Source organism: Dyadobacter sp. 22481, assembly GCF_052044875.1.
GTDB classification, from domain to species: domain Bacteria; phylum Bacteroidota; class Bacteroidia; order Cytophagales; family Spirosomataceae; genus Dyadobacter; species Dyadobacter endophyticus.
On the sequence record NZ_JBQENV010000003.1, the window covers coordinates 634,386 to 692,056 of the forward strand.

At 49.8% G+C, this 57,671-nt stretch carries 51 protein-coding genes (2 of these 51 cut by a window edge); 30 read left to right on the forward strand and 21 right to left on the reverse strand.

From position 1 onward, the window contains the following. The 7 genes from ACTJJJ_RS21415 to ACTJJJ_RS21445 all read left to right on the forward strand — a co-directional run. Window positions 1-780, forward strand: the 3' end of a protein-coding gene (locus tag ACTJJJ_RS21415; RefSeq protein WP_440702989.1) for an Rv1355c family protein. 1,503 nt of this gene lie to the left of the window's left edge; only the last 780 of its 2,283 coding nucleotides appear in the window; its start codon lies off the left edge, out of view; the stop codon is at window positions 778-780. 6 nt (window positions 781-786) lie between these two features. After that, on the forward strand, window positions 787-1,479 hold the full coding sequence (locus tag ACTJJJ_RS21420; protein ID WP_188935464.1) for a hypothetical protein: 693 nt from the start codon (window positions 787-789) through the stop codon (window positions 1,477-1,479). Then, entirely contained in the window at window positions 1,470-3,650 is a 2,181-nt protein-coding gene (locus tag ACTJJJ_RS21425; protein ID WP_440702990.1) for a sensor histidine kinase, read from the forward strand. Before ACTJJJ_RS21420 ends, ACTJJJ_RS21425 begins: the two co-directional genes overlap by 10 nt. After that, a complete protein-coding gene (locus tag ACTJJJ_RS21430; protein WP_188935467.1) occupies window positions 3,647-4,738 on the forward strand; it encodes a hybrid sensor histidine kinase/response regulator in 1,092 nt (363 codons plus the stop codon). The genes ACTJJJ_RS21425 and ACTJJJ_RS21430 overlap by 4 nt, the downstream gene beginning before the upstream one ends. Window positions 4,739-4,744: 6 nt before the next feature. After that, the gene (locus tag ACTJJJ_RS21435; RefSeq protein WP_188935469.1) at window positions 4,745-5,134 is read left to right on the forward strand and encodes a response regulator; all 390 of its coding nucleotides are present in this window, start codon (window positions 4,745-4,747) and stop codon (window positions 5,132-5,134) included. A 391-nt stretch (window positions 5,135-5,525) separates the two neighbouring features. Beyond that, window positions 5,526-5,714 (forward strand): hypothetical protein, encoded by a 189-nt coding sequence (locus ACTJJJ_RS21440; RefSeq protein WP_188935471.1) that lies wholly within the window; start codon window positions 5,526-5,528, stop codon window positions 5,712-5,714. Window positions 5,715-5,857: 143 nt separating this feature from the next. Continuing rightward, entirely contained in the window at window positions 5,858-6,004 is a 147-nt protein-coding gene (locus tag ACTJJJ_RS21445) for a hypothetical protein (protein ID WP_188935473.1), read from the forward strand. Between the two features lie 12 nt (window positions 6,005-6,016). On the opposite strand, the gene ACTJJJ_RS21450 is transcribed toward ACTJJJ_RS21445, so the two are convergent. The 4 genes from ACTJJJ_RS21450 to ACTJJJ_RS21465 all read right to left on the reverse strand — a co-directional run bounded on the left by ACTJJJ_RS21450 (window position 6,017) and on the right by ACTJJJ_RS21465 (window position 10,886). Then, window positions 6,017-6,721: an L-ribulose-5-phosphate 4-epimerase gene (locus tag ACTJJJ_RS21450; RefSeq protein ID WP_188935475.1), complete on the reverse strand. Its 705-nt coding sequence runs from the start codon at window positions 6,719-6,721 to the stop codon at window positions 6,017-6,019. A 7-nt stretch (window positions 6,722-6,728) separates the two neighbouring features. Further along, window positions 6,729-8,219, reverse strand: coding sequence for an L-arabinose isomerase (gene araA / locus ACTJJJ_RS21455; protein WP_188935477.1), 1,491 nt, complete (start codon window positions 8,217-8,219; stop codon window positions 6,729-6,731). Then, the gene (locus ACTJJJ_RS21460; RefSeq protein WP_188935479.1) at window positions 8,219-9,883 is read right to left on the reverse strand and encodes a ribulokinase; all 1,665 of its coding nucleotides are present in this window, start codon (window positions 9,881-9,883) and stop codon (window positions 8,219-8,221) included. Before ACTJJJ_RS21460 ends, araA begins: the two co-directional genes overlap by 1 nt. 298 nt (window positions 9,884-10,181) lie before the next feature. Continuing rightward, on the reverse strand, window positions 10,182-10,886 hold the full coding sequence (locus tag ACTJJJ_RS21465; RefSeq protein WP_188935481.1) for an NUDIX hydrolase: 705 nt from the start codon (window positions 10,884-10,886) through the stop codon (window positions 10,182-10,184). Window positions 10,887-11,062: 176 nt separating this feature from the next. Here ACTJJJ_RS21465 and ACTJJJ_RS21470 point away from each other — a divergent pair, with 176 nt between their 5' ends. The 11 genes from ACTJJJ_RS21470 (at window position 11,063) to ACTJJJ_RS21520 (ending at window position 28,482) form a co-directional block, all read left to right on the forward strand. Then, complete coding sequence (locus ACTJJJ_RS21470) at window positions 11,063-11,650, forward strand: RNA polymerase sigma factor (RefSeq protein ID WP_188935483.1); 588 nt, start codon at window positions 11,063-11,065, stop codon at window positions 11,648-11,650. A 72-nt stretch (window positions 11,651-11,722) separates the two neighbouring features. Next, complete coding sequence (locus ACTJJJ_RS21475; RefSeq protein ID WP_188935484.1) at window positions 11,723-12,748, forward strand: FecR family protein; 1,026 nt, start codon at window positions 11,723-11,725, stop codon at window positions 12,746-12,748. A 161-nt stretch (window positions 12,749-12,909) separates the two neighbouring features. Next, window positions 12,910-16,521 (forward strand): TonB-dependent receptor, encoded by a 3,612-nt coding sequence (locus tag ACTJJJ_RS21480; protein WP_188935487.1) that lies wholly within the window; start codon window positions 12,910-12,912, stop codon window positions 16,519-16,521. A gap of 5 nt (window positions 16,522-16,526) precedes the next feature. After that, window positions 16,527-18,257, forward strand: a complete 1,731-nt coding sequence (locus ACTJJJ_RS21485; protein ID WP_188935489.1) for a RagB/SusD family nutrient uptake outer membrane protein — start codon at window positions 16,527-16,529, stop codon at window positions 18,255-18,257. A gap of 34 nt (window positions 18,258-18,291) precedes the next feature. Continuing rightward, window positions 18,292-19,521 (forward strand): purple acid phosphatase family protein, encoded by a 1,230-nt coding sequence (locus ACTJJJ_RS21490; protein ID WP_229222760.1) that lies wholly within the window; start codon window positions 18,292-18,294, stop codon window positions 19,519-19,521. Window positions 19,522-19,681: 160 nt separating this feature from the next. Beyond that, a complete protein-coding gene (locus ACTJJJ_RS21495; RefSeq protein ID WP_188935491.1) occupies window positions 19,682-20,275 on the forward strand; it encodes an RNA polymerase sigma factor in 594 nt (197 codons plus the stop codon). Window positions 20,276-20,364: 89 nt separating this feature from the next. After that, entirely contained in the window at window positions 20,365-21,468 is a 1,104-nt protein-coding gene (locus ACTJJJ_RS21500) for a FecR family protein (protein WP_188935493.1), read from the forward strand. A gap of 193 nt (window positions 21,469-21,661) precedes the next feature. Next, a complete protein-coding gene (locus ACTJJJ_RS21505; RefSeq protein ID WP_229222768.1) occupies window positions 21,662-25,102 on the forward strand; it encodes a TonB-dependent receptor in 3,441 nt (1,146 codons plus the stop codon). Window positions 25,103-25,135: 33 nt separating this feature from the next. Beyond that, window positions 25,136-26,734, forward strand: a complete 1,599-nt coding sequence (locus tag ACTJJJ_RS21510; protein ID WP_188935495.1) for a RagB/SusD family nutrient uptake outer membrane protein — start codon at window positions 25,136-25,138, stop codon at window positions 26,732-26,734. Window positions 26,735-26,852: 118 nt separating this feature from the next. After that, window positions 26,853-27,695, forward strand: a complete 843-nt coding sequence (locus ACTJJJ_RS21515; protein ID WP_440702991.1) for an endonuclease/exonuclease/phosphatase family protein — start codon at window positions 26,853-26,855, stop codon at window positions 27,693-27,695. A 115-nt stretch (window positions 27,696-27,810) separates the two neighbouring features. Next, window positions 27,811-28,482: a hypothetical protein gene (locus ACTJJJ_RS21520; protein ID WP_440702992.1), complete on the forward strand. Its 672-nt coding sequence runs from the start codon at window positions 27,811-27,813 to the stop codon at window positions 28,480-28,482. A 155-nt stretch (window positions 28,483-28,637) separates the two neighbouring features. On the opposite strand, the gene ACTJJJ_RS21525 is transcribed toward ACTJJJ_RS21520, so the two are convergent. The 3 genes from ACTJJJ_RS21525 to ACTJJJ_RS21535 form a co-directional block, all read right to left on the reverse strand. Continuing rightward, complete coding sequence (locus ACTJJJ_RS21525; protein WP_440702993.1) at window positions 28,638-30,272, reverse strand: hypothetical protein; 1,635 nt, start codon at window positions 30,270-30,272, stop codon at window positions 28,638-28,640. An 84-nt stretch (window positions 30,273-30,356) separates the two neighbouring features. Beyond that, entirely contained in the window at window positions 30,357-31,991 is a 1,635-nt protein-coding gene (locus ACTJJJ_RS21530) for a hypothetical protein (RefSeq protein ID WP_440702994.1), read from the reverse strand. A 33-nt stretch (window positions 31,992-32,024) separates the two neighbouring features. Further along, the gene (locus ACTJJJ_RS21535; RefSeq protein WP_426295728.1) at window positions 32,025-33,059 is read right to left on the reverse strand and encodes a T9SS type A sorting domain-containing protein; all 1,035 of its coding nucleotides are present in this window, start codon (window positions 33,057-33,059) and stop codon (window positions 32,025-32,027) included. Window positions 33,060-33,364: 305 nt separating this feature from the next. On the opposite strand from ACTJJJ_RS21535, the gene ACTJJJ_RS21540 reads away from it, so the two are divergent. After that, window positions 33,365-34,891: a hypothetical protein gene (locus tag ACTJJJ_RS21540; protein WP_440702995.1), complete on the forward strand. Its 1,527-nt coding sequence runs from the start codon at window positions 33,365-33,367 to the stop codon at window positions 34,889-34,891. 20 nt (window positions 34,892-34,911) lie between these two features. Here ACTJJJ_RS21540 and mtgA read toward each other — a convergent pair whose 3' ends face one another. Then, a complete protein-coding gene (gene mtgA / locus ACTJJJ_RS21545; RefSeq protein WP_426295730.1) occupies window positions 34,912-35,598 on the reverse strand; it encodes a monofunctional biosynthetic peptidoglycan transglycosylase in 687 nt (228 codons plus the stop codon). A 123-nt stretch (window positions 35,599-35,721) separates the two neighbouring features. Between mtgA and ACTJJJ_RS21550 the strand changes: the two genes are divergently transcribed. Next, window positions 35,722-37,002, forward strand: a complete 1,281-nt coding sequence (locus ACTJJJ_RS21550; RefSeq protein WP_440702996.1) for a DUF2851 family protein — start codon at window positions 35,722-35,724, stop codon at window positions 37,000-37,002. A 38-nt stretch (window positions 37,003-37,040) separates the two neighbouring features. Here the strand turns inward: ACTJJJ_RS21550 and ACTJJJ_RS21555 are convergent, their stop codons facing one another. From ACTJJJ_RS21555 to ACTJJJ_RS21580, 6 genes are all read right to left on the reverse strand, one after another. Then, entirely contained in the window at window positions 37,041-37,238 is a 198-nt protein-coding gene (locus ACTJJJ_RS21555; protein ID WP_188935508.1) for a hypothetical protein, read from the reverse strand. Between the two features lie 85 nt (window positions 37,239-37,323). Beyond that, a complete protein-coding gene (locus ACTJJJ_RS21560; RefSeq protein ID WP_188935510.1) occupies window positions 37,324-38,739 on the reverse strand; it encodes a CCA tRNA nucleotidyltransferase in 1,416 nt (471 codons plus the stop codon). A gap of 98 nt (window positions 38,740-38,837) precedes the next feature. Further along, on the reverse strand, window positions 38,838-39,041 hold the full coding sequence (locus tag ACTJJJ_RS21565) for a helix-turn-helix domain-containing protein (RefSeq protein ID WP_188935512.1): 204 nt from the start codon (window positions 39,039-39,041) through the stop codon (window positions 38,838-38,840). Window positions 39,042-39,043: 2 nt separating this feature from the next. Then, window positions 39,044-39,385, reverse strand: coding sequence for a type II toxin-antitoxin system HigB family toxin (locus tag ACTJJJ_RS21570; RefSeq protein ID WP_440702997.1), 342 nt, complete (start codon window positions 39,383-39,385; stop codon window positions 39,044-39,046). A gap of 48 nt (window positions 39,386-39,433) precedes the next feature. Beyond that, window positions 39,434-39,805: a globin domain-containing protein gene (locus tag ACTJJJ_RS21575; protein WP_188935514.1), complete on the reverse strand. Its 372-nt coding sequence runs from the start codon at window positions 39,803-39,805 to the stop codon at window positions 39,434-39,436. A gap of 84 nt (window positions 39,806-39,889) precedes the next feature. After that, window positions 39,890-40,663, reverse strand: coding sequence for an AMP nucleosidase (locus tag ACTJJJ_RS21580; RefSeq protein WP_188935515.1), 774 nt, complete (start codon window positions 40,661-40,663; stop codon window positions 39,890-39,892). Window positions 40,664-40,714: 51 nt separating this feature from the next. On the opposite strand from ACTJJJ_RS21580, the gene ACTJJJ_RS21585 reads away from it, so the two are divergent. Continuing rightward, window positions 40,715-41,164: a type I restriction enzyme HsdR N-terminal domain-containing protein gene (locus tag ACTJJJ_RS21585; RefSeq protein ID WP_188935517.1), complete on the forward strand. Its 450-nt coding sequence runs from the start codon at window positions 40,715-40,717 to the stop codon at window positions 41,162-41,164. A gap of 94 nt (window positions 41,165-41,258) precedes the next feature. Here ACTJJJ_RS21585 and ACTJJJ_RS21590 read toward each other — a convergent pair whose 3' ends face one another. Together ACTJJJ_RS21590 and ACTJJJ_RS21595 are read right to left on the reverse strand one after the other, a co-directional pair. Further along, window positions 41,259-41,867, reverse strand: coding sequence for a YceI family protein (locus ACTJJJ_RS21590; RefSeq protein WP_188935519.1), 609 nt, complete (start codon window positions 41,865-41,867; stop codon window positions 41,259-41,261). A 52-nt stretch (window positions 41,868-41,919) separates the two neighbouring features. After that, entirely contained in the window at window positions 41,920-42,384 is a 465-nt protein-coding gene (locus ACTJJJ_RS21595; RefSeq protein ID WP_188935521.1) for a MarR family winged helix-turn-helix transcriptional regulator, read from the reverse strand. 200 nt (window positions 42,385-42,584) lie between these two features. On the opposite strand from ACTJJJ_RS21595, the gene ACTJJJ_RS21600 reads away from it, so the two are divergent. Genes ACTJJJ_RS21600 through ACTJJJ_RS21610 form a run of 3 tightly spaced genes read left to right on the forward strand, consistent with a single transcriptional unit; the run spans window position 42,585 to window position 45,770 of the window. Continuing rightward, entirely contained in the window at window positions 42,585-43,160 is a 576-nt protein-coding gene (locus ACTJJJ_RS21600) for a Maf family nucleotide pyrophosphatase (RefSeq protein ID WP_440702998.1), read from the forward strand. 9 nt (window positions 43,161-43,169) lie between these two features. Further along, entirely contained in the window at window positions 43,170-44,699 is a 1,530-nt protein-coding gene (locus ACTJJJ_RS21605; RefSeq protein WP_440702999.1) for an alpha-amylase family glycosyl hydrolase, read from the forward strand. A 60-nt stretch (window positions 44,700-44,759) separates the two neighbouring features. Next, window positions 44,760-45,770 (forward strand): SMP-30/gluconolactonase/LRE family protein, encoded by a 1,011-nt coding sequence (locus ACTJJJ_RS21610; RefSeq protein ID WP_440703000.1) that lies wholly within the window; start codon window positions 44,760-44,762, stop codon window positions 45,768-45,770. Here ACTJJJ_RS21610 and ACTJJJ_RS21615 read toward each other — a convergent pair whose 3' ends face one another. Beyond that, entirely contained in the window at window positions 45,771-46,319 is a 549-nt protein-coding gene (locus tag ACTJJJ_RS21615) for a hypothetical protein (protein WP_440703001.1), read from the reverse strand. It abuts the gene before it with no gap. A 227-nt stretch (window positions 46,320-46,546) separates the two neighbouring features. On the opposite strand from ACTJJJ_RS21615, the gene ACTJJJ_RS21620 reads away from it, so the two are divergent. Then, on the forward strand, window positions 46,547-47,050 hold the full coding sequence (locus tag ACTJJJ_RS21620) for a GtrA family protein (RefSeq protein ID WP_188935527.1): 504 nt from the start codon (window positions 46,547-46,549) through the stop codon (window positions 47,048-47,050). Window positions 47,051-47,053: 3 nt separating this feature from the next. On the opposite strand, the gene ACTJJJ_RS21625 is transcribed toward ACTJJJ_RS21620, so the two are convergent. The 4 genes from ACTJJJ_RS21625 to ACTJJJ_RS21640 form a co-directional block, all read right to left on the reverse strand. Continuing rightward, window positions 47,054-48,235: an acetyl-CoA C-acyltransferase gene (locus ACTJJJ_RS21625; protein WP_440703002.1), complete on the reverse strand. Its 1,182-nt coding sequence runs from the start codon at window positions 48,233-48,235 to the stop codon at window positions 47,054-47,056. Window positions 48,236-48,358: 123 nt separating this feature from the next. Next, entirely contained in the window at window positions 48,359-48,613 is a 255-nt protein-coding gene (locus ACTJJJ_RS21630; RefSeq protein ID WP_188935531.1) for a DUF6814 family protein, read from the reverse strand. 41 nt (window positions 48,614-48,654) lie between these two features. Continuing rightward, window positions 48,655-50,190 carry an MFS transporter gene (locus ACTJJJ_RS21635; RefSeq protein WP_440703003.1) on the reverse strand — a complete coding sequence of 512 codons (1,536 nt, stop codon included), beginning with the start codon at window positions 50,188-50,190 and terminating at the stop codon, window positions 48,655-48,657. 130 nt (window positions 50,191-50,320) lie between these two features. Further along, on the reverse strand, window positions 50,321-50,608 hold the full coding sequence (locus ACTJJJ_RS21640; protein WP_188935535.1) for a hypothetical protein: 288 nt from the start codon (window positions 50,606-50,608) through the stop codon (window positions 50,321-50,323). A 290-nt stretch (window positions 50,609-50,898) separates the two neighbouring features. On the opposite strand from ACTJJJ_RS21640, the gene ACTJJJ_RS21645 reads away from it, so the two are divergent. The 5 genes from ACTJJJ_RS21645 to ACTJJJ_RS21665 form a co-directional block, all read left to right on the forward strand. Further along, window positions 50,899-51,636 carry a carbohydrate-binding family 9-like protein gene (locus tag ACTJJJ_RS21645; protein ID WP_440703004.1) on the forward strand — a complete coding sequence of 246 codons (738 nt, stop codon included), beginning with the start codon at window positions 50,899-50,901 and terminating at the stop codon, window positions 51,634-51,636. Window positions 51,637-51,671: 35 nt separating this feature from the next. Beyond that, window positions 51,672-52,775 carry a lactonase family protein gene (locus ACTJJJ_RS21650; protein WP_440703005.1) on the forward strand — a complete coding sequence of 368 codons (1,104 nt, stop codon included), beginning with the start codon at window positions 51,672-51,674 and terminating at the stop codon, window positions 52,773-52,775. A 300-nt stretch (window positions 52,776-53,075) separates the two neighbouring features. Then, entirely contained in the window at window positions 53,076-53,618 is a 543-nt protein-coding gene (locus ACTJJJ_RS21655) for an RNA polymerase sigma factor (protein ID WP_188935539.1), read from the forward strand. Between the two features lie 69 nt (window positions 53,619-53,687). Further along, window positions 53,688-54,722 carry a FecR family protein gene (locus ACTJJJ_RS21660; RefSeq protein WP_426295743.1) on the forward strand — a complete coding sequence of 345 codons (1,035 nt, stop codon included), beginning with the start codon at window positions 53,688-53,690 and terminating at the stop codon, window positions 54,720-54,722. Window positions 54,723-54,885: 163 nt separating this feature from the next. Then, on the forward strand, window positions 54,886-57,671 hold the 5' portion of the coding sequence (locus ACTJJJ_RS21665; protein WP_426295744.1) for a SusC/RagA family TonB-linked outer membrane protein. Its footprint extends 595 nt past the window's final position; only the first 2,786 of its 3,381 coding nucleotides appear in the window; it begins with the start codon at window positions 54,886-54,888; its stop codon lies off the right edge, out of view.

Below are 57,671 nucleotides of genomic sequence, written 5' to 3' on the forward strand. Positions count from 1 at the left end.
GTTTACGCTCCCGAAGCGGTAAATGTCATCTACGAGCGGTGTACCAACCGCAACCCGTCGAATCCCGTCGCCATTCCGGAAGCCGCTTTCCAGCAATTAAAGGAAGCAGCTCAAAGCGTTGCCGGTGCGGCATTTCATTATTTTTCTGCCAAACAGGAAATAATGGCCATCGGCGAGATTATCGGCGAATGCGACCGGGTGCGCCTGCTGAACCCGGAAGGCCATTACGACTTCGTACACCGCGAAATGAAGTGGACACCGACGGAAGCCGAACTGTCCAGGGATGGCATCGACGTACGAACGCTGGGCCTCAACAACGCGCAGATAGCCGCCCTCTCGATCATCCGCGACCGTGAAATTTCCCAGGCATTAAAGGGAGTTCAAGGAGGTGGCGCATTGGTCGACGCAGCGCTCAAATCGGTCAGTACGGCCTCGGCGCTGGGAATGATCACCATGCCGAAGTACAGTTATAAGAACTTTTTTCTCGGCGGAATGGCCATGCAGCGCCTCTGGCTTCGCGCCGAACAGTTGCAATTTGCGATCCATCCATTAATTTCCCCGTTTTATTTATTCCCCCGCATTACAAAAGGGGAAAATGCGGGCCTAGATGGGCTCGAAGCATCCAGATTACGCACGTTAAGAAAGAAATTCATGGAACTGGTTCCGTTCGAAGACGATGTTGCAGAAGTGTTTTTATTTAAAATAGCGCAGGCAGAAAAGCCCGGGATCAAAAGTTACCGATTGCCGTTGAGCGAAACACTTTTTATTGTAAACCCATAACAGTACATGGTAGCACATATTAAAGCATACCGTGCACCGGATGATGTAGAAACCAGCCTCAGATATGTTGAAGGGCATCGCAGGGTACTGGAAGCGTACGGGGTGAAACAGGTTACTTCCGCCAGCCATAACTGGTTGGAGGACCCGAATACTTATGTAATCATCGTGCAATCGGAAGATGGTAAATCCATCTATGGCGGCACGAGAGTACAGGTCCGCTCGGCGAATCTGAAAATGCCCATGGAGGATGCGATCGCGAAGATCGATAAAAGCATTTACAGTTATGTAGACAAGATTGGAGACCATAACGTGGCAGAATTTTGCGGGCTTTTCAATTCGAAGGAGGTAGCGGGTTATGGAATCGGAAGCGTATACCTCGGCAGAACGGCAATGGCCATTGCGTCGACGGTCGGGATAAAATACCTGATGGGCCTTTGTTCCCCTATCACCCTGGTTATCAGCCAGCGGATCGGGTTCGAAGTGCTGACCGACCTGGGCAACAACGGCACCTTTTATTATCCCAAAGAAGGCTTGATAGCCACATCGCTGATCGCCAGGGATCTGATTAACCTACCGTTTGCCACCGATGATGAACGTGAAAAAATATTCAGCCTGAGAACAAACCCTACGCAAACCGTCGTTGAAACGGGCCGTCGCGGGGACCTAACGATAATTTACGATATCAATAAATGGATGTAAAGTTCTACCGCGGGATTATTGGAACCTTCCTGTTACTCATAAGCTTGCTACATAGCGCTTATGCAGGCGAGGTTGTGTTCAAAGGTACGGATGTGACGATCGGCAAGCAGGTGGAAATCCTGGAAGACACTTCCGCGGCATTGACGATCGACGAGGTGAAGGCCCATGGAAAATTCACGCCCAGCTTTGAGGACACACCCAACTTCGGGGTCAGCGCCTCCGCGTTCTGGGTGCGGCTCAATATCAGAAATAACAGCGCCGAGGACAACCTGTTTCTCGAACTTGCCTACCCTCGTATCGAATCGGTTACATTATACTCGACGGAACGGGGCAAAGCTAAAAAGGAAACCATTTCCTGGAACGACGTCTTCGACAAGCGGCATGTCAAACACCAGAATATTGTCTTTAAACTCGATATTCCGCGACAAACGACCCAAACCTACTACCTGCGAATCCATGGAAGCGAGCAGATCGTAGTTCCGCTCATCGTCCGCAGCGAGATGGGCCTTTTCCAGTTCGCATTGACCAACGAGATCATATCCGGTATCCATATCGGTGTGCTTCTGGTGATGATGCTCTATAATTTTTTCGTGTATTTCTCGATCCGCGAAAAGAGCTATTTGTATTACGTTCTCTATATCCTGTTCATCGGACTTACCCAAACAACGATCACCGGGTACACATTCAAATTCCTCTGGCCCGGGACCCCGGCTTTCAATGAATACTCGATTATCCTTTTCCCGGCCCTCGCGGGGAGCTTTGCTTTGCTGTTCTTTCAGAACTTCCTGCACATCCGGGAACGATCCACAACCAACTACCGTATTATCACGGCGATTATCGTCACTTACGGCGTAGCGGTACTTTTCAACCTGATCGGACTGAATATGGTCAGCTACCGGATCATCGACCTGCTGGCACCGTCCGCCGCACTTTTCGCGCTCGTTGTAGCCCTCATGCTCTCGATGGAAGGCTATCGTCCGGCCAAGTTCTTCCTGGTGGCGTGGTCGATGTTCCTGATCGGCATCGTGCTTTACTCGCTTCGAAACCTCAACATCCTGCCCTACAACAGCTTCACCAATTACACGATGCAGGCGGGTACGGCCATCGAAGTAATCCTGCTGTCGTTTGCATTGGCGGACAAGATCAACATTTTCAAAAAGGAGAAGGAAATATCCCAGGCGCAGGCGCTACGCATTTCGATGGAAAACGAAAAGATCATCCTCGAACAGAACGCCTTCCTCGAAAAAAGCGTCAACGAACGTACAGCCGAGCTGCAATTTGCCAATACGGAGCTTAACCTGACCGTCACCAAGCTGAAAGATGCTCAAACGCAGCTGATCGACTCTGAGAAAATGGCCTCGCTCGGTCAGCTTACCGCGGGTATCGCACACGAGATCAACAACCCGATCAACTTTGTTAGCTCGAATATCAGGCCGCTGAGAAGGGATATCGACGATGTCCTGGAAATCCTCGATTCCTACGACGGAATCAGGCAGATCGATTCCATGGAAGGACTTCAGACCAAAGTGAAGGAGATCGAACGCCTGAAAGCAGACCTCGACCTGGAATATCTCAAAACCGAGCTCGGTACATTGCTGAAAGGCATGGAAGACGGCGCTCACCGGACCGTCGAGATCGTAAAAGGTTTGAAAATATTCTCGCGGGTGGACGAAACCGACCTCAACCTGGTCAATGTCAATGAGGGGATCGAATCCACGCTCATCATCCTCAACTACCAGATGGGGAACGCCATCACGCTCGTAAAGGAATTGGGCAATATCCCGAGCATCGAATGCTACGCAGGCAAGCTCAATCAGGTGTTTATGAACATCCTGACCAACTCGATTTATGCATTGCAAAAGGAGAAGCAAGAAGGCAAAACCCCGACTATCTGGGTGAAATCCTGGCTGAAAGACCCCGAAACCGTAGCGATCTCCATGCGCGACAACGGACCGGGCATGACCCAGGAGGTGCGTGCCAAAATTTTCGAACCGTTCTTCACCACCAAGCAGGTAGGCGATGGTACAGGCCTCGGCCTTTCAATTGTATTTAAAATTATCGAAGTTCACAGCGGTAACATTCAAGTAAACACGGAAGTAGGAGAAGGTACAGAATTTTTGATCACACTCCCTGTTAAAAGAAAGGCACGCCCAATCCCTGATTTTCAATGAGCGAAAAAGCTATAACCATTCTGTACATTGACGACGAGGAGCACAACCTGCATTCGTTCAAGGCTTCGTTCCGCAAACAGTACGATATCACGATCACTTCCTCCGTGGTAGAGGCAGAGCAAATGCTGGACGACAAGGACTTCTGCATTATCCTGGCCGATCAGCGGATGCCGGTCATGACGGGCGTACAATTCTTTGAAAAAATCAGGACCAAGTTCCCGAAACCCATACGTATCCTCATTACCGGGCATACGGACATCGGTGCGGCAATCGACGCGATCAACAAGGGGGAGGTTTTCAGGTTCATCGACAAGCCGTGGGATTATAACTATGTCGAAAATGCGATTTCCAACGCCTACGATATTTACAAAACCCGCGAGGACCTCAAACTGCGGAACATCGAACTGCAAAAGGCGAACGAGGAGCTCGACAAGTTTGTGTACAGCGCCTCGCACGACCTCCGCGCGCCGCTGATGTCGGTACTTGGCATCGTGAACCTGGCCCTCCTGGAAGAGGATGTCAAATCGCAGAACGAATACCTCGAACTGATCCGGCAATCGGTGAAGAAGCTGGATACCTTCATCATTAACATCATTGATTATTATAAAAATGCACGCGGCGTACCCGTCGTGACGGACATCAGCTTCGAGGAGCTCGTTACCGAGGTGCAGGCTACCATTCAATACCTGCCCGAATACGGCAACCTGAAAATGACCACGGACATCCAGGAGGACGGCATATTCCATTCGGATGTGATGAAGCTGCGCATTATTTTCAATAACCTGATCAACAACGCGATCAAGTTTCAGGACAAATCCAAGCCGAACCCGTTCGTTCACCTGACGGTAAAATCGACCGATTCCGATGCGCGGATCATCGTGGAAGACAACGGGACCGGCATCAGGGAATCGGATCAGGACAAAATTTTCAAAATGTTTTACCGTGCAGGCGCCACCAACAGCGGCTCAGGGATAGGACTTTATATCGTACACGAAGCGATCGCAAAATTGGGGGGTGAAATCAGCGTAACTTCAAAAATCGGCCAGGGTAGTATTTTTGAAATCAACATTCCTTCTATTAACAAATAACCCGACATGGAGCCACTGCTTAACTTCTTTTTGATAGATGACAGCGCATTCGACCTGTTCATCTACGAAAAGTTATTAATTAAAAGCGGGATTACGAGTTCAGTCAAAACCTTCAATTCGGCGCGCGACGCCCTCAAGCACCTTATCGGCCAGGCCGAAAACCTCCCTGATACCATCATCCTTCTCGACCTTCAGATGCCCGACATGAACGGCTTCGAATTCATCGACGAGTTCGGACAGTTACCTGAAACGCTTCGGCAGAAGATCAGGATCTTCATGCTCTCCTCGACCATCGACACACGGGACATCGAGAAGGCCAAAGCCAGCCAGTACATCATCGATCTGCTCCCCAAGCCGCTCGAAATCCCTTTCCTGAAAAAGAAGCTGGCCATCTAGACACCCGTAGTATAATTTTTTTAGTACATTAAAGTAGATGGACAGTCGGAGAATCCACTTGTCCTTTGCAATTACCCTGGTGTGACCTGAAAAGGCCTTTGTGCACTTTTTTAAGAAGTCGGTACTAACATTTACCCCTATCTGTTGAATGTCAAGCCGATAAGCTGACGGACGAAACGAACTATACCTCCACAATCTGTCCTATTATGTAACAATACGGGCCACCACTGTTTCAAACAATGTGGCGCTGGAAACCTGTTTTTGAAACATCACTATAATGTTTCAAATCAATAATAGGATTTTTTAAATATTAAAAGATTTTAGGAAGGGGCGGGTACATCTTTATTGTGAAGTCACGTACAACCAGTGTAAACCTTAACACAATGTTTTAATGAAAACTGATAGCAAGACCCTGGCCGAGATTTTGAAATTGCACGCACAGTACGTTAAAGAGGTTGAGTTCAGTGGTATCAAGCCCTTATCCATGGAGATTTACAAAACCAATTCCCACAATTTTGTACGCTGGATAAAAGACGAATTTCACCCCGGAAAGAAATTGCGTAAAGAAGCGCTTTCCTGATCAACAACAAAAGCACTTATTATACTCAACGTTCATAATATAGGCTGCCGGTGAATGGGAACACCGGCAGCTCTTTTTTTATAGCGCGTTCTTTGGTAAGTTTGGGTAGATAATGGGTTACCGTTCCGAATAGCACAAACAATATGATTTTCACGATTTTCAACCTGCTGAAAGGCCGTTTTTCCAAGGACGCCATCGAGGAAGCCAAGTCCAACGAAAAAGCGATGACCCGCCAGGAAGCATTGCAGCAGATGCGCAACATTGCCAGCCGCCGTTCGAAAAAGAACTAAGCAGCTCATATGCTAGCACCCCTGCCCGTAATAAGCGTCTTTGCCGTGCTTTCTGAAATAATGCTTATCGCACAAGCTCTGTTTGATGGCCACCGCCGCAGGATTGATCTGTAACGTGAGGTAAGCCATTTTCGCGATCTCTTCGAGCACGATTGAATTGTAAATCGCCTTGGCGGGGTCTTTCCCCCAGGTAAAGGGGCCGTGGCAGGCCACCAACACCATTTCAACTTCTTCATAACTCAGTTTTCCTTCCCCAAACAAATCGAGTATCTGGTTTCCGGTTTCGAGCTCGTAATCGCGCTGGATTCTTTCATCCGACATTATTTCCGTAACAGGAATTGAGGCCGTCAGGTGATCGGCATGGGTGGTACCGAGGTTAGGAATGGGCCGGATCGCCTGCGCCCACGCCACCGCATACGTAGAATGCGTATGACACACGCCCCCGATCGAGGAAAAGTTTTTATAAAGCAATGTATGGGTTTTGGTATCCGATGACGGGCGCATATTGCCCTCCACCAGGACATTATCCAGGTCCACGATTACAATGTCCTCCACCTTCAACCGGTGATAAGGAACGCCACTCGGCTTGATCGCCACCACGCCCGCAGCCCTGTCGACGCCGCTTACATTGCCAAAGGTCACGATCGCCAGTTCCTCCCGCGGGATTTCCATATTGGCTTCGTAAACCTGCTCTTTGAGATATTGATATTTTGACATTTTCGGGTTATCTGTAATAAGCTTCGCTCCAACGCAACTCGTTTTTCAGTTGCCGCAGGGTAGTATTTTTATCAATCACCACCAATTCCACACCCACCATTTCCGCAAAAGTCTCGATATGCTCGGTTGTAAGGTTCTGGCTGAAAGCGGTATGGTGCGCACCACCGGCATAAATCCAGGCCGCACAGGCTGTCTGCATGTCCGGTTGCGGCTTCCAAAGTACGCGCGCTACGGGAAGTTTCGGCAATTGCTCAGTCACCTCAGTGGCTTCTACCTCGTTCACAAGCAAGCGGAAACGATTACCCATATCCACGAGTGAAACATTGACCGCAGGTCCGGCTGGTGCATCGAACACGAGGCGTACAGGATCGTCCTTACCCCCTATCCCTAGCGCATGGACCTCAACAGATGGCTTACCCTTCGCGATGCTGGGGCAAATTTCGAGCATATGCGACCCGAGTACCAGGTTATTGGATGGGTTAAAATGGTAGGTATAATCCTCCATAAACGAGTTGCCGCCCGGCAGACCGCTGGCCATTACTTTCAATGCACGTACGATGGCTGATGTTTTCCAATCGCCTTCGCCGGCGTAGCCGTAACCCGCCGCCATCATCCGCTGCGAGCCAATGCCCGGCAGCTGTTTCATCCCGTGCAGGTCTTCAAAAGTGTTGGTATAACCTTTGAAATTTCCGTCTTTCAGGAAATATTTCAAACCCAGCTCGATCTTCGCGGCATCCCGCAAGGCCTGGTGGCGCTGGCCACTGCTTTCAAGACCGGCAGCTAGCTGGTAAGTATCGGTATATTCAGCGACCAATGCAGTAATATCCGCGTCGGAAACCTGGTCGATCACCGCAACCAGGTCCCCTACCGCGTAAGTATTGACCGAAAAGCCGAAAGTCATTTCCGCGGCTACCTTATCGCCGTCGGTCACAGCCACTTCGCGCATATTATCGCCGAACCGGACGAATTTAGCACCTTTCAGATCGTGGCGGGCAGCCGCTACCCTGGCCCACTGGCCCAGGCCTTCGGCGACGTGATCCTGCTGCCAATGTCCCACGATCACCTTGCGGTTGAGGCGCATACGCGTCATCATAAACCCGAATTCTCGGTCGCCGTGCGCCGATTGGTTCAGGTTCATGAAATCCATATCGATCTCGGCCCACGGAATGTCGCGGTTGTATTGTGTATGCAAATGCAACAATGGCTTTTGCAATATCTGCAAGCCCCTAATCCACATTTTAGCGGGGGAAAAAGTGTGCATCCAGGCCACGATGCCAATGCAATGGACGGTGCTGTTGGCTTCCTGAATGATGTTGTAAATCTCTTCCGGCGATTTGACAACCGGCTTGAAAATTACCCGCACAGGTACTTGCGGGGTTTGGCCGAGGTGCCGGGCAATGATCTGCGAATGTTCATCGACCTGGCGGAGCGTCGCCTCGCCATACAAATGCTGACTTCCAGTGATAAACCAGACTTCAAACTGTTTTAAATCAAGCATCAGGAAAATTGTAAATGTGCTTTTTGTAAAAAATCGTTTTCGATATAAACCCCAGCTTCCAGGTATCTCTGATAAAGCTGCTGATAAACCGCCGACTGCGCCTCCCGCGGCTCATATACCGCGTCGAATCCGGAGCTCATCGCCCCTTGCGCGTCCTGCAAGTTGGAATGAACGCCAGCCGCTACCGAAGCGAACATTGCCGCCCCCAGTGCACAGGCTTGCTCGGAGGCTGCCACTTTAATAGGCATATTCAAGACATCAGCCAGCGTTTGCATCACAAATGCGGATTTCTTCGCCACGCCTCCGATGGCGATCACCTGATGAATAGGTACGCCCTCGTTCCGGAAGCGCTCCACGATTGCTTTGGAACCATAAGCGGTAGCCTCTACCAGCGCTTTGAAAACGCGGGTACTGTCGCTTGCCAGGTTTAAGCCCAATAATCCTCCTTTGAGCGTATGGTTCGCGTCGGGTGTACGACGGCCATTCAGCCAATCGATGGCGATTATATCATTCGGAGTCACTGGCAACTTTGCAGCTTGCTCCGCCAAATGCGGGATCAGTCTCTGCGAAAGTTCAGATGCCTCTTCCTCCCCCAGCAAGGCACGCACCGGTTCGACGATCAGTTTGGAAAACCAGGCATAAATATCTCCGAAAGCCGATTGCCCGGCCTCCATACCCAGCATCCCAGGCACGATGGAGCCGTCGACCTGCCCGCAAATACCTTTGATTAGTAAATGCCCGACTTCCTCATTCGGGGCGACCAGCATATCGCAGGTAGAAGTACCGATCACCTTGCATAACGAATAGGGTTCGATAAGTGCGCCTACGGCACCCATGTGCGCGTCGAAAGCGCCCACTCCGATCACCACGTCGGCGGGAATGCCCAACTTCGCGGCCCACTCTTTCGAGATAGTGCCCATCGGGCGGTCCGAAGTTTCGGTATCGGCGAAAAGCCTGTCGCGCAAGCCGTCGAGCAGCGGGTCGAGTTCCTTAAAGAATGTATTGGATGGCAGTCCGTCGAAATCCTGGTGCCAGAGCGCCTTGTGGCCGGCGGCACAGCGGGAGCGTTTCAGAAGCAGCGGATCGGTTATGCCGGTAAGCTCGGCGGAAACCCAGTCGCAATGCTCCACCCAGGAGAATGCGTTTTCGCGTACGGCCTCGTCTACGCGCAGCGTGCGCAATATTTTAGCCCAAAACCATTCCGAAGAATAGATGCCGCCTACATATTTGGTAAAATCTATATCATAATTGTGTGCCAGCCGGTTGATTTCCTCCGCTTCCGCATTGGCGGTATGGTCTTTCCAGAGGATAAACATGCCGTTGGGGTTTTCGGCAAACTCAGGAAGCAATGCAAGCGGCGTGCCGTTCCTGTCTACCGCAACGGGCGTCGAGCCCGTCGTATCCACCGAGATACCCCGCACCTTTTGCCTTACCGCCGGCGAGGCCTGGCCCAACGCGTCGCGAACAGCGCCTTCCAGGCTATCGAGGTAATCCAGCGGATGCTGCCGGAATTGCGAAACGCTGGCATCGCAATACTTGCCCTGCTTCCAGCGGGGATACTCCCGCACGGCCGTCCCAGCCTGTTCGCCCGTGTTCGCATTGACCACCAATGCCCTCACAGAGTCGGTACCGAAGTCGATACCAATAACGTAATTCTCTCCCATAAATATCGGTTTCGGATGTTCTCAGACCAATTTGACGCATTTATTTAACTTATCAGCTAACAAATATAAATAAAATTGTTTTTAGTGTATTATTGACACAATTTAAATTTTATTGAAAGGAGGAAAGGGAGGATGGAGGAAAGGGAGAAAAGGCGCGGAAGCCTGTGAATAGTATGTGCAAATCAAGAGATTTACGCCAGCGGGTCTACCAATGCTACATCGCTAAGCGATTTTCGCCCCACCCTCCCATTTCTCCACCCTCCCATTTCTCCATCCTCCCTTTCCTCCCTTTCCTCCCTCAATTACTCTTCATCGAATCCGGCATAAAGTTCCAGAACGAATGAAACTTGGTCTTATACCGCTCAGCGTCGAGTTTGTAAAGCGTTGCTTTTTTGGTGGCGCTGTTGTTGTTTTTCTGGCCGGTATCGATGAGCAGGCCCGTGGAAAGAAGCTTGCGACTGAAATTCCGGCGGTCGATCGGTATGGTGTAAATGGCTTCGTAAAGCTTCTGCAATTGTGGGATCGTGAAGCGTTCGGGCAAGAGCTCGAAGCCGATCGGGTGCAAGGCCGCGTTGTATTTGAGGTGTTCGATGGCGCGTAACACCATTTGTTCATGGTCGAAAATAAGTTTCGGACGCGCGTCGAGTGTGATCCAGGAGGCATTATGGCTTTTGACAGCCTCCGAATCATGGTCATCGATTTTGATCAATGCAAAAAATACGACGGAAACCGTCCGCTCGCCGGGGTCACGATTCGCTTTACCGAACGTTTCGAGCTGTTCCACGTAAATATCTTCGAGACCGGTAAGATTATATAGGATACGCGCCGCGCCGTCGGTCAGGTCTTCGTCGACGTTCAGAAAGCCGCCCATCAGCGACCATTTACCTTTTTCGGGTTCGAAATTCCTCTTAATCAGCAGCAGCTTGATATCCTTGCCGTCAAATCCGAAAATAATGCAGTCGATGGCCACGAGGATCCGTGAGGCCTGAGGATAGTTATTCATTTAATTAGCTACAAAAAACATTCCCACGCATATCCCGGAAAATGTTAAATTTATGTTAAGAAAGTAAAAAAAAGAGTGATAATACTTAATCTGTTTAAAGAGTTAAGTCACAAATTTAAGTACGAATTTTGTTCCGCTTCTCAGCGAGAATATCAGATTATTAAAAGGCTATCTTCATGATGAACAACTTCTACGCTACCTGTTCCGATGAAAATATCCTTGCGTTGATCAGTGAGCAGGACGATGAGCTGGCCTTTGCGGAGCTATATGACCGCTATTTCAAAAGCCTGTTCAATTACGCTTACTCGAAGGTCAACGACCGGTTTGCGGCGCAAGAGATTGTCCAGGAGCTTTTTGTAAATATCTGGCAGCAACGCCGCCAAAACCAGGTTCAATGCGGCCGGTCGTTCCTGTTTACGATTGCCAAACGACTCATCATATCTTTCTACCGCAAAGAATACACCCGCCAGCACCATTACGGCCAGTGGGAAATCCACCATGCCGAAACTTCCGATTTCGCCGATCAGCCTACCCTGGCCTCTGATCTGCAAAACCGCTACGAGAAAGGTCTCCATTTACTCCCCCCTAAATGCCACGAAGTTTTCACGATGAGCCGCCGGGGTCTTTCCAACAAACAAATTGGCGAAGCGCTGAACATTTCTGAAAAGACTGTCGAACAGCACATTACGAAGGCATTACGCATTCTCAAAGAACATTTGAAAGAGCATATGATCTGCGCTCTGGTCCTTTTTTCTTCTTTTTAAAAAAAATCTCAAAAACCACTAAGGGTTACCTTTCCCGCGCGCGACTTCTGGGTTGATAACATCCCCGATCCCATGAAGCCAAACGGTATTCCGCCCGCATTACTCGAAAAATACCTGTCCGGTGAATGCACCGACGCAGAAAAAGAAATGGTCGAAGCATGGTATGCTTCGCTGCAGGGAGAGCCGCGCTATCTGGACCATCTGCCCGATACCGAACAGGATGAAATACGACAGGAGGTATTCGGGAACATCCGGCGGGAACTGAATATGGTAGAAGAACGGCCGGTACACCGGTTACCCTGGCACTGGCTGGCGGGAATTGCAGCCTCTATACTCGTTGCTTTGGGTATTTTCTTTGCCGGAAACCTTAAAACTGTACAATTACCGGAGGTTACTGTCAAAGGGGCGAAATCGGATCCGTCAAAAGCATTGCCTGTAACCACTTTCAAAAATACCGGCAAACAGGTCGTCCGGCACAAGCTTCCGGATGGCAGCGTCGTGACCATGCATCCAAAATCCACCATTATGTATCATACCGCATTTGCCACCAACAAGCGGTTTGTTGAGTTTTCAGGAGAAGGTTTTTTCGATGTCAAAAAAGACAAGGCGCACCCCTTCAATATCAAAAGCGGGGATATGATTATTCGGGTGCTGGGAACGAGCTTCAACGTGAAGGCGATCGAAAGTCAGAAAAAATTTCAGGTGGATGTCGTGACGGGTAGCGTGCAGGTGACCGCATACGACAAAAAACTGGACAAACAGGAAGTGGTCCTGAAACCACAGCAGCAGGCATTGTTTGAACTGGATTCAAAACGTCTTATTTCAAAAACATCGCCGCTGCCGGCCAAAAAAGAGATTTACGAGCCGGTTACCATTGTATTTGAAGAAACACCACTCAAAAAAGTGATCGAACAGCTCGAAAAACGCTTCAACGTATCGATTTCACTGACGAATCCCGGCCTTGCCAAGTGCGGCCTCACGGCCAACTTCGAGTCGCAGACTTTCCCCAACATTCTTGAAATCCTCTGTACCTCGCTCGATGTAACCTACACCATTTCAGATAATCACATTACTATAAACGGAGAACCATGTGACTAACCTCTAATACGCCCACAAACTTATGAACCCGTCCGTACCACCGTAAAAAAGGCCGGAAGTGTACCACCACTACCCGGCCCCAGTGCCATCCTTTTTCTTCGTACCACCGTTTCAAAAGGATGTTTTATCCAACAGTGCCTAACCATCAGACAATCAAAATTATGCAAAAAACAGTACGTAACAAGCCGGTCGACTGGCGAAAAATTATGCGCATTGGACTGCTTCAATGGATTCTTGCCGTCTCGCTCGCAGCCGGCAGTTATGCGAAGGAAACTGCGGCCCAGTCAGTGCTGAGCAAAGACATGACGCTCACGCTCCGCAATGTTTCGCTCAAACAGGCCCTGAATGAGATCCAGACCCGTGCCAATACCCGCTTTGTGTACAGCAGCCGGGTTTCTGTGAAGGAAAACGTGACCATCGATGTGAAGAACCAGAAGCTTTCCAGGATTCTGGACCAGTTGCTGGCGCCCCGAGGAATTAATTATAAAGTAATCAATAACCAGATCGTGCTCGCGAAGACGCGCGTCAGCCGGGAAGAATCGGTGATCCCCGAACTGGAAGAAAAATTGCATCAATATGTATTGCCCACCGAAATCCAGGTGCGCGGGACTGTCAGCTCGTCGGACGGGCAGGGTAGGCTACCGGGTGTGAGCATCGTTGTGAAGGGAACTTCGCAGGGTACAACCACCGATGGCAACGGAAAGTTCGAACTCACCGTGCCGAATGTAGAATCGGCACTGGTTTTCAGCTTTGTGGGCTATGTTTCGCAGGAAATCGTGGTGGGTAACCGCACGGAAATCAATGTGACTTTGCAGGCTGATAATAAGGCGTTATCGGAGCTTGTTGTGGTTGGTTATGGAACGCAGAAACGCGTAAACCTGACCGGCGCGGTTTCTCAGGTGCAATCCAAAGACCTGGAAAACAGACCTTTGAACAACATGTCGCAGATCCTGCAAGGGATGGTACCTAACCTGAACATTTCGTTCAGCACAGGCCAGCCGGGCAAGGGAGGTTCTTTGAACGTACGTGGGGAGACGTCGGTTAACGGTGGCTCGCCGCTCGTGCTGATCGACGGTATCCCCGGTGACATCAACCGCATTAACCCCGGTGACGTCGAGTCCGTTTCGGTATTGAAAGATGCGGCCGCTTCGGCCATTTATGGTGCCCGCGGCGCTTTCGGGGTGATATTGGTTACCACCAAAACCGCGAAAAACGGCAAGACTACCGTGTCTTACAGCAACAACTTCGGCTGGTCGAAACCGACCATCAACACCGATTTCATGACCAATGGTTATGATTATGTAAAAATAAATGATGAGGCCTTTACCCGCGCGACCGGTAACAGCTATACCCGCTATTCGGAGGAGGATTACAAGGAAATCGAAGCGCGTCGTTACGACAAAACCGAAAATCCTGCGCGCCCGTGGGTCGTTACCAAGAATGTGAATGGCAAAGACATTTACAACTATTATGGTAACTACGACTGGTGGAATACGATATTCAACATGAGCCAGCCGTCGCGCCAGCATAACCTGAACCTTTCCGGCGGGACCGACAAGATCAACTATTTCCTCTCCGGTTCGGTGTATGAAAAGGACGGGATCATGCGGATCAACACCGACAAATTCACTTCCTATACCCTGCGCAGCAAGATCAACGCGCAGCTGACGCCCTGGCTGAAAGTGAGCAACAATACCATGTATTTCGATTCGAAATACAAATATCCGGGTCTCGAAGGCGGCGCCAATGCCAACTTCGTGGCCATCACCGTGCACGCGTTGCCTATTTACGCGCCGCGCAACCCCGATGGCACGCCTACCTACAACACCTTGAAAAACAACTATTCGATCGGTGACGGTTTGTTTGCCAACCTTTTGAAAGGAGTAGCAGGCGGCGAGCAGAAAGTGCACGAGCTAACGACCATTAACACTGTAGAGATGAATCTGGCCAAGAACTGGAACCTTACCGCGAACCACTCCTATTCGTTCTACATTACCGACGACTGGTACCGTTCGGCGGTGGCGACCTACTCTATCCAGCCGGGCATTCTCACCACCGTGCCCAACTACAACACCGACCAGTTAAAGAAAACTTTCTGGTTCGATCCGCAGAATGTGGTGAACGTGTTCTCGGCATACAACCATACTTTCGGCAAACACTATGTGAGTGCGACAGCGGGTATCAACTACGAAACACGTAAGCATCAGGTATTGGCCGGTTCGCGTAAAAATCTGCTTTCGGAAAGCCTCAACGACCTGAACCTCGGTACGGGCGAGCAGCTCTCAGGCGGCGGTGCCTACCAGTATGAGCTTTTCGGTGCATTCTTCCGCGCCAATTACGATTACGAGGGCAAATACCTGCTCGAAGTGAACGGTCGCTACGACGGCACCTCGCGGTTCGGCGAGAGCAAGCGTTTCGGGTTCTTCCCGTCGGTGTCGGCAGGATGGCGCCTGAGCGAAGAAAACTTCTTCGAACCGGTCCGTAATGTGGTGAATAACCTGAAACTCCGCGCTTCTTATGGAACCCTGGGCAACCAGCTGCCTCCGAACTTTAATAACAACCCTAGCTCGGCCAGCTTCTACCCTTATGTGCCGATGATGCCTACGGCGCAATCGACCTGGATCACCAACGGCCAGAAATTACAATATGTGAGCAGTCCGGCACCTATTTCAGCAGGATTGACCTGGGAATCGGCCACCACTTCCAATATCGGTATCGACGCGACTTTGCTGAAAAACCGCCTGAACGTTTCATTCGACGGCTACATTCGTAAAACCACGGATATGCTGATCCCCGGACAGGTTCTTCCATCGGTTTACGGCGCGACGGTTCCAACCCAGAATGCGGGTGATTTGCAAACAAAGGGATTTGAATTGTCCATTGCCTGGGCAGATATGGTTAAACTGGCCGGCAAGCCACTCTCGTATAATGTATCCTTCATTGTTTCGGATTCTAAATCCAAAATCACCAAATACGACAACCCCAACAAAGTGCTTTCGAGCCCTTACGTAGGCCAGACGATCGGTGAAATGTGGGGGTACTCCATTGACGGAATGTTCCAGAGCAACGAAGAAGCGCAGGCATTCAAGATCGACCAATCGTTCGTCAACAAGCAGCGCCTGAGCGCCCCGGGCGAATGGAGCAAGCTGCAAGCCGGTGACCTGCGTTTCGTGGACCTGAATGGTGACGGCAAAATCAACAACGGCTCCAACACGCTCGCAGACCCGGGCGATATGAAGATTGTGGGCAACAACCGCGTACGCTTTCGCTACGGCTTGAACCTTGGCGCTTCATGGAACGGCTTCGATATATCGGCATTGGCACAGGGTATCCTTCGCCGGAACTGGTATCCGGGCAACAATGCGGATAAGTTCTGGGGCCCCTATTCACGTCCCTACTACTCATTTATCCCGAAAGATTTCGGAAGCGATATCTGGACGCCCGAAAACCCGAATGCCTATTTCCCGGTGTTGCGCGGCTACACGGCCCTTAACGACGGTGGCGACCTCCGCTCGACCAACGACCGTTACATTCAAAACGTAGGTTACCTACGCCTGAAAAACGTCGTGATCGGCTACACGGTTCCGGAGCGCATCAGCAAGCTGGTACGCATTCCGAGGGCGAGGATCTACATCAGCGGCGAAAACCTGCTGACCTACACCCCGCTACGCTCGAAATACATCGATCCTGAGCAGTTCGACGGCGACGGAACCAATGGACGTACTTATCCATTGTCGAAAACGATTTCAGCCGGTCTCAACCTTACATTCTAATTCCGATGAAAAAAATACTTAGCATAATAGCCATTTCACTCGGCCTGGTGGCTTGCGACCTGGACCAGCTCCCGCAGGATGCGATCTCGCCGGAGACGTTTTTCAATACTGAAAACGACCTTTTGCTTTATACCAATTCCTTTTACAATGCATTGCCGTCCGCCGAAGATATCTACAATGAGGATGTAGATAATGTGATTAAAACGAGCTTGCGCGACGAGTTGCAAGGCACCCGCGTGGTGCCTACGAGCGGCGGTGGCTGGGGCTGGGGTAATTTGCGGAGTATCAATTATTTCCTTGCCAATTCCGGCAAATGCCCCGATAAAAAGGCCGTAGCCAAATACAATGGCCTCGCCCGTTTCTTCCGCGCCTATTTCTATTTTGGAATGGTCAAACGCTTTGGCGATGTGCCGTGGTACTCGACCACCATCGAGCTTGAAGACCAGGCGTTGCTTACCAAAGCCCGCGACCCGCGCACCCTCGTGATGGACTCCGTCATGGCCGATATCGACTACGCGATCGCCAACCTGGACGCCAGCCGCCAGGTGACCACCATTACCAAATTCACCGCATTGGCATTGAAATCGCGTATCGGCTTGTTTGAAGGCACGTTCCGCAAATACCACCCGGAATACAACCTGCCCAATGCCGACAAGTTTCTCGACGCATGTATTTCCGCTTCGGAAGACCTGATGAAAAACAGCGGCTATTCTATTTACAAGGCCACGCCGGCGACCGCCTACATGAAGCTGTTCTCATCCGACAATGCGATCCCCGACGAGGTGATCCTTGCCCGCGATTTCAGCGATGAATTGCAGGTTTACCATAACCTGAACTACTACACCATGACGGCTTCCTATGGCCGCCCGGGCCTGGAAAAGAAATTGGTGAACAGCTATCTGATGGCCGACGGCTCACGGTTTACCGATGTGAAGGGTTACGAAACCATGCAGTTCTATGATGAAGTTCAAAACCGCGATCCGCGCCTTGCGCAGACGATCCGCACGCCGGGGTACACGCGCATAGGCGAAACGGCTCAACTGGTACCGGAGTTTGGCGCCACTGTAACGGGCTACCAGCTCATCAAATTCGTGTCGGCACCCAAATGGGATACATTCTCGAAGGACATTACCGACATGCCGGTTTTCCGCTACGCCGAAGTACTCCTGAATTACGCCGAAGCCAAAGCCGAAAAAGGCAACCTGACCCAGGCCGATCTCGATATTTCCACCAAGCTCACCCGCGACCGCGTAGGCATGCCGAATATCAACATGGACCAGGCCAATGCCAAGCCGGACCCTTACCAGGCCGCACAATACACGCAGATCAGCGGTAAGAACCTGGGTGTGATCCTCGAAATCCGTCGTGAACGCCGCATTGAACTGGTGATGGAGAATTTCTTCCGCTGGGATGATATTATTCGCTGGAAAGAAGGGCAGGCTTTGACCAAACAATACAAAGGCATGTACTTCCCCGGTCCCGGCCAGTATGATCTCGACAAAAGCGGGACCATTGACGTTGTGATCTACGAAGGTACCAAGCCCGATATTAAAGGCGCGCAGCTTTTGAAACTGGGCAGCGATGTGTCGCTGGAAAATGGCGCGAAGGGCGGCAACATCGTCGTGAACGGCCATATTACCAAGAAATTCATCGAAAACCGGGATTACCTTTACCCGATTCCCAAGCAGGAGCGCCTGTTGAACACCAACCTGACGCAAAACCCTAATTGGGAGTAATGCATTTACCGACTATTCCTAACCCTTAATTTTTATGCTTTCAGACAGAAGGTCGTTTCTTGAAAAAATGTCTCGGATCGGGGCGCTGAGCCTGCTGCCGCTAGCCGGTTCGCAGGTTGCCAATGCAGCGGATGCGCCGCCCGTCGCTGACGATAAAAACCATTTCGTGGCCGGCCCCTATTTACAGAATATGGGTTCCGATGAGGTCACCATCATGTGGATCACCCATAAAAACTGTTTCAGCTGGGTCGAGTACGGTGCGGGTACCTACACCAGCAAGCGCGAATTCGGCTACAACAATGGGCTCATTGAGGCAAACAACCGGATCAATAAGATCACATTGACGAACCTTACGCCGGGCACTGAGCACAAATACAAGATCGTGTCCACGGAAGTGCTGGGTTATAAAGGCTCGAAAGTGGAATTTGGTGAAACCATTGCCAGCCCATTATACGGTTTCAAAACCTGGGGACAAAATGAGGATGAGTTCAAAATGGTTGTATTCAATGATATTCACGACCGCCCGCAGATCATCCCGCAGCTGCTGTACCGCCACGGCTACACCGGTAATACCAAAGACTACGATTTCGTGGTTTTCAACGGCGACTGTTTCGACTGGGTAACCGAAGAGCAGCAAATGGTGGATCATTTGATTAAACCGTCGGTGGACATTTTCGCGACGGAATTCCCGTTCCTGCTCACCCAGGGCAACCATGAATGCCGGGGTAGCTTTTCGCGGCACATCCCGGAGTATTACGCCTATCCTGACAATAAATATTATTTCTCTTTCACACGCGGGCCGGTCCATTTCATCGTGCTCGATTCGGGCGAGGACAAGACCGACGATAGCGTTGAATACGGCGGTCTGTCGGCATTTGACCGCTACCGCGAGGTGCAGAAGAAATGGCTGGAAAGGGAAATCGAATCACCAGAGTTCAAAAAGGCCGATTTCCGCGTGCTTTTGATCCACATTTCACCCTACCACTCGGGTGATTGGCATGGTACCCTACATGGGCGGGCACTGTTCGGGCCGGTTTTAAATAAAGCTAAAATTGACCTGCAAATTTCCGGGCATACACACAGGTACATGACGCACGAGCCCGATGCGGACCATAACTGGCCGATCGTGATCGGTGGCGGGCCGCTCGAAGGCAAGCGAACGCTCATTAAACTTCACGCTACCCGTAAGCAGCTGGACCTGAAAATGATCCGCGATGACGGCGAGCTCGTAGGCAAGTTCCTGATTCCTAAGAAGAACAAATAGCCAAGCCATACGGCAGTAAATCAACCGGTTTGCTGCCGTATTTTTTACACCTCCGGTTATTTAAAATATTAACCCAACATTAAATAATTGCCGCTGCTCAAACCGGATTTTTGCCCACAAAGAAAAATGGTACATTTGCTCCTGACGTAACCCATTTTTCGTGGAACAGGACTCGGTACTTTGGCAGAAGTTCAGGGAAGGCGACCCGCTTGCCTTCGAGCAACTTTTGCGCAACTACTACCGACCGTTGTTCGATTATGGAAGGCGTTTTGTGAGCGACCGCGACATTCTCAAAGACCTTGTCCACGATCTTTTTCTTCATTTGTGGGAACGCAGGGAGTCACTCGGCAAGACCGACCAGATCAAGCCCTACCTGCTTACCAGCCTCCGCAACCGCATATTCAAGAACAGTAACCGGCTCGAAGCCCGGCCGGAAGTATTCCTTGCATTGGAACACACGCCCGAGGATTTCCACGAAACGGCCAACTCCATTGAAAGCGAGCTGATTCTCACCGAATTCGCCGCGGAAAAGCTATCCCGCATTCAGCATATTATCCAGTCGCTTACGCCCCGGCAGCAGGAAATCATCCACCTGAAATTTTACCAGGACCTTTCCAATGAGCGCATTGCCGAAATCCTCAACATTTCGCGCCCGGCTACGGCTAATCTCCTGTATGAGAGCCTGAAAATGTTCCGTGAAAAATGGCTTCTGGTCGTAAGCCTGCTCCTGATTTTTCTCACGGGAGGGCACTAATCCAAAATTTTTTAAATTTTTTCTTCATTCTTCCATGATCCTGACGGTCGCGGAGGATTATACTATTAGAACACATTCACCTCAAACCGATGCATCCATTTTACCACTACAACCTGGAAGATTTCCTGACTGATGACGATTTCAGGGTGTGGGTAAAAAACGGCCAGCCGCGAAATGACTTTTTTTGGGCCAAACTCCGTTCGGAATTCCCCGAAAAGGCGCTGCTGATGGACCAGGCAGCCGAACTGATCCTTACCTGGGAAAAGCACCCCAGCGACCTCACACACGAAGAGCTCGATCACGAGGTGAACCGTATACTGAACGAATCCGTAAGAACAATACCCGCCCGGAAAACCGGCATTGTCCAGCTCCGTTGGTGGTATGCCGCGGCGGCGGTGCTTATGCTGGTGGGGCTTGGCTGGTTGATTTCCGGTAATAACGCATTTCAAAAAAGCGACTACACGTATAAACGCTACGTCTCCGCATCCCCTGTCCCGTTGAAAGAAATCTCCAACAGCGGCAAAAAACCGATGAAGGTAAGCCTGCCGGATGGCAGTGAAATACAGCTGATGCCCAATGCGTCGGTAAGCTATGCACCGGTTTTTGTTCAAAATCATAAAAGAGAGGTATTTCTCTCGGGAGAAGCATTTTTCGAAGTCCGGAAAGACAAGGCGAATCCTTTCTTTGTGTATGCCAATGACCTCGTCACACGAGTAGTTGGAACGAGTTTTACCATTAAATCTTCTTCGGAGCGCGTAGAAGTGATCGTTCGCACAGGGAAAGTGGCGGTAATGCAGGCAAAAGACCTCGCCGGAAATGAGTTGGGCGTGCCGGGCATCGATATGCCGGGCACCGTTATGCTGCTGACGCCCAATCAGCAGGTGGTATTTACCGCCGAACGGCCGGTTCTGGAACGCAGCATCACCGAAAACCCGGTGGCCATCGCGCACGCCGTTGCAAAGCCCGACTTTACATTTGACAACCAGCCGGTTGCGGAAGTATTCAGGCTCATGCAGGAAACCTACGGAATACCCATTTTATACGACTCCGTACGGCTCGGAAACTGCTCTCTGAGTGTTGCGCTGCGCGACGAGCCATTCTTTGATAAGTTAGGAATAATCTGCTCTACCATCGAAGCAAGCTACCAGGTAACCGACGGACAGGTCGTTATCACGGGGCAGGGCTGCGAATAATTCAAGTTTTCCTTTCAACCCAAACCACCCTTCTCCCTATGGCAAAATCTTGACCCAGATTCATTAAAAAGCCGGCAATGATTGCAGCATTACCGGCCTGATTTCTCCCGGTTCATTTCAACAGAAGGACAGTTCCGTCAAAATCGGAGCGCGGGAGGGCTTTGTCCAGAATTCATCAAAACCATTCGAATTTATGAAAAAAAGTAGTCGACCACTAACGTATCTGGTGACTGTGATGAAAATTGCATGCATACCGTTCATACTGACCCTGCTGTTCAGCAGCTTGTCGCTCGCCAGTAACGGGCTCGCACAAGAACTGCTGCAACGCTCCGTGACCCTGAAAGCCGAGCGCCAGGAACTGCGCCAGGTGCTCACAAGCCTCGAAAAGTCGACCGGCGTCCGGTTCTCGTACGTGCCCTCGCTCGTACGAAACCAGAAAGTGACCGTTACGGCTGAAAACCAGCGGCTATCCACCGTGCTCGACCAGTTGCTGGCACCGTTGAATATCCGCTATTCGGTTTCCAAAGATTACATTATCCTGAACCGGAAGCCAAGCAAAACCTCGGGCATAAACGACACGAGCCTGCTCGAAATATCCGGCGAAGAGGACCTCATCGAGCGGGTAATTCGCGGGAAAGTCATTGCCGGAGACACAAAGGAGCCGCTGCCGGGCGTAAGTGTGGTGGTAAAGGGCACCCAGCACGGCACCTCCACCGAAGCGAACGGGACATTTGAAATAGAAATCCCCAATGGCGATGCTCAGCTTGTTTTCAGCTTCGTAGGCTACCTCGCGCAGGAAGTGAATGTTGGAAATCAGTCCGAGTTGGAAGTGACACTTTTATCGGATACCAAATCGTTGCAGGAAGTGGTGGTAATTGGTTATGGTACAGTAAAAAAGGCCGATTTATCTGCCTCTGTTGCGACCGTTCCCGATATGGACCAGATCAAAAACCGGCCGGTATTGAATGTCGGCAGCATGATCCAGGGCAAAGTGGCTGGTGTGACGGCTGTCAGCAATGGCGGGCATCCCAACCAAACGCCCAACATTACCATTCGCGGTACCGGCTCGCGCGGGGGTGAAAGCGTGCTCTACGTGGTAGATGGCGTGCCTAATGCACCTTACAACCCGGCTGATATCGAATCCATTACGGTTCTGAAAGATGCGGCTTCGGCAGCTATTTACGGTGCATTCTCCGGTTCGGCCGGCGTAATCCTCATCACCACACGCCAGGCGTCACAAGGCAAGCCGAGCATCGAATACAGTGGTTTTATGGGTATGAAACAAGCCTGGAAACTGCCGCAGTCGCTTACCGCGGCGGACGAAGCCAAGGTTTCCAACCTGGCCTACACCAATGCCGGCCTTGCCCCGCTCGACGGCTGGGATGCTACCAAGAACCCCTACGCGCAAGTCACCCGCACCGACTGGATCGACGAAATCTTCCGCACCGGCCTTATTCAGCGCCATAATATCAGTTTCAATGCCGGTACCGACAAGTTTTCGACGCTTTTGCAGGGCCGCTACGAGCGCGACGAGGGCACGCTGATCAACACTTACGCTCAGAATTTGTCGGTGCGTTTCAATGCGATGTACAAGTTCACGGATAAGCTCAAACTACGTCAGGAGCTTTTTTACAATAACAATGATAACCGCGGGACCGAAACGACGAGCGGTTACAGCGGAACGGTACTTTCGGCCATTTACATGCCACGCTCGGCCACAGCTTATTATGATGACGGTACCTTTGGCGGTGTAGGCCCGCGCGACTCGCAGTACCTGGGTATCCACGGTGATGCGATCAGCCCCGTAGGTACACTGCTTCGCAACAGGCCCTACAACAAAAGCAACGATATGCAGTCGGTTACCGAGCTGGGTTATTCCGATATTATTCCCGGATTGAGCTTCCTGACCCGTTTCAGCTACCGCCAGAACAGCTCGCTCAGAAAGAGTTTCGAGCCAAAAAGAACAGAGCCGGGTAAGCCGAACAACCAAAATACCCTCTCCTACTCTACCGACCGTGGCTATCACTGGATTTGGGAAAATACGGCCAACTACTCCCGCGTATTCGGCCGTCACAACTTAGGCGCAATGGCTTCCATGACCGCGCAGGAAAATGGTAACCGCAATTTCAACATTGCCGCAAAAGGTTTCGAAAATGAAGCCGACTGGGCTCAATTCTTTGTAAATGCATCCATTTTTGACCAGAACCGGCCGGGTGACGACGAGTGGAAAGACCGCAATGCCTCGTATGTAGGCCGTCTGTCGTACAGCTGGGCCGACCGCTACTTTGTGACCGCCAGCTATCGCTACGACATTGCCGGCCGCCTCGCCGAGGGCTTCCGCGCCAAAGGCTATCCGGGTTTCACAGGTGCCTGGAAACTGAGTTCCGAGCCTTTCTTCAATGTAAAAGGAGTTGATCTTTTCAAACTCCGTGCAAGCTGGGGCCGCATCGGCAACATCGGCTCCATCGGAAGATATTATGGCTATCCTAACCTGACGCCCAATAACACCTACCAGGTTGGTAACGGAGCGCCTATCAGCAATGGTTTGTACGTCAATTCAAGGTTTAACCCCGAGCTGTCGTGGGAAACTTCGCAGCAGACGGATTTCGGTTTGGATATTAGCTTGCTGAAAGAAAAACTGACCATTACTGCCGATTACTTTAACAAACTGACCTACGACCTGATCAAGCAGCAAGACACCGAATGGACGAATACTAACGGCTATGGTGCGCCTTATATCAACCAGGGCAAGATCAGAAACACCGGTTTTGAATTTGCGGCCAGCTGGCACGATCAGATCGGCGAATTGGGCTACGAGATCGGCGGTAACTTTGCTACCCTCAAAAACCGTGTCGATTACATCGATGAAAACCCGAACTCGGTATGGACGCATGGCGATGCATGGAGAAGCATTCTGGTCCCATTCCGTTCCACGGTCGGTCAACCTTATTTTTCTTATTGGCTAATCAAAAATGCGGGTATTTTCCAAACCGACGAAGCCGCTGCGGCATACGTGGGGCCCAAAGGCGACCGCATTCAGCCTAATGCGAAGGCGGGTGATCTTAAATTCGTGGATGAAAACGGTGACGGCAAGATCGACGACTCAGACCGCGTGTACATGGGCAATGCATTCCCGAAAGTTACTTACGGTATTACGGCTAATGCTAACTGGAAAAACTTTGATTTCAGTATCTTCTTCCAGGGTGTAGGGGGTGTTAAGTTGTTCAATGCATTCAAGCAATCAACATTGAACGGTGCGGAGCAGGGCTACAACCGTTGGGACAAAATCCTCGACGCATGGTCGGAAACCAATACCGGCTCCGATATTCCCAAGATCAGGGCGAACGATCCGAACAAGAATTTCTCGACCAATTCGGACTGGTATCTTGAAAACGGTAATTACCTGCGTTTGAAGAACCTGATCATCGGTTATACATTCAAAAGCAAACCCGGCAAGCCTAACCTGCGCGTGTACGTAAGCGGCGACAACCTTCTGACATTCACCAAATACTCCGGCATGGACCCCGAGATCGGCAGTCAGCTCATCGACGGGCGCTATACCGCTCCCGGCCTCGACGGCGGTCAGTATCCGGTAGCACGTGTGTATTCAGCCGGTGTGAAGCTCAAATTCTAATACCCAGATTCGACCAAACAAAGACTTTGACTCATGAAACATATCATTAAAAATGCGGGTCTTGCCATTGTAATGGCCATAGGAGCATCCGCATGTACCGAAAGCTGGGTAGATACGAAACCCAACGGCTCCCCCACCACCGCGTTCTTCTGGAAAAGTGATGAGGACCTGAACAAGGCCGTGGCTGCGATGTACGCGCCAATGGGCTACGAGAATACCTGGGGCCGGAACCTGTTCTGGATGCAGAATGCCAGCGACGACATCGTGACCGGCCGCGTACGTGCGGAAAGCGACAATATCAAGAACTTCAACATCACCGGCCGGGAAGGCTCCATTGCCAACTGCTGGAACGATGTGTACTGGATGCTGAATAAGGCCAATCAGGTGATCCAGGGCATTCCGACGGCGACCGGCGTGTCGGATGCGGTAAAAAACCGCGCATTGGGTGAGGCTTATTTTATCCGCGGGTTCTCGCATTTCTGGCTTGCCTACTCCTGGGGCCATAAAGACCTCGGTGTTCCCTTCGACGGCCCTGAAAATGTGGAATTTGGCAAGCGGATACCACCGCAGCTTCCTTCCGTGACCGATAACTACGCGCAGATTATCAGCGATTTGCAAAAAGCCGCCGACCTGCTTCCCTTGTTCCAGACCTACGGCGCAGGCGACCAGGGACGCGCGCACAAGGCTGCTGCATTGGGCTATATGGTGAAAGTATATGCCTATTGGGCACAATATGATGCTTCCAAATGGGCATTGATCCCCGACCTGGCCGATAAGATCAAAAACGAAGGTGCACGTGCGCTCATTACGGGTAAAGGAACACCAGCCGCCAATTACCAGGCAGTGTTCACGATCGACAATAACTGGACGAGCGAATACATCTGGTCGGTAAACTCGGGCGTTCAGGGTGGTTCCATCTTTCCGGGTGTATCTTTGGAAAACAAAGGTTGGGGCATTTTCAATGGCTGGGGTTACTTCCAGCCCACCGAAGAGCTCTATGACGAGTATGAAGCGAAAGACCCGCGCCGCGAGGTGACGATCCTGAAATTCGGCGATAAATTCACTTATTTCGGAAAGGAGCGCTCCTACTTCTCGACCAACAGCCTCTCGGGCTTTCAGATCCGCAAATACATGGAGCCTTACAGCTACGGAAGCAACGAGAATGCGGGCAGCAACATGATGATCAATCAGAGCGGCGACGGCCCGTCGACCCGGCTGAACCTGCCGCTGATGCGATACGCTGAAATATTGCTCTTCAAAGCGGAAGCATTGATTAAACAAAACAAGAATGCGGAAGCAGCAGCGCCGCTGAACGAAATCCGCGCCCGCGTAGGTCTGGCGCCGATCGCGGTACCTACCCTCGCCGACCTCAAACATGAGCGCCGCGTAGAGTTGGCCTGCGAATGGACAGACCGCCTCGCCGACTTGAAACGCTGGGGCGATTACGACAAGATCAACATGCCGCTTCACGGTCGCATTCACGATAACAAAACTGACCCGGCCTCGCCTTACAAAGTGCAGGTGATCTGGCCGGCACGCAGCTTCGACCCGGCCAAACATATGGCCTGGCCTATGAATCCCGATGAAATCTCACGCAGCAACGGTGCCTACAAGCAGACGCCCGGCTGGTAATAATATTGCAGATTTGAATTTTCATCATGGGTTAACATTAATCGTATATTTTTGGCTTCACAACAGGAGACCCTTCGGGGTCTTTTGTTTTATAGTTAATTAATCATCTCTATACCCAATGAAAAAAATTACCCTTTACCTTTTGGCATTCGTTTCGCTCGCAACGGCGGCGTATGCGCAGAAAACCGCAACTATGAATGTAGGTTCGTACAACCTCCGCTACAACACCCCCAACGACGGCGTAAATGCCTGGCCCAACCGCAAGGAGAATGTCAAAGGCCTCGTTCGTTTCCATGAATTCGACATTTTCGGTGTGCAGGAAGCACTAGTGGGCCAGCTGAAAGACGTCGCCGAACTTCCGGAATTCGCCTACTACGGCAAGGGACGCGACGATGGGAAAGAAGGCGGCGAGCATTCGGCCATTTTTTACAAGAAAGCCCGTTTCAAACTGCTCAAATCAGGCGATTTCTGGCTGAGCGAAACACCCGACAAGCCCGGGCTGGGCTGGGATGCAAAATGCTGTAACCGCATTTGCTCATGGGCACAATTCGAGGATGTGAATACCAAAAAGAAATTCTATTTCTTCAACGTACATTTCGATCACCAGGGTGTGGAAGCCCGCAGACAGTCGGGGCATTTGATGGTGAAAAAGATCAAGGAAATCGCAGGAAACAATACCGCCATTCTCACCGGCGACTTCAACTCGACACCGGACACCGAGCAGATGAAAACGATCAGTGGCTTGCTCAACGACACGCACAATGTCACTAAACAAGCCCCATACGGGCCGGAAGGAACCTTCAACAGCTTCAAATTCGACGCAGAAATGAAGACCCGCATCGATTATATCTTTGTAAGCAAAAATGTAGATGTGCTGAAATACGGCGTACTAACTGATTCGAAAGAGCAGCGTTATCCATCAGATCACCAGCCGGTGTTGGTGAAGGTGGAGATTAAATAAGCACCTGGCGGTGTGTGCGTTCTTTGCATCAACCGGCCACCAACGTCATAAATGCATTTACGATAAAATTAATATTAAATTGTAAAGTCGTTCCCAATCTGCCTATCTCGTCGAAATGCAAATACTCCGTTTCCTGATTATTGCGATAACCGGCCTTTCTTTTACTGCAACGCAAAGCGTCAAAATCAAAATCGTTGCTCCAAAGTCCTGGAACGATAAAAACGCCATTTTGCTGACAAGGGAAAAGGGATTTGCTGCGGTAGTGCATTCCATCAAACTCGGCTTCGACACAACGCATTTGACCATGGACCCGGATCTGCTTCCGGACCTCTACCAATTCCAGGTTTCACAAAAGAAAGGGGCACTGACATTCTTCTTTGACCCAGGCACGGAAATCCGCCTGGATACCGGCAACCTGGCAAAATCGGTCGTGAGCCATTCCAGGAGCAATGAAGAATGGCAGAAGTACCAGACCCACGTCCAACGGCCTTCCGACAAGCGTCTGGACGGTTACCTACTCGCGGAGGCTCACGCTAAGAAAAGAAATCTGCCCGACAGCGTCCGCTATTGGATTGGGCTGCAGGCGGCGGAACGGGAAAAACTTTGGGATGCAACCGCTGAATTTATCACTGCTCATCCCCGGTCATATGTCAGCCTGTACTTGTTGAAGGTTGATTGGTTTGCACTAAAAGACAGGAGGTTATTTGAAAGACTTGACCCGTCGCTGGCGCATCATCGGAATTACCGGTTTTTGAAAGAGCGAAGTAAGGGGATTGTTAAGAAATGACGTTCGCAGCTCTTATTGAGCTGCGGCAAGGCCGCTGATAAAGACTTCATTTATAACAATCAAAAGGGCGACCGTTTGAACCTTCGAAACGATCGCCCTTTTTGATATTCTAAACCATTTCGGGATCTCTCCCTAACCATTACGGCTAACGCCCATCAATCAGCCGTTAATGTCGTTATAGTTTGGTTATTACTTACATTGGTCTCGCCACCACCACCGGGCTGGGGAATTGTAATCGACAGATTTTGTTTTGCACCAGCCGGCGTGCCCGCGTTTCGCGTGATATTGAAGCCTACGACAGAGTAATTACTCGCAGTAATTCCGTATTTGGATGTCACGGTGATGTAACTATCAGATTCCACGAACGTCCAAAAATCATTGTTGGTAGGTACCCCATTGGATTGCCCTGCCTGGGTGCTGTATGTGATATTAAAACCCGGTAATTTCGAAACTTTAAAGTAGACGGAGCAATTACTGTTTTCCGCCTTGATATTATGTATTTTAACAGTAAAGTCTTTACTACCATTGGCTAAAAAAAACAGTGAGTTGATGCTTATAGTTGGTCCCAGGTCGGGAATGCCGGGCATGATTGGATTTCCGACCGTGACTTGTTTAGTTGAAACCTGATTGGCGGGCAAAGAATAACCTCCCTTCGATAAACTGTAGTAAAAAGCATAATAGTCTCCGGGATCCACTTGTGTAGCGTTGTACACAACCTCACCTTGGTGGTCGTTGGTTTTAAACCACACTACCCTCGAATCATCGTCAGGATATTCTAATGCCGAGGTCAGATTCCCCTTTGGATCTGCACATGAAACTGCGATGGATGTTTTCGTCAGTGGGACTTGCGTAGGTACATAATTGAATTTCAGTTCCGCCTGCGATACCGATGCACTATAACAGTTGAAATCCTTAGCGTAATAAAATGCATAATAAGGTTTTACATTCGCCGGATCCTGATTTGATATCGCAACACTCGCTGCTTGTTGCGGTGTCAAGGTCGGATCTGTTGAATTGGGGCCTGCTTTCCAAACTAGCTCAGCAGTGGGTGGAGTAGCGCTTTTAATGCCAACCGTCGACAAATCCAGTTTGTCATTTGGGAAAGGGGTTTCGATAAGCGATCTGGATAATTCAACCTGCGTATTGAGAAGCTGACAGTCAAAAGGGTATTTATCGATACTGAAATGGACATAGCCAGGCGTTTGGCCAGGTGTTTTACCTGAAAGTCTGAACCTAAGCGTTGAGGAAGCGGGTTTGAAAGTGATAACCCTCTTTGTCCAATGTTGCTGAACAAACGGATCAACGAAATCAGTAGTTTGCGTTGCAATTATGAAATTAGGATTTTGCCCTACGGTAGCAATTTCCATCGTTGCAGATTCCGCGTCTGGCGATCGCAGAGAAGTTGACCCCTTATAAAGCGCCGCGCCACAAACGCTATATCTAAATATATAAGTTTTGTTGACATCAAAACCACTTACATCCAGATAAAGCTTGTCATTTACCGCTCCCTGCGACGTCTTAAGTGAAACGAAAGAATTTTTACCGGCTCCAACAGGCAACCCTTGTGAATAGGTAGACGGCGGACTATCGAGCACACTCATGTAAATGTACCAGTTATACGACGCATCGAAGCCCGGATGATCAATGTCAGATATGAACGGAGTACCAATTGCAGTATAATTAGCCGGCACACAATTAGCACACGGCACACCGGTAGTCGGAGAAAACTGCTGCGCGCTTACAAGCAGCGAACAAAGAAGGAGGAGGCATGAAAATAGAATAGCTTTCATAAAAGGGATCTAAATGTGTGAATGATTATTTGCGCAGCGTCCGCATTAAGACCATTACTGCGGACGCTATCTGGTTGATTCGGGTTAATTACTAGTGGTAATGAATCCGGTGATGGTTTGGTTGTTACCGATGTTAGTCTCTCCTCCGCCGCCTGCGATAGGGATCGTCACAGAAAGATTTTGTTTTGCATCATCCGGCGTACTGCCATTTCGCGTAATCGTGAACCCGATATATGAGTAACCGTTTCCCGCAATCCCGGTCTTGGAGGTTACGGTGATGTAACTGCCGTTTTCCGAAAATGTCCAAAAATCATTGTTGGTATTAATGCCATTGGACTGCCCGGCCTGGGTGCTGTACGTGATATTAAAACCCGGTAATTTCGAAACTTTGAAATAGACTGAACAATTGCTGTTTTCAGCGTTGCCATTCTGGATTTTCACTACAAAGTCCTTACTGCCGTTTTGAGAAAAAATCAATGAATTGATAGTTAATAAAGGACCAAGGTCAGGTATTCCGGCTGGAACGGCACTCTCGACGTGCACATGAGCGTTGGATACCTGGCCCGGTTTTAGAGAGTAAGCACCAGTCTGCCATTCATAATAAAATGCATAATAATCGCCCGGCGGGACTGCTTTGGGATCGAAAACGGGTAGACCAGAATGCGTGTTATTATTAAACCATCGAACCTGAGTGACGGGGTTTTCTTCGAACGCGGTCAAATCGGCCGTAACCGCAGGGCAGGAAAGAAAAACATTGGTTTGAGGTTTTAAAGGAACTTGTGTGGGCGTATACATGAACTTCAATTCGGCATCCGACACCGACACGTTATAACAATTGAAATCCTTAGCGTAGTAAAAGGCGTAGTATGACTTTAAATTAGCAGGATCCAGATTGCCTACTGGAATGGCGGAAGCTTCCTCTGCCGTCAAAGTTGGATCTGTTGAATTCGGCCCTGTCTTCCAAACTAGTTCTGCAGCTGACGGAGTCGCACCTATAATACTAACAGTCGATAAATTCAATGTATTGGTAGGGAACAATGCGGTAAAGGTATTTTGTCCTATCTCTACCTGAACATTTTGTAGCATGCAATCAATAGGATATTTATCGATGGAAAAATTGATGTATCCTGCCGACAGCCCTGGCGTTGTACCTGTCATTTTAAACTGAAGTACCGAACTTGTTGGCACAAATGTAATTACTCTTGTTATCCATTTATTCCTGGAAAAAGCGTCAATGTCGGTGGTTTGTGATGCTATCTCTACTGCATTTGGTCCGGTAGTGAAAATTTCCATTGTTCCAGATCCCCCATAGGGCGAGTTGTTTCCTGCTTCATAATGCACGCTAGCAGAAAGGACGCTGTAATGAAGCTGATAAGTCTGGCCAATCGTGAAGCCACTAACATTGGAAAAAACTCTGTCGTCATAAACCCCTTCTGATGTTTTCAAAGTAACAAACGAATATTGGCCACCACCAAAAGGCAAACCCTTGGAATAGTCAGATGGAGGATCTGGTAGACGAGGCCCCTGAATATTCCATTTATCAACCTGACTACCCGAGGGGCTCCATACGTCCGAAATACTTGGAGTATGTACCATCGAGTAACCTGCTGGATGGCAGTTAGCACAAGGCATTCCAGTAGTAGGCGAGAATTGCTGAGCATGTACACCTAACGAGCCGAGAAGCGTGATGCTCAAAAGTAAAGGTAAAATCGCTTTCATTTTATTACTGTTGAATAATGCGTGAAACATAAACTATTTACCCACCGCAATGCGATAATTGCTTTCCAAACCATCGGCATTTTTAATCCTGACGTTGTAAATGCCGGAAGCAAGCGATCTTACATCAATTTTAGATTCAGGCTTTTTACCGGAAACGTATACCTGTCGACCGGTCTTGTCAAGAATTGTTACTTGTGTTACCGTGCCCCAATTATCATCGTTCAGATACAAATAGTCTACTACCGGATTGGGATACACGAAAGCTGATGCACCATCAAATTTCACACTCCTTATGCTGCTGAATGCGGTACTGCTGTCCTTGTCAATCATTTTCAGACGATATAGGTTTTCGCCTTTCAAAGGGTTCCGGTCAATGGCTTCATACGATCGGATGGTAGTGCTCTCCCCAGCCGATTGTACCGACTCTATGGGGATCCATTCTTTTCCCTTCGTGCTTCGCTGAACTTCGAAGCGGTCGCTGTTGGTCTCTTCGCTGGTAGACCAGGTTAATACCGCGCTGCTTTCAACTTTTTCTGCATTAAAATCCCGGAGTGTAACCGGCAAATTGACCATGACTGGGATGCTGGATGCGCTGTTATCATCGTTTGGATTATTTGATTGGAGCAATTTCTCAAACAACAAAGTACCTGAAACAGCACCTGTTCCTACTGCATTTCCCTGCACCAGAATGCGGAATTCAGCGCAATCATCGAATGCGACAAGTGGCTTTTTACAAAGGACTTTTACATTATGACTATCCTGGCTGCTGTTGTCAATAAATACAATGCCAAAATCAGCAGCCGGCAGAGGTGTCCCGTCCAGCTTCGTTACGCCCAGTATCGTCAAATTAGTCGAGAAACTGACGAGCGCGGAAACCGCATCGGAAGGAGTAGAGAGCCCGCCAGGATCATTGTTACACATGTAAACATCCATAATTCCCTGATGCCCATTCAGAATGGAGAGCTGTCCCGCATTAATATTGATCCCCACATTTTGTGCACGTACTAACTGCGGCGCCAGTAACACGGCCAGTGCAAAGAGCCTGAGCCACATTTTTCTTGTTTTCATAGTATGCTTGTTAAATAACTGATATAGTAGAAATCAAATTTCCGAGCTTTGATCCAGAGCAAAATCATTTGTTGAGCCTGAGGTGGGAAACGGTAACTTATCGGTATTTATCACCTTTGCTAAATGTTTCGTCAGCATGGAGGACCGATTAGGGAGTATTGAAAAAGGGAAACAGGCCGATTTGATCCTGATAAAAGGCGATCCTTTAAGAACATATAGGCTACCCGGAACGTTAGCAAGGTGATGCTGAACGGGGTTTGGGTTAAATAGGCAGGAATCACTACATTGCTTTCAAACAACAAACTATGAAAAATCTCCTTCTGATCATCCTGACCGCATTAATGCTCTGGACAGGCAACCAGGTCTTCGCCCAGGCCGAAGACGAAAAACTCGATCTTCCCGGTGATAATCTGAACCTGTATGCGGTTTTGAAGCTTTTCCAAGAATCGGAAACGCTGGAAAGCTTCGAGCGAAAGCTGAATGAGGAAGATTCAGAGATCAACAACCTCGACCTGAACGGCGATAATCAGATCGATTACATTCGTGTGGAAGACAATGTAGACGGCAACCTTCACACCATCACCCTGAAAGTGGCCGTCAGCGAAACGGAAGATCAGGACGTGGCGGCATTTTACGTCGAAAAGAAGGACGATGGTGAAATATGGATACAGCTCATAGGCGATGAAGATTTATATGGGAAAGATTATATTATCGAACCCAATTCACAGTCGGGAACGGTCTCTGAAACGCCAAATCCCGGTTATAGCGGAAACCGGGAGGTTCAGCCCGCTGTACAGCAGAATATCAATTATGTTTCAAACTGGCCGGTAGTTCAATTTATTTTCGTACCAAGATATGTCGTCTGGCGGTCACCGTGGCGGTGGAATTACTATCCGTCGTACTGGCGCTCCTGGCGCCCACGCTACTGGCATTATTACTATGGCTACCACTACCATTGGCATTACTATTACAACGGGCATTTCCGCCGCTGGCCCAGCTACCGCAACCCGGTTTGGCATACACATTATTACGGCGGCAACTTCCGCTCACGCTCAGCAGTGGTACGTACGCGCTACACAAGAGGCGATTACCGCGCGACTTATTCCCGTCCCTCGTCTGCACGGCAGGGCTCCGCGTTATTTGTAAAACGAAACCCGAAAGCCCCTACCACGCGGGAAAGGCTCCCCAATTTTGACAAAACAGGTCGCCCGATGATCACCCGCCCGTCGACGGGCCGGCCAGGCACTACCAGGCCGGAAGTTGGTGACGGCAACACGCGACCTTCTGTGGAGAGGCCCGGAAGTGGCAATAGCGGCCGTCCGGGAACAGGTCGTCCAGATAATGGCCGACCAGACGTTACACGGCCAGGTACCGGTCGGCCAGATGTCACCAGACCCGGCACGTCGCGGCCCGTCAATCCTAGCCCGGGAGTAACGCGGCCGGATATCGAGCGACCGACGCGCCCAGAGAGACCGGATGTTTCAAGACCAACACCAACACCCCGACCAGAAGTAACGCGGCCTACGCCCACACCCCGTCCGGAAGTAACGCGACCTGCACCAACACCCCGTCCGGAAGTAACGCGACCTGCACCAACGCCCCGTCCGGAAGTAACGCGACCTGCACCAACACCCCGTCCGGAAGTAACGCGACCTGCACCAACGCCCCGTCCGGAAGTAACAAGGCCCAACATCGAACGTCCGGCGCGGCAGACACCTGCCGCCAGGCCAGTGCCAACACCAAGTCGTCCGGAAACATCGCGCCCTGCCAGCCAGCCATCCAGCCGGCAGCAGAGCCCACCGCGTTCGTCAAGAGAAGCGGAGCGGCCGTAGCCGCGGGTAGTTAATGTAATTTACAAATCAGCCAGATACTTCTGCCCGCCCAGATACCGCATTTGGCGGACGATCTGGTTGGTACGCTTGTTCACATACGCAGAAGGGTTTTTAATCGAGAAGCGGATCGGGTTCGGCAGCACCGCGGCAATGCGCGCGGATTCGTAGCGTGTAAGGCGTTTCGCCGACTTATTGTAGTATCGCAACGAGGCCGCTTCGACACCAAAAGTCATTTTCCCCATTTCAGCTACATTTAGATACACTTCCAGAATACGCTCCTTACTCCACAATACTTCGATCAGCACGGTGAAATAGGCTTCCAGACCTTTGCGGATGTAACTGCGGCCGTGCCAAAGAAATACATTTTTGGCGACCTGCTGCGAAATGGTACTCGCGCCACGCGCCCGCTTGCGATCCTCTGTCATGGCATCGTAAATCTGGTCGAAGTCGAACCCCCAGTGGTTAGGAAAATTCTGGTCTTCGGACGCTACCACCGCCAGCGCAACTTCTTTTGAAATGTTTTCGTACGGCTCCCAGTCATGATGGATCTCGGTATCCTCGTCATCGGCAAACGCGTCGATCTTCCGGGAAATCATATAAGGTGTCACCCAAACGGGTAAAAACCTCAAAACAATCACCCAAACCACTGAAATCACAAAAAAAGCAAGGAAGATTTTGAGCGCAATAAATTGCAGACGGCGGAGCATAAAACTTTTTTACTTCTACAAACAGAAACCAAGTAACAAAAACAGCGTACAAAGAACAGAAACTAATCAGGTTTAGGCAAAGAAATAAGCGCCTTAATCGCCAAAATTTTAATTACGCTGTTTATGAATGAAGATTTACTCAGTTTTATCTGGCGCTTCCAGTATTTCGAAAAGAAAGAGCTGGCTACCGACGAAAATCTGCCGCTGTCCATTCTCCGCCCCGGCCAACGCAATACCGATGCCGGCCCTGACTTTTCTGAAGCCCGCGTTTCTATCGACGGCGTGCTGTGGGTGGGTAGCGTCGAAATCCATGTAAAGGCTTCCGACTGGCGCCTTCATGACCACGAGCAAAACGGTGCTTACGATGGTGTGATCCTGCATGTGGTTTGGGAAAATGATCAACCGGCCATGCGCCGCGATGGCACATTCGTTCCCACCTTATCGCTGAACGGGCTGGTAAAAGCGTCTATCTTGGAAAGGTACCGCTGCCTGCTCGACGAAAAGGATACTGTTCCCTGTAACCGCCAGTTTGGTGACGTAGAGCAGATCTGCAAATATTCCATGCTGGATAGGGTATTGCTAGAAAGGCTCGAACGCAAGGCGCTGGAAATTCAGCATTTGAACGAAACAAACCAGCAGGACTGGGAGCAGACAGCCTACCAATGGCTTGGCCGGCATTTTGGGTTCAAATTGAACGATGTGCCATTCCAGCGACTTACGGGGATTGTTCCCTGGAAAATTATCCGCAAGCATACCGACCGCCTTATTCAGGTCGAAGCATTGTTGTTTGGCTGTTCCGGACTCATCCCGGTGGATTCGGAAGACATTTATATTCGTCAGCTTCAACAGGAATTCCGGTTTCTGAGCGCCAAGTATAAGTTAGCGGACGACATCATGCAACCACACGAATGGAAATATGCCCGGTTGCGTCCCGCGGGTTTTCCTACGGTCCGGCTGGCACAATTTGCACGGTTACTATGCAATACCGGCGGTTTTCTGAACCGGTTTGTCGTTTCCGACCATTTCGATGAAGTACGTGGACTGTTCCGGATCGTGCAATCGGCCTATTGGCGGGAACATTACCTGTTTGCAAAAAAAGCGAGAGCGCAAGTGCCGGTTCTGGGTACGGATGCCGCCCACTTGCTGATAGTCAATGCCGCAGTGCCGTTACTTGTCGCCTATTCCAGGCAAAGACGACAACCCGAGCTGCTCGATAAAGCCATCTACTGGCTTTCGGAGATACCTGCCGAAGACAATCGCATTACCCGAGAGTGGGCGAGGCTGGGTATGCGCGTGAAAACCGCGGCGGACTCGCAGGCATTGATTGAGTGGTTCAACAATTATTGTACTCCAAGACGGTGCCTGGAATGCATGGTAGGCGCTGCGCTCGTCAGGGATTCCTAGCCGGGGGCACCTAGCCAGTGGCACCTAGCCGGGGGCACCTAGCCTTTGACCAGGTTAACGCCCGTCAGCAGAAATACCGTTCCCACCAGGAATGGCACGATCGATTCCCATTTGGTAACAGTAAGGCCCAGTACGGGCTTGTCCGATAAAAATGCGACGCATGCGAAAAGCAATACCGCAATACCTAAAATGGTGAGCAACGAACCGAAAAAACGTTTGAATTGAGCGTTTTCCATGAAAAGTGTCTATGAGGAGATTAAAAAGTTCGCAAAAATATTAAATATGCGCTGGCAACGGCGTGGTTACTATAAAAAATGTGCCTTACACACGCTTAAGACCCATTTTTTCACCCTCTCCGATCATGAATTCAAAGGCAGGACCGTATTCGTTGGGAACAATCCCTTCCAGGATCGCTTCGCGCACCGCTTCCTTGATAATGCCTACTTCCCGTGCAGGCTTCAATCCGAATGCTTCCATGATCATTTCCCCGGTAATGACCGGCTGGAAATTGCGGAGCTTGTCGCGCTCTTCCAGGTCTTTGAGCTTCTGCTCTACGAGGTTGAAATTACTGATGAAACGTCTCACCTTCTCCGGATTTTTGGAGGTAATATCCGCCCGGCACAGGTTCATCAGCGCCTCAATATCCTCACCGGCTTCAACAAGCAAACGCCGCATCGCCGAATCGGTAATTTCCTCTTTGGAAAGCACTATCGGGCGCAAATGCAGCCTAACCAGTTTTTTCACGAACCGCATTTTCTCGTTCAACGGCAATTTCATCCGGCGGAAAATCACCGGTACCATCCGCGCACCCACCTCCTCGTGGTTATGGAACGACCATCCATTACGCTTATCGAACTTCTTGGTGGCAGGCTTGGCAATATCGTGCAGAATAGCTGCCCAGCGAAGCCAGAGATCATCTGAAACCTGGCAGACATTATCCAGCACCTGTAAAGTGTGATAAAAATTATCCTTATGCCCCTTGCCTTCAATGTGCTCTACGCCCTGCAATTCTACCAGTTCGGGGAAAATAATGGCCAGCAGTCCTGCGTGATAAAGTAGTTTGAAACCGTAAGAAGGAGTTTTGGAAAGGATGATTTTGTTCAACTCGTCGGAAATCCGTTCCATCGACACAATACTGATGCGCTCCTTCATTTTAGTAATCGCATCGAATGTGTCAGGTTCAATATCGAAGTTGAGCTGGCTCGCAAACCGGATCGCACGCATCATGCGCAACGGATCGTCGGAAAAAGTAATTTCGGGGTCGAGCGGGGTGCGGATAATCCTTTTACGAAGATCGCTCATGCCTTCGAACGGGTCGACCAGCTCGCCAAAAGTACCTGCATTGAGGCTGATACCCATTGCATTGATGGTAAAATCGCGGCGGTTCTGGTCGTCGGCCAACGTGCCGTCTTCCACCGCCGGCTTACGGGAATCAGAACGATAGGACTCCTTCCGGGCGCCTACAAACTCAATTTCGAGGTCGCCTTGACGAATTTGTGCAGTACCAAAATTCTTAAAAACACTCACATGCACATCCGGCCCAAGCCTGTTGGCCACCATTTCGGCCAGCTCGATGCCGCTGCCGATGGAAACAATGTCGATATCCTTGCTATTCCTTTTGAGTATCAGGTCCCTGACGAACCCACCGATTATATATGCCTCCACACCCAGCTCCTTCGCTGCCGCGACAACTTTTTCCAGGACGGGGTATGGTGTCAATTGCTCTTTGAAATTCATGCCGCAAAGGTAGGGAATTCTTGTTCGACATGAAGCGCGGGGGGATTACTGAACCATTGATATTCGCGAATAAGCGTACAGACCCGACGTGCCGGTACCTAGACTTTTTCCACCCCAACCTTGACGGCTTCAACCGGCTTCGGTATCTCTATCGGATAATGCTCATTGTCGTAGGCTTCAATAAGATCAGCAAGCATACCTGCTTCGTCGCCTTCCGGCGTACCGATCGGCGCGTCAAAGACCTCATTAAATCTTTTCAGGGCCTGATCGAATTCCTCTTCTGTTTCGATTGGTTTAAGCATGATTAAATCAAATTTGCGTCGATTTTGTCGTATTTCTGATGCGTTCCGATAAAGCGAATAAAAATAAACTGCCTCTCAAATTCGAAGCGAGCAACTAACCGATAACTGTTGCCTTTGATGTTAAACACCATGCGACTATCCTTCAATATACTCACATGACAAAAAACCTCTTTGACATCAACAGACGACTTCCATTCGGCCCTAACCGCCAACTCATACCATTTCCGGAGATACTCTTCCGAATCGGGGCGCTTTTCCCAAAAATTTTGCAGTGTGCGTTTCACGAAAACCCTCATGGATAATCTGTTTACTAAAATACAATGTTCCGGGGCATGGAACATCATTTAGACGTCAGAATATCGAAAGGGTAACGGTTTGTAGAATAAACTTTTTCAGGAATTCACCATAAAAAACGCCGTCCGCGGGAACCGGTCAAACAACTCATCTTTCAGCTCTTTGCTGAGTGGCAATTCGCTCACGGCGGATGCCATGCATTGCAGCCAGGCCACGGCGTCGTCTTCGGTGATGGTGTGGGGCATGTGACGGGCTCGCATCATGGGATGACCGTACACATCGGAGTAGAGTTGCGGGCCACCGAGGAATTGGGTGAGGAAAAGACGCTGCTTTTCCTTGATCAGGTCTTTGTCCGTTTTGAAAAGCCGGGAAATGAGCTCATGCTCAAAAACCTGATCGTAGAATTTATCGGTGAGTTGCCGCAGCGCGGCGTCGCCGCCAATGCGCTCGTATAATGACTGTTGTTCCATAAAATTAGCTACCGGATTCACTACCGGCCAACTTTACAACTCCGAAGCTACCGCCACAGGTTCCCACAGCGATCATGACTGTTATCAGTTCTCGAAACGCATATGCTTCACCGATTCCCCGGAGCGGGCAAGTTCGGTCAATGCTTCAATGCCGATTTCGAGATGCTGTTTCACATAGCTCGACGTCACTTTTTTGTCGCTTTCCTCGGTTTTTACACCTTCCGGCACCAGTGGATTGTCGGAAACGAGCAGCAATGCGCCGTGCGGAATGGAGTTTGCGAAACCTACAATGAATATAGTAGCGGTTTCCATGTCGATGGCCATCGCGCGGATTTCCCGCAGGTATTCCTTGAAGCTGTCGTCGTGCTCCCAGATGCGGCGGTTGGTGGTATAAACCGTGCCGGTCCAGTAATCGAGCTTCTGCTTTTTAATGGCGGCCGAAACGGTACTTTGCAAACGGAAGGACGGTAATGCCGGAATCTCAGAGGGCATGTAGTCATCGCTCGTACCTTCGCCACGGATAGCGGCGATCGGGAGGATCAGGTCACCTACCTGTGTTTTCTTCAAACCACCACATTTACCCAAAAACAACACAGCCTTTGGATTAATGGCGGATAATAAGTCCATTACGGTAGCAGCCATAGGGCTACCCATCCCGAAATTGATAATGGTAATATCCTTCGCTGTCGCGGTTTGCATGGCGCGGCCCTGTCCCCGTACTTCCACCCCGAACTTTTCGGCGAACATGGTCACATAATTTCCGAAGTTGGTCAGCAGGATGTAGCTTCCAAACTCCTCCACAGGCGTACCCGTATAGCGTGGGAGCCAGTTTTCGACAATCTGTTCTTTGGTGGTCATGAAATTAGCAGGTTTGTTGGTGAAGGCAACAGGGGTTGATTATCTTCGTTCATGGAATCATTGAACCTTCCCGGATTCGCCTACAAAGTTAAGCAGGTAAACGGGAAACCGCATATTTTCGACATCATCCGCAGGAAATTCGTAACGCTCACTCCCGAAGAATGGGTGCGCCAGCATTTCATCCATTTGCTCATCACGCATTATGGCTATCCCAAATCGCTTTTCGCGATAGAGACTGGCTTACAATACAATACGCTCGCCAAGCGTACCGATATCATGGTGCTTTCCAACAATGCATTGCCATTCCTGCTGGTCGAATGCAAAGCCCCGTTCGTTAGTGTTTCAGACGCCACTTTCGCGCAGATCAGTCGTTATAACTTCACATTACAGCCTCAATACCTGGCAGTTACCAACGGAATGGCACACTATTGCTTCCAGGCTGTGAACGGGCAAATCCATTTCATGGACGATTTCCCCCAATACCGCGATTTCAATTCCTGACCACAAAAAAAACCTGTCCAATACAGACAGGTTCTTTTAACATTCAGGTCATACAAATGCCGACGGTTGATACCAGGCAACCGCCTGCGGGTAATTATTTTGCAGCAACCAATTTCACGTCGATAGAGAAATCGTCATGGATCATTTTGTCGCCGAGGTTATCGAAAAATGATTTCGAGTTGTATTTAATGTCGTATTTCGAACGGTCAACAACGAGTGTACCAGTCGCTTCCGCACCAGTAGCAGTAGTTTTAACGGTTACAGGGAAAGTTACCGGTTTGGTAATGCCTTTGATCGTCAGGTCGCCGGTTACATCGTAAACACCGGTTGCTTTTGGAGTAGCTTTTGTCACTACGAAAGTTGCAGTAGGGTGTTTTTCAACGCCGAAGAAATCGTCGGATTTCAAGTGTCCGATCAGTTTACCGTTGTATTCTTTGTCGGTAAGATCAGTACAAGTAATGCTGTTCAGGTCGGCAACGAATTTACCGCCGGTCAATTTAGCGCCGTCCAACGTGATCGTTCCTTCTTTCAAGGTGATTTTACCTGTGTGCTCGCCGGTAACTTTTTTACCCACCCAGGTCAGTTCGCTTTTAGCAGGATTCACTTTCAGGCTGGTGGCTTTTTTACCATTGTCTGCTGAAACAGAAGAAGATACAAACAACGCTACTGCAAGAGATGCGACAAAAAATTTAATTGATTTCATTGTAGTTTTGATTAAAAATTAAAGTGAATTATGGATTTGTGTTAATTGTGTTCTAAGCTTGATTTTCGTTTTCCCGCAGCTTGTCGAGCAATGCGCTGATCTGCTCGGCTTCCGCTTCGGAAATAATATTGAAACGGTTTTCCCAATCCTCAATAAACGGGTCCAGCACTTTCAGCAGGTCGAGCCCTTCTTCGGTAATGACGACATCCACGGCGCGGCGGTCGCTTTCACACGACGTCCGCTTGGCAAGGTTCTTCGCCAGCAGTTTGTCCACAAGCCGGGACGTGTTGGAACTCTTATCGAGCATGCGCTCCGTAATATCGCTCACCTTGATCGGGTTGCCCTGCTGTCCTCTCAGAATCCTCAGCACGTTATATTGTTGTGGCGTAATGTCGTGCTCCTTGAAAGATTCCAGCTGCTTATATTCGAGCCACTTGGTGGTATACACCAGGTTTAATGCCAGCTTTTGGAAGGGGCTTCGAAATTTTTTTTGCTTTATATCAGTTTCAATAGACATAGTCAATCGGGTTAAATGCAATAATGATGTATATACATTTAATGTAAAAACATCTATTGGTGAAGAAATAGTTCAGTCAGGTAAAAAATATTTCAAAAAAATTTATCAAAGGACAGAGAAACACAACTAAGTCACTGATTGTCAATTACAAAACTTGACTACCAAGGACAACACCTGACTACCCATGACAACCACCTGACATGATCCCTTTAAAAAAACCGCTGATCCTCGCCTCCAACTCCCCCAGAAGAAAACAATTACTACACGAAGCTGGCTTTGAATTCGCCGTTGAAGTGCTTCCCACCGATGAAAGTTACCCTGCGGAGTTACCCGCAGAAGCGGTAGCAGGTTATATTTCACGGGAAAAAGCCGAGCAGTTCCGTGGCCACAGCCCCGAATCCCTGGTATTGACGGCGGACACGGTTGTGATCGCCGACCACCACATTCTCGGCAAGCCAGCCGACCAGGAAGATGCCTTCCGGATGATCCGGATGCTTTCAGGCAGAAGCCACAAGGTTGTGACAGCGGTGAGCCTGTTGTCGGATGGTGAAATTCAAACCGTGGCCGATATAGCAGAAGTTTATTTCCGAAACTTGGAAGATTGGGAAATCAACCACTATATTGAGCAATACAAACCCTTCGACAAAGCTGGCTCCTATGGCATCCAGGAGTGGATAGGGATGGTCGGGATAGAGAAAATCGAAGGGTCGTACTACACGATTATGGGCTTGCCGGTCCAGGTCGTTTACCAGCTATTGAAACCGCATTTTCATTAATGCCCCGCTATGTTTGCAGACAGGTCAGCCAGTATCCCGAAAGTTTGTTATGAGATATTCGTCCGTTCTTTCTGCGATTCGAATGGCGACGGCATCGGCGACCTGAACGGCATTATTTCCAAACTGGATTACCTGGCCGATCTGGGTATCGAGGCGATCTGGCTCACGCCAATCCATCCTTCACCAAGCTACCACAAATACGACGTCACCGACTACTACGCCATCGATCCCGAATATGGCACGATGGTCGACTTCAAGCGTCTGCTCGCGGGTGCGCACGAGCGCGGGATCGCCATTTACCTCGACCTCATCGTGAACCACACCAGCACACTGCATCCGTGGTTCGAGGAAGCGCGCAAAAGCAAGGACAATCCCTACCGGCACTTCTATTGGTGGATGAACGAAGATCAGATCGATCACCTTGGTATTTCTGAACGGGAAACCTCCGACGATTCGCAGGTTGTCTACCCATGGCACAAGAACCCCGGTGACGACGAGAAGTATTACGGCCTTTTTTACAAAGGCATGCCCGACCTCAACTATCATTCGGAGGCATTGCGGGAAGAAATCGCTAAAATTATCCGTTTCTGGTTGAATGACGTGGGTGTGGATGGGTTTCGTCTCGACGCGGCCAGGCATATTTACCCCGAATGGGATCAGGAGCAGAGCACTAGTTTCTGGGAGTTTTTTTCAAAAATCGTGGGAGAAGTAAAGCCGGGTGCATTTACAGTAGCCGAAGTATGGGCCGAAACCGAAGAGGTAGCCCCCTATTTCCGCAACTTGAATGCTACTTTTCATTTCGATCTCAGCTTTGCATTGCAACGTATGCTCCTGGCCGGGCGCGATGAGGAGATCATCGACAAATTACAGGCGAGTTTTAATCTGTTCCAAAAATATAACCCGCTATTTGTCAATGCGATTATGCTTACCAACCATGACCAGGAGCGGATAGGGAGCGTTGTAGGCGGCGATATCGAAAAGATCAAACTTGCCGCCAGTATTCTGCTTACACTCCCGGGCCAGCCCTATTTATACTATGGGGAAGAAATTGGGATGCTGGGGAAAAAGCCAGATCCCTACATTCGCGAGCCTTTCCTCTGGGCACCCGACCCCGACGATCCGCAATTGACCAACTGGATCACGCCGGAATTTACAACCCTGAAAACAGTGGCGCCCCTTTCGGAACAGACCGGCGATTTAAATTCTGTTTTCAATCATTACAAAAAACTCATACACCTGCGCAGAAGCGAGCCCGCGCTGAACCAGATCCTTGCGCCCAACCTGCAACCCGTGCGCCTGGGGGACGATCGGCTGCTCGCCTATTTCCGCCCGCACGTCGACCGGTCGCTCGTTATCATTCATAATCTCGGAGATACCGAAAGTGAATTAACAATACCCGAAGATAAATCGCTGTTTACCCAAGTGCTGTTCTCGACTGATCCATTGCATGAGACGAATCTGACGACGAAGCGGTTATCCGCACATTCGAGTATCATTCTGGCACCGGCGGGCAATACCCGCACTGGCGAAAAGCAGTAGGGAAGTACCGCACCGGTTCTTTATTGCTAAATCGTTGTCGGTACTGCAAACGCATTCCCTATGAAATCCGGTATTGTTTCCACCTGTCTGATCCTCCTTCTGACCTGTACTGCTATGGCGCAAAAGTCCTACCCTACGATGGGCAAGATCGTCTATGAAGATCCCTCATTCGAAAAATTGTTGTCCAAAGACGCTAAAATTGAAGTGTTAGCTTCGGGATTCGAGTGGTCGGAAGGGCCGGTGTGGGTTAAAGACGGCGGTTACCTGCTGTTTTCAGACGTTCCGAAGAACAAGGTTTACAAATGGGATGAGAAGGAAGGTCTTTCCATATTTCTCGAACCATCGGGCTATACCGGCCGCGGCGTTTACAGTGACGAACCTGGCAGCAACGGCCTGATTATCGACAACAAAGGCCGCCTCGTTTCCTGCGAGCACGGCGACCGCCGCATTTCGGCCATGCCTTTAAATATTGGTGGAAAAGTTACGCTGGCAGATAATTTCGAAGGCAAGCGCTTCAACAGCCCCAACGACGTGGTGCAGCACAGCAACGGCGATTACTACTTCACCGATCCGCCGTACGGCCTTGCCAAAAAACACGAAGACCCCACCCGCGAAATCCCGCAATTCGGCGTGTACCGCATTCATAAAGACGGCAAGGTGAGTATGCAGGTGAGCGACCTCAGCCGCCCGAACGGCCTCGCGTTCTCACCCGACAGTAAGACTTTGTATGTTGCCCAATCCGACCCCGAGAAGTCGATCTGGATGGCTTACCCGCTCGATGCGAACGGCAATGCGGGCAAGGGAAAGCTGGTTTACGATGCCACGTCCATGGGTAAAAGAGGCGTTCCCGGCCTGCCCGACGGCCTCAAAATTGATAAAGATGGCAACCTGTGGTCGTCCGGCCCGGGCGGCATGCTCATTATCAGCCCCGCCGGAAAGTTGCTCGGCCGCATCGAAATGGGCGAACTGACCTCCAATTGCGCCTGGGGGAATGATGGCTCCACATTATATATGACGGTAGACGGCTACGTTTGCCGCATTAAAACCAATACGAAAGGCGCGGGCTGGTAATCAGTTTTTCTTCCTGTATTCGCGGAGCGTAGCATCGACGTCGCGTTTCACATTGGCCCAATCGGATTTGCCATTGCGGTAAATGTTGGTGTAAGTTTTGTAAAGCATCAGCCGGTCGTCACTGATCCTGTCGAGTTCTATGGCCATCACCTGCCGCGACGAAGATTTGGCATTTTTGTATTCGTTGAGCAGGTTATTGTATTTGTTTTCAAGATTATCCAATTCATACAGAACCACTTCCGCAAGCTTGTCCATTTCTGTATACTGGTTGAGCAGCTGCTGATTATAACCCGCATTACCTCTTATGGGTGTAGTAACACCTCCTGCCGAACCATTACCGTCCACGACCCGGTCGTAATCCTTTCGATAATTCGGGTCGGCCGTTTGACTATCCCTTGTTCCCTCCGGAGCGCGCGAGGAGCGGTCGGTCGATGAAGTCGATGAAGAAACGCCGTGGCGTTGGTCGTAGCGCCGCTGCAATGCTGCGGAGCATGAGAAGGTTGCGACGGCAATAGTGGCGATCGCCGCCATGATAGAAAGTCTTTTCACCGATAATTCCGTTAAAAGTTATGCCTCAGGCCCGTGCCGAGATTGGGATTAAAGTAAAAGAATTTAGGAATAAATTCAAGATAACGATCATCCTTGACGTAAAATGACCCCTGCTTCTCAAAAGTCCATTTACTCGAAATCGGGGGTGCTGTTTTGTTTCCAGACCATTTTCTTTCTAATATTGGGGCCTCAATCAGGTACGCCGTTCCAATCAAACTAACACACCAGTGACCCAAATCAAGCAGAACAAGATCTTCAATCCCAAAGATATCATAGCCTATTTTGTTGTTGCGGGTACCGGTGCTTTGATCCAGTTAGTTTCCAGTAGTCTTATTCAGGATTGGTTTAATATCTCGTGGAGCGATTCCATTGTTCCTTCCTACATCATCGGTTTTTTCTGGGGGTTCACCCTCACCAAACTTTTCGCTTTCGACGCGCGCAAGAGCAACCAGACGCGCCGCGAAATGGTAAAATTCCTCATGGTATCCATGGTTTCCCTTTTCATTACCTGGGCGTTCACCATCGGATCTTCGAAAGTACTTGTCGATTACCTGGGCATGGAGGTTTATAAAGTGAAGTTCTCCTTCGCCAAAAAGGAAGTGAATGTGACCGAAATGGTTTGTTATGTCATCGGGATGGGGTTCAGCTTTATCAGCAACTACATTCTGCACAAAACCTTCACTTTCAAAAGCACCGGCTTTTACAATCGACTGAAAGTCCTGATCCGCTGACCGTTACAGCCTTTCGACAATCATAGCAGAAGCTCCTCCCCCGCCGTTGCAAATGGCAGCGAGGCCGTATTTGCCATTATTTTTCTCTAAAACGGATAGCAATGTCGTGATAATGCGCGCGCCGGACGCTCCCAGCGGATGCCCGAGCGACACCGCGCCACCGAAGACATTCACCTTCTCCACATCCAGGTTCAACGCCTGAATATAGGCCAATGCGACTACCGCAAATGCTTCATTTACTTCGAAATAGTCGATGTCTGAAATTTTCAATCCGGCTTTTTTCAACACTTTTTCCGTTGCCAGCACAGGGGTAGTCGTAAACCAGGCAGGCTCCTGCTCAGCGTCCGCATAGGCGACAATGCGTGCGATGGGTTTCAGCTTTCGGGCATTCACCGCATTGCCGCCAGCCAGCACCAGCGCAGCGCCGCCGTCATTGATCGTCGAAGCATTGGCCGCGGTAACTGTTCCATCCTTGGAGAAAACGGGTTTCAGTGTCGGTATTTTTTCAAATTTAACGCGCTTGTATTCTTCGTCTTCACGCACCGTGGTTATCTCGCCTTTCGCCGACGTGATTTCAACAGCTACGATTTCACTATCGAACGAGCCATTCACTGTCGCCTCCGCTGAGCGCTGATAGGATCGGATCGCGTATTCGTCCTGCGCTTCCCGCGAAATGTTGTATTTCAAGGCTGTCTTATCCCCGCAAACGCCCATACCGATCTGGTCATAAACATCCGTGAGCCCGTCTTTTAGCAACCCGTCGACAATTTCACCATGGCCGTAGGCATAGCCATTACGTGCTTTTGGTAAATAATAAGGAATTTGGGACATATTTTCCATTCCTCCGGCTACGACAATTTCCGCGTCGCCCAGCTGAATCGCCTGCGCGCCCAAAGCCGTTGCCTTCATCCCTGAGGCACAAACCTTGTTCACCGTCGTGCAAATCACCGAAACAGGCAGTCCTGCATAAATAGCAGCCTGCCGCGCCGGCGCCTGACCAAGGTTAGCGGAAACAACATTGCCCATCAGCACCTCGTCTACCGAAGCGGGATCGATACCAGATTTAGAAATTGCGCCTTGAATGGCAGTCGCACCGAGCTTTGCGGCATGCACAGAAGAAAGTACCCCGCCAAAACTGCCGATAGGCGTACGTGCGGCGGAGAGGATGAAGGTGTCGGTTTGCATGATGAATGAGTGAATGAATGATTGAATGTATGGATGTTTCCGGTGAGTAACTATCCACTCACGTTCAATATTAACAATAACAAAAGAAACTATTCACTCATTCACTCATTCAAAATTAGCCCCTCATGACAACTCTTCCGAACTCTCCGGCAAATGATCATACTCACCTTTCCAGGCGTAGTAGCCGAAAATCACCAGCCCGGTGCAGATTGGAATGAAAATGAGGATGATGATCGACCATTGCAGGATCGTATTCGTGCGGGCGATGCCTTCCGAAGCGGCGGCAATTTTATCGGCTGCCTGCATGAAGAGGAATATAATGATAGCCGGACCGAGTACGATCCAGAGAAGTCCTAGTATTTTTTTTAAACCACTCATTTTGTATTGGTTATATAAATGTCAAATGCCTTTTAAAAGAGCTAATCCATCACATTGTCACCGCGGCGGTTATCGATGTAAACCGCTCCGATTACGAACGACAATGCTGCTATTCCGATGGGGTACCAAAGCCCCGAAAGCGGCGTAGAACCTTGGAATGAGGCGATTAATGTAGCAATGAACGGTACCAATCCCCCGAAAACGCCGTTCCCGATGTGGTAAGGCAGCGACATGGAGGTATAGCGGATCTGCGTCGGAAAAAGCTCAACAAGGAATGCGGCGATCGGGCCGTAAACCATCGTTACGAGGAGTATCTGGAAGAATACAAGTGCAATCACCATGATGTACGATTGCGTGGAAAGCGTCACGTCCTTGATCACCGTTTGTACACCAGGAACCTCGGCCAGCACGTCTTCGGTGGTAACCTCAACCTTCGATTCTTTGAAAGTCATGCCGTTTGTGAGGGTTTTTGTGACGGTGGTGGTGATCAGGGAGTCTGCCTTGTCGGGTACCAGCGCGCGCTCGATGACCGGCTCCGATTCGCTCAGGAGCATGGTTTTCTGCATTTCTTTCACGTTCGTGGCATCCAGAAAGTATTGGTAAATCGGCCGGTAGCAGATCACCCCGAGCGCCATACCGGTCAGCATGATCCATTTGCGTCCCACTTTATCACTCCACGAACCAAAAATCACAAAAAACGGCGTCGCGAAAATGATTGCCCACAGCAGAATGTACCGCGATTCGTTGAAGTCGAGCTTGCAGGTATTTTCGAGAAAAGATTGCGCGTAAAACTGCCCGGTGTACCATACTACACCCTGCCCCATTGTGGCACCAAATAATGCTACAAGCACCATCTTGAAATTCGCCTTCTTTTGAAAACTTTCTTTCAAAGGGTTAGCGGAGACTTTCCCTTCGGCTTTCAGTTTGGAGAAAACCGGCGACTCATGCATCTTCATCCGGATATAAATAGACACGACCACGAGCAGTATCGACACCAGGAACGGAATGCGCCAGCCCCAGTCGGCAAAGTTTTTTGCGCCCAGAATGTTTTTAGCCAGGACAATCACCCCCAATGAAAGGAACAAGCCCAGCGTAGCGGTCGTCTGGATCCAGCTGGTAAAGAAGCCCCGCTTACCTACGGGCGCGTGCTCGGCTACATAGGTGGCCGCGCCCCCGTATTCGCCCCCGAGCGCCAGCCCCTGCACCAGGCGAAGGATTAGCACGAGAATGGGTGCGGCATAGCCAATGCTGGAATAGGAAGGAATAAGGCCGATCAGGAATGTGGAGCCGCCCATCAGCACGAGGGTCAGCAGAAATGTATATTTCCGGCCGATAAGGTCACCCAGGCGGCCAAATACCAAAGCGCCAAAAGGCCGCACAATGAAACCCGCAGCAAAGATCGCGAGTGTGTTGATCAGCGCAGAGGCACCGGCATCGCTCGGGAAGAGCTGTTGGCCGATAATGACCGCCAGGCTGCCGAAAATGTAGAAATCATACCATTCAATTAATGTACCTAAGGAAGAAGCAGCGATTACCTGCGTAATGCTTTGTGTAACATTGGATTCGGTGGAACGCATGGATTAGGAAAGGTGAGGAATTGAACAATTTAGGTGAATAAGTCACAACCCGCATTTCATTACTCATAAGTTCCACATAAAAACGCCCCTGGAAATGATCCAGAGGCAGGTATTAATTCTTAAATGGTTCTCAAAAATCGTCGTCATCATCGTCGAAATCGTCGAGTCTCCTAAGGAGTTCGTCACCGTCTTCGATAACTATTTCGCGATCATCTATATCTTCATCAAACTCGTCGATGACCTTTTCATCGCCGGTTTCCTCATCCAAATCCTCATCTTCGTCGTCATCATCTCCATAAGGATCTTGCGCTACCGGACGGGTCTTTTTTGTGCTCCCTTGGTAGTCAGGGAAAACAGCTGGTTCTAAAATCGCCTCGCTGATGTCAGCAAAGGCCAGTTCTCCACTTTCGCGTATCATGACAGTTTTTTGTTAAATGTTTTCAATGTTAAAAACGTACGACCTAAATTATTAAAATATTCCGCTACCATATCTTCTTTCCTGCCGAAAGATTTCATCAATAATTGACACTACAAAAATAATGATTTGGTAAAATGTAAAAACCTCTTGAAATTGCCAGCCAGAAAAAAAATCATCGCCTGTTGCACCGGAATACCTGCATCGCCGGGTAATTATCAGCACATCTGACTGCAAATGAACACACTTGGCAACACCTAAACCTGTTTTCCAATCCTAACCCTTTTTAATGAATGTTGAAAAAATTTGTTCTCATGGGACTGCTCGCATGCGGCCTCATGTACGGTGGACATGCCGCTGAGGTTATTCCCGACTCTTCCCTGACCGTCAGGAAAACGACCGACTTCCAAGTTAACGGCGAAGGCACCGCACCCAACTGGTCGGCCGCGCAATGGTTCAACCTCACCGTCCAGAAGGGCCCCAACCAGCCGGCGCCCGGCAAACAGCTCCCTACCCGCGTCAAAATCCTTTACTCCGACAAGGGGATGTACTTCCTCTTCGACTGCACCGACCAGAAACTGACCTCGACCATTATGGAGGACTTCGGCGCGCTGTTCAAGGAGGATGTGGTAGAAGTATTCCTCTGGCCCGACATTTCGGTGCCCATTTACCTCGAATACGAAGTTTCGCCGCTGAACTACGAGCTGGCGATCCTTGTCCCGAACATCAAAGGCCGTGCACAAGGCTGGAAACCCTGGCATTACACGGATCGCAACCGGGTACAGCACGAAACCAGCGCGCAAGGTGGGCAAAAGAAGAGCATGGCGGCCGTAGAAGGCTGGAAAGCGGAATTCTTCATTCCTTTCGCATTAATGAACCCAATTGCCAATGCAGCCCCCAAGCCCGGCGACAAATGGCGCGGCAATTTCTACCGCATCGACTACGACAGTGAAACAGCTTATTATTCCTGGCAAAAAACCGGTGGCAGCTTCCACGAATTCAATAAGTTCGGCACGTTGGTGTTTGAATAAAGGCATTATAATCTATCTCAACCTTTTCCCGAATCATGAAACGAACCATTCTTTCATTCATCCTTTTATTGTCGGCTATGACAGCTTTTGCGCAGAAACCCAAAAAGGAAATACTGTACCTCGGCACTTATACACAGAAGGGCGAGGGCATTTATGTCTACGAATTCGACCGCAGTGACTATTCTTTCAAAGAGTTGCAGGTATTGACGAGCAAAACAAGCCCTTCTTTCCTCGAATTTCACCCCAATAAAAAGTACCTCTACGCCGCTAATGAGGGCAATAGCACTGTTTCGGCCTACGCGATCGACCAGACTTCCGGCAAACTCACCGCATTGAACTCGCAGCCGTCGCAAGGCCGTGGCCCCTGCCATGTCAGTGTTGATCCAAAGGGCCGTTTCATTTATTTATCGAACTACGGAAGTGGTGACCTGGCCGTGTACAAGCTCAACCAGGACGGCAGCATCGGCGCATTGGCGGACACTATTCAGGACAAAGGCCGCCCCGACCAAAAGCCGCATATGCACTCCATTATCCCCTCTGCGGACGGCAAGTACATCTACGCTTCGGATTTGGGCATCGACAAAATCATGGTTTACTCCGTTGATCCACAGACCGGTAAACTAACGCCTGGCTCCGTTCCCTATGCAGAGGTAAAAGCCGGTGATGGTCCACGCCATTTCGCGATCCACCCGAACGGTAACTTCGGTTATTCTGCCTGTGAGCTGGCTTCGGTGGTCAATTCTTTCAAGATCGTGAAAGGAAGCGGTGCATTGGTGCCGTTCGAGCGGGTAACTATGCTGCCGTCGGATTTTACGGGTAAAAGCTACGCCGCCGACATCCATTTCTCGCCGGACGGAAAATTCCTCTACGCTTCCAACCGCGGCCATGAAAGTCTGGCCATTTACGCGGTAGACGCCAAAACCGGGAAGCTGACCGTCGCAGGCCACGCGGATACGCACGGCAAGCATCCGCGCAACTTCCTGATCGACGCCAAAGGTGAATTTGCCATCGTGACCAACCGTGACAATGACAATGCGGTCTTCTTCAAACGCGACGCCGCTACCGGCCAATTGACTTATACCGGGAAAGAGATCAGCGCACCTACGCCCGTATGCGTGAAACAGCTGTTCCTGAATTGATTATTATCTCCTGACAACCTTGATGGAAATGGGTGCGGATGGCTGAAAAAACAATATGGAAGAATATTTTCAGCGATTTGTGCTTATTTCCATCAACTTTTTTAATTTTAGAATTCTGAATGCTATTCTTCGTTATTATTTAAAATACACCAAAGAAAATATTACTATTTTAATGTCTGGCACAAAAATTGACTTGTACAGATTCTAAATAAGGTAATAATAGCCGATCACTCCGGACGCCCCGACAAGGTCATTGAATAAAGTTTTGGAATTACCTGATACCCAATTTAGCCACAGTTTATGATGAACGGCCAGGATGATTTGCTTCTTATTTCCCTGATCAAGCAAGGAGATAACCGGGCGCTGGATTGCCTCTTCCGGAAATACTATTACTCGCTATGCCGTTTTGCCACCTACCTCAACAACCGTAAGGACCTCGCCGAGGAGATTGTAGCTGATGTCTTTTTCAGGATCTGGGACAAACGGGACAGCCTGACGGTCGAAAAGAATGTACGCTCCTACCTCTTCACTGCCACGCGGCACACCTGCATTAACTACATGAAGCAGGAAAAATACGTCATGGAAGAGCTCAGCGACGATATGATCGAAGAAACGCCCGGCCCAGACGACGAACTGATGTACCACGAGTTCGAAAGCCGCATCACTGACCTTATCAATTACCTCCCGCAAAAAAGAAAGGCGATCTTCCAGCTCAACCGCTTCGAAGGCTTTACCTACAACGAAATCGCCGAAATCCTCTCTCTTTCCGCCAAAACAGTAGAAAACCAAATGGGTAAGGCCATTAAACAACTGAAACTTCTGCAAAAAACTTATCAGATTTAAAAAATATTCTGACGGGATGGGGGTATCCCTATTTTTTATTTGTCCTAACATTAGAAAGCTCTGAATTTGATGTCCGATCACACACCATGGCCCCTTATCGCCAAGTATTTAGCTGGCGAATGCAGCCCGGAAGAAAAGCTGGCTATGGAATGGTGGCTTGAAGAATATGATAACCTGCTGTTGTTCAGGCAGATAGAAGCGGCCTGGAAGCAGGAAAAAGAACCGGAGAATGATCCGGCATTCAACCTGGAAAGCGGGCTTTCGAAGCTGCACGCAAAAATGGCGGAGCAGGAATACGCGGCCGAAGAAGAAGCACCCGAAAGGCCAAGATTTTTCAAAATCGGCTCCTGGATGGCCGCGGCGAGTATTTTGCTGGCAACGGGGCTGGGTTATCTGGTGGTAAGCAGGCAGCACGATTCGCGAAGCACCGTCGGCGCCGTGATGGAAACCCGCACCAGCGGCACGAAGGACATTGTGAGTATAGAACTGCCTGACGGGACGCAGGTATGGCTCAATAAAAACAGTAAACTCGAATATCCCAAAGAGTTCGACGGTGACGAAAGACAGGTTTATCTGCAAGGAGAAGCGTTTTTCGAAGTGGTACCGAATCCTGAAAAGCCATTTATCGTCAAGAGCGACCGGATCTCGACGCGGGTTTTGGGGACGTCGTTTGATGTAAAAGCCTATAATGGGGACGAGACTGCATCGGTGTCGGTTGCGACCGGGAAAGTGGAGGTGAGCAAGGAGATCGAGGAAGGCGAGCCGGTCCGGATTACGCAACTGACGCCCGAGCAGGAACTCGTGATTAATACAAAAAAAGACGAAACGTATATTAATATCGTTAGCGTCGCAAATATTGCACCCTGGCATTTAGGCCAGCTTATTTTCAGGGACAATACTTATGACGAAGTAATGCAGGCATTGCAAGAGCGCTTCGGCAAAAAGATTGTATTTAAAAGCAACATTGGCCAATGCCGTGTGATGGCTAGTTTCAATTCCAATGCATCGTTGAACGATGTGCTAAAATTGCTGAGTATGTCCAATTCTTTTAAATATGTAATTGGTAACGAAACCGTTACCGTCACGGGGGGCACTTGCCATTAGGCGTCCCGTTCCATCCTACTTTTGAGTATCCCAACAAGTCCTTGGAGCTGCTGGCCCTGCACGCCGCTGGCCGCACGTAAGGTGTTTGATTATGAATTATTATGAAGTTGATATAATAATTGAATCCCTCAAATCCATTTAACCTCAACCTACTCAAAACAGTATGCGAAAAAAGTTACCCGACACCCGCCTGAACACAGGAATGGCGCTCAGGCGAAGCCTGGCCCTGATCCTGGCATGTGTGATGTTCGTCCAACCACTCTTTGCTGCCCCGCGATCCATTCAGGGCATCGAGGAAGTGAAAATCTCCCTGGACCTAAAAGATGTGACGCTTCAAAGCGCATTTATCGCCATTGAAAAAAAGAGTGATTTCAAATTTATCACCAGCATCGAGCGCATTGATAAGAAAAGAAAGGTTTCTATCCATGCTGAGAAAAAACCGGTGAAAGAAGTCCTTGAAACCATTTTAAACGGTACCGGGCTTAGTTTTACGCAGGTAGAGAACAACATCGTGATCAGCAACAGGCAGGAAAAAGCAACCGGCCAGGTAATCCAGCCTGCGGCTGCGGTTAATCTTGCTAAGGAGATCAACGGTACGGTAAAAGACAATGCAGGAGCCGGCATTCCGGGAACGAACGTCCTCGTGAAAGGTACCAACCAGGGAACTACAACCAATGCTGATGGCGCCTATACGATCAATGTATCTGACGAAAACACCGTGCTGGTATTTTCATCGATTGGTTACGTATCGCAGGAAATCACCGTGGGCAGCAAAACTACCATCGATGTCACGCTCCAAGAAGACGTCAAACAACTCGGAGAAGTAGTGGTAACCGCATTAGGTATCGAACGTAATGCGAAAACACTCACGTACGCAACCCAGCAGATCGACGGCAAAAAGCTCACGGACGTGCGCGATGCAAACTTTGTGAATACCCTCTCCGGTAAGGTGGCTGGTGCGGTGATCACTCAGGGTTCGTCAGGGCCGGGTTCCGCGACCCGCGTGGTACTTCGTGGTAACCGCTCCATTGCCGGTAACAACAATGCTCTGTTCGTCGTGGACGGCGTACCTATCGACAATACGGCTCGCAACCAGGTGACGACCGATTTCGGTGGTATCAACGGCAGTGATGGCGCGGCCAACATCAACCCAGACGATATCGAGTCGATGAACATCCTGAAAGGTGCGGCAGCTTCGGCATTGTACGGTAGCCGCGCGGCCAACGGTGTGATTATGATCACTACTAAAAAAGGGAAAGCGGGTAAGGTAACCGCCGATATCAACTCCGGCGTCGTGGTTGAAACGCCATTTTTGCTCCCAAAACTGCAAAATACTTATGGACAAGGAAGCGGCGGCAAGGAAAGTACCAATTCCAGCCAGAGCTGGGGACCTGCCATGCAGACCTTTCCAGACAATATCAAGGATTTCTATCGCAAAGCGATTTCAACCAACAACTCTATCGGCGTTTCGGCTGGTTCTGAAAAGATTCAGACTTATTTGTCGTATACCAACAACTACAACCAGGGTATCCTGCCGAACAACAAGCTGATGCGGCATACCTTTAACCTTCGCCTGAACACGCAGATTACCAAGCGCCTCTCGGCCGATGCCAAAATCACCTATATCAACTCCGACATCCAGAACAAACCGCGTTCGGGTGAAGAGAGCTCAGTAACCATGAACTTGTACAAAATCCCACGTAGTGTGGATTTGAACCAATACAAAACTTTCGAAGACGCAGCAGGGAAACCTACTTACTGGGCGAGCTCGGGTATTTACATGAACCCCTACTGGACGATCAACCGCACGTTCGAATCGGAGAAGCGTAACCGGGTGATTTCTTTGGGTTCTGTTAAATATGAATTGACAGACTGGTTGAACGTACAAGGCCGCATCAGCTACGACTGGTATGCCGATCGCGTAAATCGTGGGTTCTATAACAATACATTGCTTTTCGCAGGGTCGGGTGGCTCTTACCAAGACTGGACTGCGGAAACAACCGAACGGAACATGGACGTGATCGTGTCGGGTAATAACAAATTAGGCAAAGACCTTAATCTGACCTACAATTTTGGTGCCGGCCAGACGTATCAGAAATACTCGCAGGTAGGCGGGACAACGACAGGGCTGACAGTTCCAAACTTCTTCGATTTGTCATTTGCCGCCGCATTGACCCAGGTTACCGCATTCAGTCAGAAAGAGCTGCAATATGTGTTCGGAACGGCGTCACTATCGTACCGCGACTTCATTACCATCGACGGCTCGGTTCGCAACGACTGGTCTTCGACATTGCCTAAGCCCTATTCCTACGCTTACTTCTCGTTCGGCGGTAATGTAATCCTCTCGGAAGCAATAAAGTTGCCGGACTTGATCAGCTTCGCGAAACTGCGCGGGTCATGGGCACAGGTGGGTAACGATACCGATCCTTACCGTTTGCTACAAACCTACACATTTACACAAGGTGGTAATGGTGGTGGTTATATCAGCCGCAACACGACGCGTCCGGCCGCGAACCTGAAACCGGAAATCTCGTCTTCAACTGAATTGGGACTCGATTTGCGCTTGTTCTCTGGAAAATTGGGATTGGATTTTACCTATTACAACACCAACACCGTGAACCAATTGCTCACATTGCCACAAGCAACGCCAACCGGCTTCCAGTTCCAATTTATCAATGCAGGTAAGATCAACAACAAAGGTTTTGAGATTTCTTTGACCACCTCGCCGCTGAAAGGCAAAGCATTGACCTGGGACGCAACGTTGAATTTCGCACGCAACGTGAACAAGATTGTCCAGCTTCACGAGACCATCAAAACAGCCACTTTGGGAGGAAACACCCGTACCACGACGGCGATTGTGCGTGAAGGCGGTTCATATGGAGACTTGCAGGCATTCGGCTGGAAAAAAGATGCGAACGGAAACTACGTCGTGAATGCCAAAGGACTTCC

What these genes read in the sequence shown, in the direction of transcription:
- ACTJJJ_RS21420 (WP_188935464.1), top strand. Translation starts at nt 787, where the DNA reads ATGGTAGCACATATTAAAGCATACCGTGCACCGGATGATGTAGAAACC.
- ACTJJJ_RS21425 (WP_440702990.1), top strand. Translation starts at nt 1,470, where the DNA reads ATGGATGTAAAGTTCTACCGCGGGATTATTGGAACCTTCCTGTTACTC.
- ACTJJJ_RS21430 (WP_188935467.1), top strand. Translation starts at nt 3,647, where the DNA reads ATGAGCGAAAAAGCTATAACCATTCTGTACATTGACGACGAGGAGCAC.
- ACTJJJ_RS21435 (WP_188935469.1), top strand. Translation starts at nt 4,745, where the DNA reads ATGGAGCCACTGCTTAACTTCTTTTTGATAGATGACAGCGCATTCGAC.
- ACTJJJ_RS21440 (WP_188935471.1), top strand. Translation starts at nt 5,526, where the DNA reads ATGAAAACTGATAGCAAGACCCTGGCCGAGATTTTGAAATTGCACGCA.
- ACTJJJ_RS21445 (WP_188935473.1), top strand. Translation starts at nt 5,858, where the DNA reads ATGATTTTCACGATTTTCAACCTGCTGAAAGGCCGTTTTTCCAAGGAC.
- ACTJJJ_RS21450 (WP_188935475.1), bottom strand. Translation starts at nt 6,721, where the DNA reads ATGTCAAAATATCAATATCTCAAAGAGCAGGTTTACGAAGCCAATATG.
- araA (WP_188935477.1), bottom strand. Translation starts at nt 8,219, where the DNA reads ATGCTTGATTTAAAACAGTTTGAAGTCTGGTTTATCACTGGAAGTCAG.
- ACTJJJ_RS21460 (WP_188935479.1), bottom strand. Translation starts at nt 9,883, where the DNA reads ATGGGAGAGAATTACGTTATTGGTATCGACTTCGGTACCGACTCTGTG.
- ACTJJJ_RS21465 (WP_188935481.1), bottom strand. Translation starts at nt 10,886, where the DNA reads ATGAATAACTATCCTCAGGCCTCACGGATCCTCGTGGCCATCGACTGC.
- ACTJJJ_RS21470 (WP_188935483.1), top strand. Translation starts at nt 11,063, where the DNA reads ATGATGAACAACTTCTACGCTACCTGTTCCGATGAAAATATCCTTGCG.
- ACTJJJ_RS21475 (WP_188935484.1), top strand. Translation starts at nt 11,723, where the DNA reads ATGAAGCCAAACGGTATTCCGCCCGCATTACTCGAAAAATACCTGTCC.
- ACTJJJ_RS21480 (WP_188935487.1), top strand. Translation starts at nt 12,910, where the DNA reads ATGCAAAAAACAGTACGTAACAAGCCGGTCGACTGGCGAAAAATTATG.
- ACTJJJ_RS21485 (WP_188935489.1), top strand. Translation starts at nt 16,527, where the DNA reads ATGAAAAAAATACTTAGCATAATAGCCATTTCACTCGGCCTGGTGGCT.
- ACTJJJ_RS21490 (WP_229222760.1), top strand. Translation starts at nt 18,292, where the DNA reads ATGCTTTCAGACAGAAGGTCGTTTCTTGAAAAAATGTCTCGGATCGGG.
- ACTJJJ_RS21500 (WP_188935493.1), top strand. Translation starts at nt 20,365, where the DNA reads ATGCATCCATTTTACCACTACAACCTGGAAGATTTCCTGACTGATGAC.
- ACTJJJ_RS21505 (WP_229222768.1), top strand. Translation starts at nt 21,662, where the DNA reads ATGAAAAAAAGTAGTCGACCACTAACGTATCTGGTGACTGTGATGAAA.
- ACTJJJ_RS21510 (WP_188935495.1), top strand. Translation starts at nt 25,136, where the DNA reads ATGAAACATATCATTAAAAATGCGGGTCTTGCCATTGTAATGGCCATA.
- ACTJJJ_RS21515 (WP_440702991.1), top strand. Translation starts at nt 26,853, where the DNA reads ATGAAAAAAATTACCCTTTACCTTTTGGCATTCGTTTCGCTCGCAACG.
- ACTJJJ_RS21520 (WP_440702992.1), top strand. Translation starts at nt 27,811, where the DNA reads ATGCAAATACTCCGTTTCCTGATTATTGCGATAACCGGCCTTTCTTTT.
- ACTJJJ_RS21525 (WP_440702993.1), bottom strand. Translation starts at nt 30,272, where the DNA reads ATGAAAGCTATTCTATTTTCATGCCTCCTCCTTCTTTGTTCGCTGCTT.
- ACTJJJ_RS21530 (WP_440702994.1), bottom strand. Translation starts at nt 31,991, where the DNA reads ATGAAAGCGATTTTACCTTTACTTTTGAGCATCACGCTTCTCGGCTCG.
- ACTJJJ_RS21535 (WP_426295728.1), bottom strand. Translation starts at nt 33,059, where the DNA reads ATGAAAACAAGAAAAATGTGGCTCAGGCTCTTTGCACTGGCCGTGTTA.
- ACTJJJ_RS21540 (WP_440702995.1), top strand. Translation starts at nt 33,365, where the DNA reads ATGAAAAATCTCCTTCTGATCATCCTGACCGCATTAATGCTCTGGACA.
- mtgA (WP_426295730.1), bottom strand. Translation starts at nt 35,598, where the DNA reads ATGCTCCGCCGTCTGCAATTTATTGCGCTCAAAATCTTCCTTGCTTTT.
- ACTJJJ_RS21550 (WP_440702996.1), top strand. Translation starts at nt 35,722, where the DNA reads ATGAATGAAGATTTACTCAGTTTTATCTGGCGCTTCCAGTATTTCGAA.
- ACTJJJ_RS21555 (WP_188935508.1), bottom strand. Translation starts at nt 37,238, where the DNA reads ATGGAAAACGCTCAATTCAAACGTTTTTTCGGTTCGTTGCTCACCATT.
- ACTJJJ_RS21560 (WP_188935510.1), bottom strand. Translation starts at nt 38,739, where the DNA reads ATGAATTTCAAAGAGCAATTGACACCATACCCCGTCCTGGAAAAAGTT.
- ACTJJJ_RS21565 (WP_188935512.1), bottom strand. Translation starts at nt 39,041, where the DNA reads ATGCTTAAACCAATCGAAACAGAAGAGGAATTCGATCAGGCCCTGAAA.
- ACTJJJ_RS21570 (WP_440702997.1), bottom strand. Translation starts at nt 39,385, where the DNA reads ATGATGTTCCATGCCCCGGAACATTGTATTTTAGTAAACAGATTATCC.
- ACTJJJ_RS21575 (WP_188935514.1), bottom strand. Translation starts at nt 39,805, where the DNA reads ATGGAACAACAGTCATTATACGAGCGCATTGGCGGCGACGCCGCGCTG.
- ACTJJJ_RS21580 (WP_188935515.1), bottom strand. Translation starts at nt 40,663, where the DNA reads ATGACCACCAAAGAACAGATTGTCGAAAACTGGCTCCCACGCTATACG.
- ACTJJJ_RS21585 (WP_188935517.1), top strand. Translation starts at nt 40,715, where the DNA reads ATGGAATCATTGAACCTTCCCGGATTCGCCTACAAAGTTAAGCAGGTA.
- ACTJJJ_RS21590 (WP_188935519.1), bottom strand. Translation starts at nt 41,867, where the DNA reads ATGAAATCAATTAAATTTTTTGTCGCATCTCTTGCAGTAGCGTTGTTT.
- ACTJJJ_RS21595 (WP_188935521.1), bottom strand. Translation starts at nt 42,384, where the DNA reads ATGTCTATTGAAACTGATATAAAGCAAAAAAAATTTCGAAGCCCCTTC.
- ACTJJJ_RS21600 (WP_440702998.1), top strand. Translation starts at nt 42,585, where the DNA reads ATGATCCCTTTAAAAAAACCGCTGATCCTCGCCTCCAACTCCCCCAGA.
- ACTJJJ_RS21605 (WP_440702999.1), top strand. Translation starts at nt 43,170, where the DNA reads ATGTTTGCAGACAGGTCAGCCAGTATCCCGAAAGTTTGTTATGAGATA.
- ACTJJJ_RS21610 (WP_440703000.1), top strand. Translation starts at nt 44,760, where the DNA reads ATGAAATCCGGTATTGTTTCCACCTGTCTGATCCTCCTTCTGACCTGT.
- ACTJJJ_RS21625 (WP_440703002.1), bottom strand. Translation starts at nt 48,235, where the DNA reads ATGCAAACCGACACCTTCATCCTCTCCGCCGCACGTACGCCTATCGGC.
- ACTJJJ_RS21630 (WP_188935531.1), bottom strand. Translation starts at nt 48,613, where the DNA reads ATGAGTGGTTTAAAAAAAATACTAGGACTTCTCTGGATCGTACTCGGT.
- ACTJJJ_RS21635 (WP_440703003.1), bottom strand. Translation starts at nt 50,190, where the DNA reads ATGCGTTCCACCGAATCCAATGTTACACAAAGCATTACGCAGGTAATC.
- ACTJJJ_RS21640 (WP_188935535.1), bottom strand. Translation starts at nt 50,608, where the DNA reads ATGATACGCGAAAGTGGAGAACTGGCCTTTGCTGACATCAGCGAGGCG.
- ACTJJJ_RS21645 (WP_440703004.1), top strand. Translation starts at nt 50,899, where the DNA reads ATGTTGAAAAAATTTGTTCTCATGGGACTGCTCGCATGCGGCCTCATG.
- ACTJJJ_RS21650 (WP_440703005.1), top strand. Translation starts at nt 51,672, where the DNA reads ATGAAACGAACCATTCTTTCATTCATCCTTTTATTGTCGGCTATGACA.
- ACTJJJ_RS21655 (WP_188935539.1), top strand. Translation starts at nt 53,076, where the DNA reads ATGATGAACGGCCAGGATGATTTGCTTCTTATTTCCCTGATCAAGCAA.
- ACTJJJ_RS21660 (WP_426295743.1), top strand. Translation starts at nt 53,688, where the DNA reads ATGTCCGATCACACACCATGGCCCCTTATCGCCAAGTATTTAGCTGGC.